The sequence below is a fragment of the Novosphingobium sp. BL-A-41-Hi4B-X5A genome (assembly GCF_055521705.1).
In genome coordinates, this window is the sequence record NZ_CM145500.1 from 1,805,750 (window position 1) to 1,852,500 (window position 46,751).

49 protein-coding genes, 1 tRNA gene and 2 rRNA genes (2 of these 52 running past the window's edge) are annotated in these 46,751 nt (G+C 64.7%); 28 read left to right on the forward strand and 24 right to left on the reverse strand.

Annotation, left to right across the window (positions count from 1 at the left end; translation table 11 throughout):
- The 3 genes in view from ACZ1JY_RS08665 to ACZ1JY_RS08675 are tightly spaced (each overlapping or abutting the next) and all read right to left on the reverse strand, a layout consistent with a single transcriptional unit that may run on beyond the window.
- Positions 1-248, reverse strand: the 5' portion of a protein-coding gene (locus ACZ1JY_RS08665) for an HPr kinase/phosphorylase (protein ID WP_465129023.1). 178 nt of this gene lie to the left of the window's left edge; the window shows 248 of its 426 coding nt (coding positions 1-248); the start codon lies at positions 246-248; its stop codon lies off the left edge, out of view.
- Positions 245-1,882, reverse strand: a complete 1,638-nt coding sequence (locus ACZ1JY_RS08670) for a sensor histidine kinase (RefSeq protein WP_465129024.1) — start codon at positions 1,880-1,882, stop codon at positions 245-247. The genes ACZ1JY_RS08665 and ACZ1JY_RS08670 overlap by 4 nt, the downstream gene beginning before the upstream one ends.
- Positions 1,821-2,537, reverse strand: a complete 717-nt coding sequence (locus tag ACZ1JY_RS08675; RefSeq protein WP_118074648.1) for a response regulator transcription factor — start codon at positions 2,535-2,537, stop codon at positions 1,821-1,823. Before ACZ1JY_RS08675 ends, ACZ1JY_RS08670 begins: the two co-directional genes overlap by 62 nt.
- 281 nt (positions 2,538-2,818) lie before the next feature.
- Here ACZ1JY_RS08675 and ACZ1JY_RS08680 point away from each other — a divergent pair, with 281 nt between their 5' ends.
- The gene (locus ACZ1JY_RS08680) at positions 2,819-4,423 is read left to right on the forward strand and encodes a phosphoenolpyruvate carboxykinase (RefSeq protein ID WP_118073062.1); all 1,605 of its coding nucleotides are present in this window, start codon (positions 2,819-2,821) and stop codon (positions 4,421-4,423) included.
- A 63-nt stretch (positions 4,424-4,486) separates the two neighbouring features.
- Here the strand turns inward: ACZ1JY_RS08680 and ACZ1JY_RS08685 are convergent, their stop codons facing one another.
- Complete coding sequence (locus ACZ1JY_RS08685) at positions 4,487-5,329, reverse strand: N-acetylmuramoyl-L-alanine amidase (RefSeq protein ID WP_465129025.1); 843 nt, start codon at positions 5,327-5,329, stop codon at positions 4,487-4,489.
- 110 nt (positions 5,330-5,439) lie between these two features.
- Positions 5,440-6,030, reverse strand: a complete 591-nt coding sequence (locus ACZ1JY_RS08690) for a J domain-containing protein (RefSeq protein WP_118073060.1) — start codon at positions 6,028-6,030, stop codon at positions 5,440-5,442.
- 40 nt (positions 6,031-6,070) lie between these two features.
- Here ACZ1JY_RS08690 and ACZ1JY_RS08695 point away from each other — a divergent pair, with 40 nt between their 5' ends.
- The 3 genes from ACZ1JY_RS08695 to ACZ1JY_RS08705 are packed head-to-tail and all read left to right on the forward strand — an operon-like array spanning position 6,071 to position 7,672.
- Complete coding sequence (locus ACZ1JY_RS08695) at positions 6,071-6,343, forward strand: BolA family protein (protein ID WP_118073059.1); 273 nt, start codon at positions 6,071-6,073, stop codon at positions 6,341-6,343.
- Positions 6,336-6,785, forward strand: a complete 450-nt coding sequence (locus ACZ1JY_RS08700; RefSeq protein WP_465129026.1) for an NUDIX hydrolase — start codon at positions 6,336-6,338, stop codon at positions 6,783-6,785. The genes ACZ1JY_RS08695 and ACZ1JY_RS08700 overlap by 8 nt, the downstream gene beginning before the upstream one ends.
- Positions 6,782-7,672, forward strand: coding sequence for a pirin family protein (locus ACZ1JY_RS08705; protein WP_465129027.1), 891 nt, complete (start codon positions 6,782-6,784; stop codon positions 7,670-7,672). The genes ACZ1JY_RS08700 and ACZ1JY_RS08705 overlap by 4 nt, the downstream gene beginning before the upstream one ends.
- 3 nt (positions 7,673-7,675) lie before the next feature.
- On the opposite strand, the gene ACZ1JY_RS08710 is transcribed toward ACZ1JY_RS08705, so the two are convergent.
- Positions 7,676-8,545 carry a 23S rRNA (adenine(2030)-N(6))-methyltransferase RlmJ gene (locus tag ACZ1JY_RS08710; protein WP_465129028.1) on the reverse strand — a complete coding sequence of 290 codons (870 nt, stop codon included), beginning with the start codon at positions 8,543-8,545 and terminating at the stop codon, positions 7,676-7,678.
- Positions 8,546-8,726: 181 nt separating this feature from the next.
- Between ACZ1JY_RS08710 and ACZ1JY_RS08715 the strand changes: the two genes are divergently transcribed.
- The 4 genes from ACZ1JY_RS08715 (at position 8,727) to ACZ1JY_RS08730 (ending at position 12,392) form a co-directional block, all read left to right on the forward strand.
- Complete coding sequence (locus ACZ1JY_RS08715; protein ID WP_465129029.1) at positions 8,727-9,053, forward strand: hypothetical protein; 327 nt, start codon at positions 8,727-8,729, stop codon at positions 9,051-9,053.
- On the forward strand, positions 9,053-10,591 hold the full coding sequence (locus ACZ1JY_RS08720; RefSeq protein WP_465129030.1) for a methyl-accepting chemotaxis protein: 1,539 nt from the start codon (positions 9,053-9,055) through the stop codon (positions 10,589-10,591). The genes ACZ1JY_RS08715 and ACZ1JY_RS08720 overlap by 1 nt, the downstream gene beginning before the upstream one ends.
- 98 nt (positions 10,592-10,689) lie before the next feature.
- Entirely contained in the window at positions 10,690-11,508 is an 819-nt protein-coding gene (locus ACZ1JY_RS08725) for an SDR family NAD(P)-dependent oxidoreductase (protein WP_465129031.1), read from the forward strand.
- Entirely contained in the window at positions 11,505-12,392 is an 888-nt protein-coding gene (locus tag ACZ1JY_RS08730) for an alpha/beta fold hydrolase (RefSeq protein WP_465129032.1), read from the forward strand. Before ACZ1JY_RS08725 ends, ACZ1JY_RS08730 begins: the two co-directional genes overlap by 4 nt.
- A gap of 3 nt (positions 12,393-12,395) precedes the next feature.
- On the opposite strand, the gene ACZ1JY_RS08735 is transcribed toward ACZ1JY_RS08730, so the two are convergent.
- Together ACZ1JY_RS08735 and ACZ1JY_RS08740 are read right to left on the reverse strand one after the other, a co-directional pair.
- On the reverse strand, positions 12,396-13,115 hold the full coding sequence (locus ACZ1JY_RS08735) for an extensin-like domain-containing protein (RefSeq protein WP_465129033.1): 720 nt from the start codon (positions 13,113-13,115) through the stop codon (positions 12,396-12,398).
- 45 nt (positions 13,116-13,160) lie between these two features.
- Positions 13,161-14,216, reverse strand: coding sequence for a DUF2332 domain-containing protein (locus ACZ1JY_RS08740; protein ID WP_465129034.1), 1,056 nt, complete (start codon positions 14,214-14,216; stop codon positions 13,161-13,163).
- Between the two features lie 42 nt (positions 14,217-14,258).
- On the opposite strand from ACZ1JY_RS08740, the gene hisG reads away from it, so the two are divergent.
- The 3 genes from hisG to nusB are packed head-to-tail and all read left to right on the forward strand — an operon-like array spanning position 14,259 to position 16,662.
- A complete protein-coding gene (gene hisG / locus ACZ1JY_RS08745; RefSeq protein WP_465129035.1) occupies positions 14,259-14,930 on the forward strand; it encodes an ATP phosphoribosyltransferase in 672 nt (223 codons plus the stop codon).
- Positions 14,930-16,219, forward strand: a complete 1,290-nt coding sequence (gene hisD / locus ACZ1JY_RS08750) for a histidinol dehydrogenase (protein WP_465129036.1) — start codon at positions 14,930-14,932, stop codon at positions 16,217-16,219. Before hisG ends, hisD begins: the two co-directional genes overlap by 1 nt.
- Positions 16,216-16,662 carry a transcription antitermination factor NusB gene (nusB, locus tag ACZ1JY_RS08755; RefSeq protein ID WP_118073047.1) on the forward strand — a complete coding sequence of 149 codons (447 nt, stop codon included), beginning with the start codon at positions 16,216-16,218 and terminating at the stop codon, positions 16,660-16,662. The genes hisD and nusB overlap by 4 nt, the downstream gene beginning before the upstream one ends.
- A gap of 140 nt (positions 16,663-16,802) precedes the next feature.
- Here the strand turns inward: nusB and fghA are convergent, their stop codons facing one another.
- From fghA to copC, 4 genes are all read right to left on the reverse strand, one after another.
- The gene (gene fghA / locus ACZ1JY_RS08760; protein ID WP_118073046.1) at positions 16,803-17,648 is read right to left on the reverse strand and encodes an S-formylglutathione hydrolase; all 846 of its coding nucleotides are present in this window, start codon (positions 17,646-17,648) and stop codon (positions 16,803-16,805) included.
- On the reverse strand, positions 17,648-18,019 hold the full coding sequence (locus tag ACZ1JY_RS08765; RefSeq protein WP_118073045.1) for a VOC family protein: 372 nt from the start codon (positions 18,017-18,019) through the stop codon (positions 17,648-17,650). Before ACZ1JY_RS08765 ends, fghA begins: the two co-directional genes overlap by 1 nt.
- A 97-nt stretch (positions 18,020-18,116) precedes the next feature.
- Positions 18,117-18,962 (reverse strand): copper homeostasis membrane protein CopD, encoded by an 846-nt coding sequence (gene copD, locus ACZ1JY_RS08770; RefSeq protein ID WP_465129037.1) that lies wholly within the window; start codon positions 18,960-18,962, stop codon positions 18,117-18,119.
- Positions 18,963-18,977: 15 nt separating this feature from the next.
- On the reverse strand, positions 18,978-19,355 hold the full coding sequence (gene copC / locus ACZ1JY_RS08775) for a copper homeostasis periplasmic binding protein CopC (RefSeq protein WP_465129038.1): 378 nt from the start codon (positions 19,353-19,355) through the stop codon (positions 18,978-18,980).
- Between the two features lie 143 nt (positions 19,356-19,498).
- On the opposite strand from copC, the gene ACZ1JY_RS08780 reads away from it, so the two are divergent.
- The 6 genes from ACZ1JY_RS08780 to ACZ1JY_RS08805 all read left to right on the forward strand — a co-directional run bounded on the left by ACZ1JY_RS08780 (position 19,499) and on the right by ACZ1JY_RS08805 (position 24,161).
- Entirely contained in the window at positions 19,499-19,756 is a 258-nt protein-coding gene (locus ACZ1JY_RS08780; RefSeq protein ID WP_465129039.1) for a hypothetical protein, read from the forward strand.
- A complete protein-coding gene (locus ACZ1JY_RS08785) occupies positions 19,756-20,208 on the forward strand; it encodes a Spy/CpxP family protein refolding chaperone (RefSeq protein ID WP_465129040.1) in 453 nt (150 codons plus the stop codon). The genes ACZ1JY_RS08780 and ACZ1JY_RS08785 overlap by 1 nt, the downstream gene beginning before the upstream one ends.
- Before the next feature lie 4 nt (positions 20,209-20,212).
- Positions 20,213-20,779 (forward strand): RNA polymerase sigma factor, encoded by a 567-nt coding sequence (locus ACZ1JY_RS08790; protein WP_465129041.1) that lies wholly within the window; start codon positions 20,213-20,215, stop codon positions 20,777-20,779.
- 26 nt (positions 20,780-20,805) lie between these two features.
- On the forward strand, positions 20,806-22,575 hold the full coding sequence (locus ACZ1JY_RS08795; RefSeq protein ID WP_465129042.1) for a copper resistance system multicopper oxidase: 1,770 nt from the start codon (positions 20,806-20,808) through the stop codon (positions 22,573-22,575).
- Positions 22,572-23,621: a copper resistance protein B gene (locus ACZ1JY_RS08800; protein WP_465129043.1), complete on the forward strand. Its 1,050-nt coding sequence runs from the start codon at positions 22,572-22,574 to the stop codon at positions 23,619-23,621. Before ACZ1JY_RS08795 ends, ACZ1JY_RS08800 begins: the two co-directional genes overlap by 4 nt.
- 66 nt (positions 23,622-23,687) lie before the next feature.
- Positions 23,688-24,161: a DUF2721 domain-containing protein gene (locus tag ACZ1JY_RS08805; RefSeq protein WP_205525272.1), complete on the forward strand. Its 474-nt coding sequence runs from the start codon at positions 23,688-23,690 to the stop codon at positions 24,159-24,161.
- Positions 24,162-24,425: 264 nt separating this feature from the next.
- Here the strand turns inward: ACZ1JY_RS08805 and ACZ1JY_RS08810 are convergent, their stop codons facing one another.
- The 4 genes from ACZ1JY_RS08810 to secB form a co-directional block, all read right to left on the reverse strand.
- On the reverse strand, positions 24,426-25,166 hold the full coding sequence (locus tag ACZ1JY_RS08810) for a DUF4136 domain-containing protein (protein ID WP_168905108.1): 741 nt from the start codon (positions 25,164-25,166) through the stop codon (positions 24,426-24,428).
- A 155-nt stretch (positions 25,167-25,321) separates the two neighbouring features.
- Positions 25,322-26,341 carry a tryptophan--tRNA ligase gene (gene trpS / locus ACZ1JY_RS08815; protein WP_118073041.1) on the reverse strand — a complete coding sequence of 340 codons (1,020 nt, stop codon included), beginning with the start codon at positions 26,339-26,341 and terminating at the stop codon, positions 25,322-25,324.
- Positions 26,342-26,351: 10 nt separating this feature from the next.
- Positions 26,352-27,923, reverse strand: a complete 1,572-nt coding sequence (gene murJ, locus ACZ1JY_RS08820) for a murein biosynthesis integral membrane protein MurJ (RefSeq protein WP_465129044.1) — start codon at positions 27,921-27,923, stop codon at positions 26,352-26,354.
- A 38-nt stretch (positions 27,924-27,961) separates the two neighbouring features.
- Positions 27,962-28,480, reverse strand: coding sequence for a protein-export chaperone SecB (gene secB, locus ACZ1JY_RS08825; protein ID WP_168905105.1), 519 nt, complete (start codon positions 28,478-28,480; stop codon positions 27,962-27,964).
- A gap of 269 nt (positions 28,481-28,749) precedes the next feature.
- Here secB and ACZ1JY_RS08830 point away from each other — a divergent pair, with 269 nt between their 5' ends.
- From ACZ1JY_RS08830 to ACZ1JY_RS08845, 4 genes are all read left to right on the forward strand, one after another.
- The gene (locus tag ACZ1JY_RS08830; RefSeq protein WP_162895945.1) at positions 28,750-29,424 is read left to right on the forward strand and encodes a Tim44/TimA family putative adaptor protein; all 675 of its coding nucleotides are present in this window, start codon (positions 28,750-28,752) and stop codon (positions 29,422-29,424) included.
- Between the two features lie 17 nt (positions 29,425-29,441).
- Positions 29,442-30,650, forward strand: a complete 1,209-nt coding sequence (mltA, locus tag ACZ1JY_RS08835) for a murein transglycosylase A (protein WP_465130890.1) — start codon at positions 29,442-29,444, stop codon at positions 30,648-30,650.
- Positions 30,647-31,219: a Smr/MutS family protein gene (locus tag ACZ1JY_RS08840; protein ID WP_465129045.1), complete on the forward strand. Its 573-nt coding sequence runs from the start codon at positions 30,647-30,649 to the stop codon at positions 31,217-31,219. Before mltA ends, ACZ1JY_RS08840 begins: the two co-directional genes overlap by 4 nt.
- A gap of 186 nt (positions 31,220-31,405) precedes the next feature.
- The gene (locus ACZ1JY_RS08845) at positions 31,406-32,311 is read left to right on the forward strand and encodes a PDDEXK family nuclease (RefSeq protein ID WP_168905103.1); all 906 of its coding nucleotides are present in this window, start codon (positions 31,406-31,408) and stop codon (positions 32,309-32,311) included.
- A gap of 727 nt (positions 32,312-33,038) precedes the next feature.
- Here ACZ1JY_RS08845 and mutM read toward each other — a convergent pair.
- Positions 33,039-33,851, reverse strand: coding sequence for a bifunctional DNA-formamidopyrimidine glycosylase/DNA-(apurinic or apyrimidinic site) lyase (mutM, locus tag ACZ1JY_RS08850; protein ID WP_465129046.1), 813 nt, complete (start codon positions 33,849-33,851; stop codon positions 33,039-33,041).
- 60 nt (positions 33,852-33,911) lie between these two features.
- On the opposite strand from mutM, the gene ACZ1JY_RS08855 reads away from it, so the two are divergent.
- Genes ACZ1JY_RS08855 through ACZ1JY_RS08865 form a run of 3 tightly spaced genes read left to right on the forward strand, consistent with a single transcriptional unit; the run spans position 33,912 to position 37,354 of the window.
- Positions 33,912-34,661, forward strand: a complete 750-nt coding sequence (locus ACZ1JY_RS08855) for a class I SAM-dependent methyltransferase (RefSeq protein ID WP_465129047.1) — start codon at positions 33,912-33,914, stop codon at positions 34,659-34,661.
- A gap of 4 nt (positions 34,662-34,665) precedes the next feature.
- Positions 34,666-36,231, forward strand: a complete 1,566-nt coding sequence (gene ubiB, locus ACZ1JY_RS08860) for a 2-polyprenylphenol 6-hydroxylase (RefSeq protein WP_465129048.1) — start codon at positions 34,666-34,668, stop codon at positions 36,229-36,231.
- A 13-nt stretch (positions 36,232-36,244) separates the two neighbouring features.
- Positions 36,245-37,354: an acyltransferase family protein gene (locus tag ACZ1JY_RS08865; protein ID WP_465129049.1), complete on the forward strand. Its 1,110-nt coding sequence runs from the start codon at positions 36,245-36,247 to the stop codon at positions 37,352-37,354.
- Between the two features lie 2 nt (positions 37,355-37,356).
- Here ACZ1JY_RS08865 and ACZ1JY_RS08870 read toward each other — a convergent pair whose 3' ends face one another.
- Both ACZ1JY_RS08870 and ACZ1JY_RS08875 read right to left on the reverse strand, forming a co-directional pair.
- The gene (locus ACZ1JY_RS08870) at positions 37,357-37,839 is read right to left on the reverse strand and encodes a hypothetical protein (protein WP_465129050.1); all 483 of its coding nucleotides are present in this window, start codon (positions 37,837-37,839) and stop codon (positions 37,357-37,359) included.
- Between the two features lie 83 nt (positions 37,840-37,922).
- On the reverse strand, positions 37,923-38,321 hold the full coding sequence (locus ACZ1JY_RS08875; RefSeq protein WP_465129051.1) for a hypothetical protein: 399 nt from the start codon (positions 38,319-38,321) through the stop codon (positions 37,923-37,925).
- Positions 38,322-38,422: 101 nt separating this feature from the next.
- On the opposite strand from ACZ1JY_RS08875, the gene coaBC reads away from it, so the two are divergent.
- Together coaBC and dut are read left to right on the forward strand one after the other, a co-directional pair.
- Positions 38,423-39,613 (forward strand): bifunctional phosphopantothenoylcysteine decarboxylase/phosphopantothenate--cysteine ligase CoaBC, encoded by a 1,191-nt coding sequence (gene coaBC / locus ACZ1JY_RS08880; protein ID WP_465129052.1) that lies wholly within the window; start codon positions 38,423-38,425, stop codon positions 39,611-39,613.
- The gene (gene dut / locus ACZ1JY_RS08885; protein WP_465129053.1) at positions 39,600-40,067 is read left to right on the forward strand and encodes a dUTP diphosphatase; all 468 of its coding nucleotides are present in this window, start codon (positions 39,600-39,602) and stop codon (positions 40,065-40,067) included. Before coaBC ends, dut begins: the two co-directional genes overlap by 14 nt.
- A gap of 13 nt (positions 40,068-40,080) precedes the next feature.
- Here dut and ACZ1JY_RS08890 read toward each other — a convergent pair whose 3' ends face one another.
- Together ACZ1JY_RS08890 and ACZ1JY_RS08895 are read right to left on the reverse strand one after the other, a co-directional pair.
- Positions 40,081-40,647 (reverse strand): group I truncated hemoglobin, encoded by a 567-nt coding sequence (locus ACZ1JY_RS08890; protein ID WP_465129054.1) that lies wholly within the window; start codon positions 40,645-40,647, stop codon positions 40,081-40,083.
- Between the two features lie 11 nt (positions 40,648-40,658).
- Entirely contained in the window at positions 40,659-41,531 is an 873-nt protein-coding gene (locus ACZ1JY_RS08895) for a DUF3034 family protein (RefSeq protein ID WP_465129055.1), read from the reverse strand.
- 184 nt (positions 41,532-41,715) lie between these two features.
- Between ACZ1JY_RS08895 and ACZ1JY_RS08900 the strand changes: the two genes are divergently transcribed.
- The gene (locus ACZ1JY_RS08900; RefSeq protein ID WP_240946842.1) at positions 41,716-42,309 is read left to right on the forward strand and encodes a cupredoxin domain-containing protein; all 594 of its coding nucleotides are present in this window, start codon (positions 41,716-41,718) and stop codon (positions 42,307-42,309) included.
- A complete protein-coding gene (locus ACZ1JY_RS08905; protein WP_465129056.1) occupies positions 42,306-44,645 on the forward strand; it encodes a bifunctional diguanylate cyclase/phosphodiesterase in 2,340 nt (779 codons plus the stop codon). Before ACZ1JY_RS08900 ends, ACZ1JY_RS08905 begins: the two co-directional genes overlap by 4 nt.
- A gap of 517 nt (positions 44,646-45,162) precedes the next feature.
- Here ACZ1JY_RS08905 and ACZ1JY_RS08910 read toward each other — a convergent pair.
- From ACZ1JY_RS08910 to ACZ1JY_RS08920, 3 genes are all read right to left on the reverse strand, one after another.
- Positions 45,163-45,239, reverse strand: a tRNA-Met gene (locus ACZ1JY_RS08910).
- Positions 45,240-45,374: 135 nt separating this feature from the next.
- A 5S ribosomal RNA gene (gene rrf / locus ACZ1JY_RS08915) occupies positions 45,375-45,489 on the reverse strand.
- A 159-nt stretch (positions 45,490-45,648) separates the two neighbouring features.
- Positions 45,649-46,751 (reverse strand): 23S ribosomal RNA (locus tag ACZ1JY_RS08920) (it continues 1,702 nt past the right edge of the window).

The window sequence follows — 46,751 nt, forward strand, 5'->3', positions numbered from 1 at the left end:
GGGGCCGAGACCGGGAAATCGAGAATGCCAAGGTTGCGCACTTCCAGTTTTCCGGCCGTATTGGGATGCGCGGCAACGATCAGGCGGCCTGCCTTCGCCTCCAACATCACCCCGTCGTCGCCGACCAGCACCGCCCCGCGATCGATCAGTGCCAGGGCGAGACTGGACTTGCCGCTCCCCGGCGCCCCCGCGATCAGCAGGCCCCTTCCACCAATCGCCACGCAAGTCAGTTGCACCGCCCGGCTCACTCCGCCTCCTCCTCCACCGCGAGGGGAATGCTCAGCAGAAAGTAGGCGCCGGCCTTGCCATCGGGCCGGTCATGGATCGTCAGCGTGCCGTCATGCGCTTCGGCAATCGTCCGGGCGATGGCCAGGCCAAGGCCGCTGTGCGCGCCGAACGCTTCCTCCGCAGGCCGCACCGAATGGAACCGCTCGAACACCTTGTCCCGCTCTGCCACAGGCACGCCCGGGCCGTGATCGCTCACCGCGATATGCGCCCAATCCCCATCACCCCAGACCTTGACGTCAACGCTGCCGCCCGGCGGCGAGAATGACACCGCGTTGTCGAGCAGGTTCTCCAGCACGCGCTCCAGCCGCGCGGCATCGCCCGGCACGGTCGTCTCGCCCTCCAGTCGCGCCATCCGGATCGGCACGGTAGCGCTGGCCCGCACATCGCGTGCGCCGACCACCTGCGAGGCCAGCAAGGCGAGGTCCACCTCGACAAAGGTCGCGCGGCTCAGTTCCGCATCGATCCGGCTCGCGTCGGCGATCTCGGTGATCAGGCGGTCGATGCGCTGCACATCATGCGCGGCAATGTCGGAAAGCTGGCGGCGCAGTGCCGGCTCTTCGACCCGCTCCATCGTTTCCAGCGCACTCGACAGCGAAGCCAGCGGGTTCTTGAGCTCGTGCGCCACGTCGGCGGCAAAGCTTTCCACCGCGTCGATCCGCTGGCGCAAAGCCGTCGTCATGTCCGAAACCGCCCGCGCCAGCAGGCCGATCTCGTCGCCACGATCGGGCAGGCGCGGCACCACCACCTCGCGCTCGCGCCCCAGCCGCACACGCACCGCCGCCCGCACCAGCGCCCGCAATGGTTGCACGATCGTCCGCGCCAGAAACAGCGAGAGCTGCACCGACAGCAGCAGCGCAATGCCGATGATGATCACCAGCGTCTGGCGGGCATCGCGCACCGATTGCGTCACGTCGAGCGCGTTGCGCAAGGTCAGCAGCACTTCGCCCTTGTCGCCCACCGGGGTCGCCGCCGTGATCACCGGAGTGCGGTCGGGCGCATAGCGCAGGTACACTTCCGTCCGCCCCGATTGACGCGCCGCCTTGATCTCCGGCCAGCTACCGGCCGGCCGCTCGGAGGTATCGCTGTAGCGCTCCACCGTCGGCGCGTTGACGATGAAGTCAACGCCCCGGTCCAGCAATCGCGCCGCCTTCTGATACCACGGCTCGGTCTCGGGATTGATCAGCGCGAACGACGGGGGGGCGAGGCCGAAGCTGTCGGCCAGCAACTGGCTTTCAGGATCGTAGAGCCGCAGGCGCAGCACCTGATCGGTGCCGATCCGCGCCAGCAGTTCCTTGCGTTGCGCCATCTTCGCCCCATCCAAGGCATCGGCAGCAATCTCCGCCTCGGCCCGCGCCAGCTTGAACCGCTCCTCGATCAGCTGGGTGCGATAGCTGTCGAGATAGAAGAACCCGCCCGCCAGCAGCGCCAGGGCAATGACGTTGACGAACAGGATGCGCGTGGTCAGCGAGACGCCGCGGATACGCCACAGCGCCCGCAGGCGCCGCCGACGCAAACCCGGCTGAACACGGCCGTCAGTCTTCGGCAAAACTGTACCCGGCGCCGTAGAGGGTCTCGATCGCTCCGAACTCGCCATCCACTGCGCGGAACTTGCGCCTCAGGCGCTTGATGTGGCTGTCGATCGTGCGGTCATCGACGAACACGTCGTCGTGGTAGGCCGCATCCATCAACTGGTTGCGCGTCTTCACCACGCCCGGCCTTATCGCCAGCGCCTCAAGAATGAGGAATTCCGTAACCGTCAGCGAAACCGGCTCGCTGCCCCATGTCACCGCATGGCGCGCCGGATCCATAACCAGCCGCCCGCGACGGATCGGCTCGGGCAAAGGTTCGCTGTCCGCTTCCAGTTCGGCAGCCTCGCGCCGCACGATTTCGCTGCGCCGCAAAATGGCCTTTATCCGCGCCACGAGCAGTCGCTGGCTGAACGGTTTGGCGATGTAGTCGTCAGCCCCCATCGACAGACCGAGCGCCTCGTCGGCCTCGTCGTCCTTGCTGGTCAGGAAGATGACCGGCAGATCGCTCTTCTCGCGCAGGCGGCGCAGCAATTCCAGCCCGTCCATGCGCGGCATCTTGATGTCGCACACCGCCAGATCCGGCGGATTGTCGAGCAGCGCCTTCAGGGCGGCATCGCCATCATTGTAAAGCCGCGTGGCAAAGCCCTCGGTCTGCAGCGCGATCGAAACCGTTGTCAGGATGTTGCGGTCATCATCCACAAGCGCGATCGTGCGCGGCATGTCTGCGCTTTCGGCGCGAGGCGGTTGCGGCGTGGCCATGGTTTCGAGCGATACCGGGCCGAAGCAAAGCTTGCAACTTCAAGCGCAAATGCCGCTGCACTGCAACATTTACAGTTGCATGGAACGCAACCCGATGCGCAAAAAAACTTCGTTGCCGCGTGTCATTTGACGCAGCAAACGCAGGTGACTATGCGCAGGTCGAGAATCAGCGCATTCGTATTCGCAATCCGTGCGCAAGCGGGCAAAACCCTGTCCGAAGCGCCACCAACGGGAGGCCCCAAGTGTCCGATACCAGCCTGAACGTGTCCCTCGCCAGCCAGGGCTTCCCCGAACCGGCAGTGCTGTTCGCCAATCTCGGTACTGCGCCGCTTGTCGAACATGCGGTGCGCAAGGGCGAAGGACGGCTGACAAAGGACGGGGCACTGCTTGTCGACACCGGCAAGTTCACTGGCCGCAGCGTCAAGGACAAGTTCATTGTCCGCGACGCTACCACCGAGAATTCGATCAACTGGGGCAAGATCAACCAGCCTATGTCGGTTGATCACTGGGCCAACCTGAAGGCGGATTTCCTCGCTGCCATGGAGGGTCAGCAAGAACTTTATGTCGCCGACCTGTTCGGCGGCAGCCAGCCCGAATATCGCGTCAATGTGCGCGTGGTCACGCAGATGGCCTGGCACAGCCTGTTCGTCCGCACCCTGCTGGTGCGCCCCAAGGCTGAAGAGCTTGCCTCGTTCGTGCCGGAATACACCATCCTCAACCTGCCCAGCTTCAAGGCTGATCCGGAACGCCATGGTTGCCGCAGCGACACCGTGATCGCGGTCAACTTCACCGAGAAGCTGATCCTCATCGGCAACACCGAATATTCGGGCGAGATGAAGAAGGGCGTGTTCGGCCTGCTCAACTTCCTGCTCCCCGCCCAGGGCGTCATGCCGATGCACTGCTCGGCCAACATCGGCGCCGATGGCACCAGCGCGATCTTCTTCGGCCTTTCGGGCACCGGCAAGACCACGCTTTCGGCGGATGCGTCGCGCACCCTGATCGGTGACGATGAGCATGGCTGGTCGGACACCGCCGTGTTCAACTTCGAAGGCGGTTGCTACGCCAAGATGATCAACCTCTCCGAAGAGGGCGAGCCGGAGATCTATGCCACAACGAAGATGTTCGGCACGATCCTCGAGAACGTGACGATGGACGAGGCCACGCGCGAACTGGACTTCACCGATTCCAGCAAGACCGAGAACACCCGCGGCGCCTACCCGATCGAGTTCATTCCGAACACCAGCGCCGAGAACCTCGGGCCGCCGCCGTCGAACATCATCTTCCTCACGGCTGACGCTTTCGGCGTTCTGCCTCCGATCGCACGGCTCACGCCGGAGCAGGCGATGTACCACTTCCTCTCGGGCTACACCGCCAAGGTCGCCGGCACTGAAATCGGCGTGACCGAACCGGAAGCCACTTTCAGCACCTGCTTCGGCGCGGCGTTCATGCCACGCCACCCGTCGGTTTATGGCAATCTGCTCAAGGAGCGCATCGCCAAGGGCGGCGCGCAGTGCTGGCTGGTCAACACCGGCTGGTCGGGCGGCAAGGCCACGCAGGAGGGCATCAAGCGCATGCCGATCAAGGCAACCCGCGCCCTGCTCAACGCCGCGCTCGACGGCAGCCTCAACAACGCCACCTTCAAGAAGGACCCGAACTTCGGCTTCGAAGTTCCGGTCGAAGTTCCCGGCGTCGAAACCCGCCTGCTCGATCCGCGCTCTGCCTGGGCGGACGCCGAGGAATACGACAAGACCGCGCAGGAACTGGTCCACAAGTTCGTGGACAACTTCCAGCAGTTTGCCGACTACGTCGATCAGTCGGTCCGCGATGCGGCGCCTGCCGCCGCCTGATCTCAGGCTGCACTGCTGAAAACGCTGCGGGGCTCCTTCGGGAGCCCCGTTTCGTTTCAGACCTCAGTCGAGGTCGACATAGTGGCTGTGCACCCAGCCGGTCTTGTTCGGCCTGCCCGCCGCATCAAGCGTGGTAACCTCGATCCACGACCCGTTCACGCCCATCGGCGTGACCTTGCTGCCGTCGGCCAGCAACTGGACCACGGCAAAGTTCGTCCCCGGGCCGCTGCGCAGGTTGAGCCCGCCCGGAGAGCGGACCACCCCGACATTCGCACCATCCTGATCGCGCCCGCCCAGCGCACGCTGGCGGAAGCGGACCATGTCCCATGCCGGCCCCGGATCGGACTTGCGCACCGGGGCGATGTCGTCATGCCCGACGATCTCGGCAATCGGATAGACTTCGCGCAGCGCCCGCACCAAGGCGACCACGGCCTCGAACTGCGCTGCCGGATAGGCTTCCCAGCCGATCGGCGTGCGTGATCCATCGGGATTGCCATTGCGGTGAGCCGCCATCACGACATTGTCGACCTTCTGCCCGGCTGCGTTGTACCAGCCGTTAGCGCCGCCGCGCAGCGCGCCCCAGTTGGCAATCTCGATGCCGATGGAATGCCTGTTCAGCCCGACGAGATCGCGCCAGTTCGACCTGCCCGCATGCCATGCCACCTCGTTGAAATTGACGCACTGGATGATCGAGCCATCCCGGTCGACAACCACGTGTGCCGATGAATTGGTGTTGTCGCGCGAGGCGAACCAGTTGGCCGAAGAGGCGGCAGATCCGCCTGCGGTAAAGTGGATGACCACGATCTTCGGCGGGGCCGGAAAGGCGCCCCCGGTGTTGCGCGATTTGATCTGTCTTACGGGATTGGAGTTGTCGTTGAGGATTCCGTTCTTGATGACGTAAGCCATGTCCGTGCCTCCATGTGCTGTTGGCACGGAGGACATAGGAAATTTCCTATGAAAAGTCTGTGCGAGACGTCACCAGACTGGCGCGACAAATGTCATGCAACGCCGGAAAATCAGGCGAACAGCGCACTGCCCTTGAGCAGGTTGTACGCTTCGACCACTTCCTGCAGCCGCCCTTCGAACGTACGGTCGCCGCCGTTGCGATCTGGGTGGTACTTGCGCACCAGTTCGGAATAGCTCTGCCGCAACTGCCGACGATCGGCATCATAGGCCAGGTGCAGCGCATCATAGGCCTTGCGCTCGTCCGGACTGATCCCGCGCCGCGCCGCATCGGCCGCCCTTTGGTGATCGGCCCGTCGCGCCTTGGCACGCTGGGCAATCGCCTCCAGAGGATCGGCAAAGTCTGCCCAGCGCGGCGCCTGATCGATCCCGGCATCGGGCCGGAACGCCCGCGTCTCGCGCTCCCAGCCGGCCAGTGGCGATTGCGCCTTGAGAATCTCCTCCGGCGTCATCCCGGCAAAGAAATCGTATCCCGAATTGAACTGCCGCACGTGTTCAAGGCAGAACCAGCGATAATCGCCCGGCCCGTCGAAGCCCGAAGAGCGCACGCCCGGCGCGCGGAATTCGCCCGGCTCGTCACAACCGGGAGCATTGCACACACGCCCTGTGCCCTGGACGCGGCCGTGGAACTTGTCATTACGCATTTGCGCCCCACATGGCGACGGGAAGTCAGGAAGGGAAGACATGACGGGACCAGTTGCACAGGAAATCGAACGACTCCTGACCGAAGCCCTGGCGCCTGTGCGCCTTGCCGTGATCAACGACAGCGCCTCGCACTCGGGCCACATGGGTGATGATGGCACCGGCGAATCCCACTTCACCGTAGAGATCGAAAGCGCGGCCTTCGCCGGCCAGTCGCGCCTTGCCCGCCAGCGCATGGTCAACAAGGCCCTGGGCGACCTCCCCGGCCAGCGCGTCCACGCGCTTGCCATCAAGGCAAAAGCCCCCGGTGAATAAGCCAAGGCGCATAAGGCGCGCCGCCCGCATCCTCCTGCTCGACGAGCACGACCGCCTGCTCCTCATCCGTTTCGCGCCGAAGGACCGCCGCCCATTCTGGTGCGGCGTCGGCGGCGAATGCGATCCCGGCGAGGACTTCGCCTTGGCCGCCGTGCGCGAACTCTTCGAGGAAACCGGCCTCGCCGTGGACAGTTGCGGACCCGAAGTCGCGCGCCGCGCCGACGATTACCTCACCCTCGAAGGCGAACCGATCACCTCTGACGAACGCTTCTTCCGCGTCCGCACGCAAAGCTTCACGCCCGACACCTCCGGTCACACCGCGATCGAGCGCGAACTTATCAAGGAATTTCGCTGGTTTACCCGCGAAGAACTGGCACAGTGGCACGAGCCGGTGTTTCCGGTGAACCTGCTCGAACTGCTCGATCTGGAGGCGCAAGCGTGACCGATCCCATCATTCAGACGATCACCCCCGTCGCCCATGATCTCGGCGCGTTCGAGGTCCGCCGTGCCATCCCCTCGCGCCAGCGCACAATGGTCGGCCCGTTCATCTTCGTCGACCAGTTCGGCCCCGCCCACCTGCCCGCCGGCACCGCGATGGACGTGCGTCCCCACCCGCACATCAACCTCGCCACCGTAACCTGGCTCTTCGAAGGCGCGATCGACCACCGCGACAGCCTCGGCTCCTTTGCCACGATCCGCCCGGGGCAGGTCAACCTGATGACCGCCGGCACCGGCATCGTCCATTCCGAACGCTCGCCCGAAACCGAACGCCCCGGCGGCCCCCACCTCTACGGCATGCAGACCTGGCTCGCCCTGCCCGATGGCAAGGAGGAAATCGCTCCCGCCTTCGAACAGGTCACCGCCCTGCCACTGGTCGAGGACGTTTGCGCCAGCGCTCGCGTCATCATGGGCACGCTCTGGGGCCAGACCGCGCCGACCACCCAGCACGCCGCCACGATCTACGCCGAAATCCTGCTCGCACCCGGCGGCACCCTGCCGATCGATGCCGAGGCGGACGAACGCGCCGTCATGCTCGTCGGCGGCGAAGCGCAGGTCGACGGCCACCCCCTTGCCCTCTACGACCTCGTCGTCCTCGCCCCCGGCGCAGTCGTCAAACTGCAATCCGAAACCGGCGGCCGCGTCATGCTGATGGGAGGCGAGGCTTTCTCGACCAAGCGCCACGTCTGGTGGAACTTCGTCAGCTCCAGCCGCGACCGCATCAACCAGGCCAAAGCCGACTGGCAGGAAGGCCGCTTCCCGAAAGTGCCGGGCGACGAGGAAGAATTCATCCCACTGCCGAAGGTGGCGACCACCGTCAGCTATCCCTAGTCGTCAGCTCAACCACTCAGCCTTGAGCGTGCCGCGATGCCCCTCAGGCGCCAGCGCCTCGCGCAACGCATCGAGCATCGGCGGCAGCGCCTGGGTAAACGCATAAGGCGGGTTCACGATGAACAGCCCGGCGCCGTTGTAGATGCCGGGCTGGTCGGCGTCATAAAGCCAATGCTCCACGTTCAGCAGCTTCGCGATGCCCAGCCTGCGCAGCTTTTCCTTCCAGTGCACATGCGCCGAGCGGTCCTTCAGCGGGTACCAGATCACCGTCACGCCATGCGCCCATTTGCGCTGCGCGGCAGCGAGAGTCTTGGTGATCCGCGCGCGTTCGTCAGTCTGTTCATAAGGCGGATCGACCACCACCAGCCCTCGCGGCGTGCGCGTCGGCAGCATCGCCAGCCAGAACTCGTAGGCGTCGCGCTCATGCACGGCAGCAGGCGTGCCGCGCATTGCCCCGCGCAGGGCATAGGCGTCCTCGGGATGCTTTTCGTTGATGATCAGGGCATCCTGCGGGCGCAGCAGCTGCGCCAGAATGCGCGGCGAACCGGGGTAGAGCAGCGGCCCGGCCCCTTCATTCCCGGCCCCTTCATTCCCGGCCCCGTCATTTCCCGCCCCGTTCACTGCCCGCACTGCAGCGCGATAGTCATCGAGCAGCGGGTCCGCATCGGCAAATGCCCGCATCACGCCTTGGGCGGCCTCGCCGGTACGCTGCGCCTGATCGCCATGAAGGTCGTAAAGCCCGCAACCGGCATGGGTGTCGATCAGCGTCAATGCGCCGTCCTTGAGCTGCAATGCCCGCACCAGCGCGATCAGCAAGCTGTGCTTGACGACATCTGCACTGTTGCCTGCATGAAAGGAATGACGATAGTTCACTGTGCTTGGATATCCCGACGCATTGTTCCGAACCTGCTGACAGGCGCGCCCGCTCATAGGCCGGCAGCCGCCGTCCACCAAGGTCCGACCTGCCCGGAACTGCACGGGCGGCTCCCGTTGCACGTATAAATCCGGATCAGCCAATATCTTACCGGCAAGACTCGTTTGCTATCCTTGTCCCATGCGGGTCGCAGGAAACGAGAACAGGAAACGCCAGCGTGGCAGCCTCAGCCTGATGCTGCTTGCCTGCGCGCTTGTTCCGGCAACGGCACTTGCCCCCAAGCAGGGCGCGGCGCTGGCCGTGCTTTCCCTTTCGCCAACAGGCTCTGCCTCTTACGCAGGCTGGGCAACCGGTCGCGGAGCCCGGATCATCGGGACGACGCCGCTTGGCGGAATAGTCCTCGACCATGCGCCCGATGGCGCCTTGTATTCTGCCCTAAGCCACGGCGCGATCGCGATTGCGGTCCCGCTTGGGCTGTGCACCAGCTCTCCAGGGATTGAAAAGTAATGGATCAGTTGCAGGCCCTTCGCGCCAACGGCCTTCGTGCCCTGGCGTTCGCATCGATCATAGGCGCCCTGATCGTCTGGCTCGGCGCAATCTGGGCAGGATCGGGATTCATGCCGCCGATCGCAGCGACGATTGCGGCCGCCCTCACTGCCTATGTCGCCCTCAACGGCCAGGGTGACACTACACAGCGCTGCGCCGTTGCGGCTGGCATCATGACCTTCCCGATGATCCTGCTCTATCAGTGGGCCGGATCGAGCTGGATGATAGACCTGCACATGGTCTTCTTCGCCTGCCTGGCGATTATCGTCGTGCTGGCAGACTGGCGCGCGATCATCACCGCAGCCGCCTTGACCGCCCTCCATCACCTGCTCGGCAACTTCGTCGCGCCCGAGCTTGTCTACAACAATGGCGCCGATTTTCTCCGCGTGGTCCTGCACGCGGTGGTCGTGATTGCAGAAACGGCAGCTCTGGTTTTCCTCAGCGTCCAGTTGCAGCGCCTGATCATCGCCCAGGCTGAGGCAGAAGCGAACAAGCGCGCCATGGAAGAGGCGACGGCTGCAGAACGGCAACGCGTTGCCGACGAGCAGAGACTGGTGATCTCGGCCGTGGAACAGCGGCTGGAGGAACTGGCCGCTGGCGATCTTCGCACCAAGATCGACGTCGACTTTCCCCCGGCCTATGCAAAACTCAAGGACAGTTTCAACGCCGCGACGACCGATCTCGACCGGCTTGTCGGTGCGGTCTCGACCACCACCCATCACATCACGCGCGGTTCTTCTGAAATCCGCAGCGCATCGGACGATCTGGCACGCCGCACCGAACAGCAGGCCAGCGCTCTCGAACAGAACACCTCGGTCACGCAGGACATCTGCGCGGAAATCAACCAGACCGCGCGAAATGCCGGCCAGACCCGCGAAGCCATCGGGGAAGCGCAGCAGTTTGCGCAAGCAGGCGGCACGGTCGTCTCCAGCGCAGTCGCTGCCATGAACGAGATCGAGCGCTCGTCGAACGAAATCGGCCAGATCATCTCCCTGATCGACGGCATTGCCTTCCAGACCAACCTGCTCGCCCTGAACGCCGGGGTCGAGGCAGCCCGCGCCGGCGATGCGGGCAAGGGCTTTGCCGTTGTCGCCAATGAAGTGCGCGCGCTTGCGCAGAGGTCGGCCGACGCGGCCAGCAGCATCCGCCACCTCATCCAGACGTCGAGCGAACAGGTCGCCCAGGGCGTCAGCCTGGTCGGCAGGACCGGCACGGTGCTCGATGACATCGTGACCAGAGTTTCGCAGGTCAGCGGCTCGGTATCGGAAATCGCGGACTCGGCGGTACGGCAATCGGCAGAACTCGCTCGCGTAAGCGGCTCCTTCGCCAACCTCGACACGCTCACCCAGCAGAACGCGGCGATGGTCGAGGAAAGCAACGCCGCCGCCCACGAACTGGCCCGCGCGGCCGAGGAGTTGCGCCGCCTCGTCAGCAGGTTCCGCACGTCGGACCACGATGAGCGCGCGGAGCGTTCGCCCCCGGTGCTGAGAGTCGCCTGATCGCTCCTGTAATTCCCGCTCTTCCCTCTCCGGCAAATCCCTGACACCATGCCCTTAATGGATCGATTAAGAGTCGGTCCAAACAGGAGAACGTGCGGATGGCATTTGCTGGACAAGTCGTTTGGATTACCGGGGCGTCCTCCGGCATCGGCGCCGCGCTGGCGCGAACCTTGGCCGCCCAGGGCGCGCAACTGATCCTGTCGGGACGAAACGAAGCCGCGCTTGCCCGGATCGCCAGCCAATGCGGCAACGCCCTCGTCCTGCCCTTCGAGGCGACAGACTACGCCGCCGCCGCTCAGGCGGCCGATCGGGCATGGGGCTGGCAAGGCCACGTCGACATGCTGGTCAACAACGCCGGCATCTCGCAGCGCTCGCTTGCGCTGGACACCGCCTTCCCCGTCTATGAACGCATCGTCGCGGTCGATCTGCTCGCGCCCATAGCCCTCACACAGGCGCTGCTGCCGCGCATGGCACAGCGAAAGTCAGGGCGTATCGTCATGGTCTCCAGCATCGCCGGCAAGGTCGGCTCGCCGATGCGCACCGGCTACAGCGCGGCCAAGTTCGGGCTGTTCGGATATTCCGATGCCTTGCGCGCCGAAGTTGCCGGGCTTGGCATCAAGGTCCACGTGATCGCGCCCGGTTCGATCCGCACCGACGTTTCGCGCAACGCGATTACGGCCGATGGGTCACGGCGTGGGGTCAGCGATGCGGTCATCGAAAACGGGCTCGACCCGGACATTGCCGCAGGAATGATGCTTGATGCCATAGCGGCAGGCGAGCGCGAGATCATCATGGGCGAGGGCATGGAAAAGGAAATCGGCGAATTGCGCCGCACGCCCGATGCCCTGCACGACCGCATGGCCGCAGTCGTCGCAGCAGGCTATGCGCAAAAGATGTACGAGGGAGCTCCGGAATGACTGCACTTGCGCGCGTGAAACTTGCCAGCGGAATCGAACTCGATGTGCTGGACGTCGGCCCCCGCGATGCGCCGGCCCTGATCTTCCTCCACGGCTTTCCCGAAAGCCACCGCACCTGGCGCCACCAGATCGCGCACCTCTCCTCCCGCTTCCGCTGCATCGCGCCCGATCAGCGCGGCTATCGCGGCTCGTCCAAGCCGGAGGGCGTGGAGAACTACACGCCCGACAAACTGATCGGCGATATCTTCCAGCTTGCCGATGCATTGGGCGTGCAGCAGTTCACGATCCTCGGCCATGATTGGGGCGGTGCGATTGCATGGGGCGTGGCCTTGCTAGGACAAGGGACGCGCGTTACCCGTGCCGTCATCGCCAATGCCCCGCACCCGGTGATCTTCCCGCGCCTGCTCTGGACCGACCGGCAGCAGCGCGAGGCGAGCCAGTACATGCGCGCCTTCCGCGATACCGCAAACGACGCCATGGTGCGCGAACACGGCCTCGGGGCGCTGCTGATGAAAGCCCTCAACTGGAACCGCTCGCCGGTCATGGAAGAGGAAGAGCGCGCCGCCCTGTTCAAGGACTGGTCGAACTCCGACGCCGCCATCGCCATGCTCAACTGGTATCGCGCCAGCCCGATGGCTGTCCCGCCGATGGACGCGCCGTTCGAACTGCCTGCGGGCTATCAGGACGCCGCCGTCCCGCCGCTCAAGATCCCCACGCTGGTGATCTGGGCAATGGACGACATGGCTCTGCCCCCATGCAACCTCGATGGCATGGACAAGCTTGTCACCAATCTCACCATCGAACCGGTGCACGATTGCGGGCACTTCGTGCCGTGGGAGGCACCGGACACGGTGAATGCCGCGCTCGACCGGTTCCTTGGCTGAGATTTATCGGCAAGCCGCCCAGCCGCCGGTGCGCTGCGCCTGATCGAGGTGCAGGTGATCGGCATGGGCGGCGTTGTAGTCTGGTGACAGCACGGTCGAGAAGCTCTGGCATGCAGCGTCGCGTACTGCTCGCAGGAACGCCGCTTTCTCGTCGCCCGCTCCCCAGTCCTTGAGCACCGAGACGCGGCGTCCGTCCTTCAGCACAAACGCACTCACATCGATGGCGTTGCCCGTCGCGTGCTCGCTCCACGCCCCTTCCGACCCGCCGCCGATCCGGCGGCAGTTGCTCGTGCCGAAATGCTCGACCGAGGCAACAGGACTGCCCAGCAGCCGCTGCGCCGCAGGCTGGATGCCATGCTGCAGCCACAGGGCCAGCCCCGCATCGATCGCGCAGGTGGCCTGCGCTCCGCCCGGCGCCAGCTTCACTTTCGCCTGCGCCAGCCCTTGCAGAACCTGCCGGTCATCCCGCAGGCATTGCCCTTCGCCGGCAGGCGGCAGGGCCTCGGCCATGATTCCGCTGCTTTCCAGAAACCTGCCGCACACCGCACGGTCACCCCGCAACGTCTGCAGCTTCATTGCCGTCGCCCAGCCCGGCGGATCGGCCAAGGCCAGGGGCGCCCATGGGTTATGCTCGGGATGCCGCTGCAGCCATTCACGCCCCGCCAGACCCGCCGAGGCGATCACCAGCAGGACGACGACAGTGCGGAGAAAAGAGCGGCGCATCCTCGCTCAACCATTGCGCAAAGCGTTCGTTTCGTGAGGCAGACCTTAGGGCAGCCACTCCACCCAGGCGCCGTGGGCATGGGCAGTACCGAGCAGCACGGGCTGCTCTCCGCCGGGCCAATGTCGCACGGTCAATTCATGCCGGAAGGTCTGGCGATTGGTCTCGAGCATGACCCACGCCAGTCGCCGAGATTCATTGGCTTTCGCGCCCGCCTGCGCCATCAGCGCCTCGATCCGCGCGCGGGTCTCGCCCGGCAGGTACTGCCAGACGATGGAATGGAACATCACGCGCGTCGTATCGGCGTCCTGCGGTGCCGCCAGCCGTTCGGCCACGAAGTCGCCCGCGTCCATCTGCACCACGTCCGGGGCCTTCTCCCCGGCCAGGGCAATCGCCGCATCGATCCGTCCGATGCGCTCCGTCACCTCGGCCCAGACGTAGGACTTCAGCCGCAACGCCTGTTCCGGATCGGCAAGGTTCATCGGCGCGCGGTCGCAACCCTTGATGCCCACGATCTTGACCTCGGCCTGCGGCGGCGGGGCCCCGCGCCACTCTGGCACGATCCGCATCGGCGAATCCGCTGGGCCAGCCGTCGTCCCGCCGAGATCGAAGAAGAACCGCTCCATCATCGTGTTGACGCCGGCACTGGCCCCCAGCTCGTTCAGCTCGAAGCGCGGGCCTACGCGGGCCGAAAGCCACAGCAGCGCCGCCATGATCGAGGCCGACCGCCCCGCCTCGTTGGTCTGCGGCGGCCCGTCGAGCCACGGCAGCAACTCGCCGTCATGCTCGCGCGTTGCCGCAACCACCAGCGCATCGACCTCGGCCTGATCGGTCACCTCGCCGCGATAGACCGGGGCGAGGCGCGTGTCCTTGCCTGTCAGCACAAGGTTGTGATGCCCGCCCGCCAGCCGCAGCGGCAAGGCGTCCTCCAGCGGCTTTCCCGGCCACGCCGCGATTCGCTTGCCGACCTCGGTGTCGCCATCCAGCAGCCGCAATTGCGCCCGCACCACCCGCCCCGTGCAGGGTGCACCATTGTTCGTGGCGTGGTCTGCCTGCCATTCTATGGCTTTTGCGGCCTCTTCGATCTCCATGATCGGGTTCATTCGGTTGCCCTTTGCGCCGTGCTGCCATAAGGGCGGCGGGTTATGTCCACCGCCGCACCGCTCGTTTTCGCCCTGCCCAAGGGCCGCATCCTCGACGAGGCCCTGCCTCTGCTCGAGAAGGCCGGGATCGTGCCCGAGGCCGATTTTTTTAACAAGGCCTCGCGCGCACTGTCCTTCGCCACCAACCGCGACGACGTGAAGATCATTCGCGTCCGCGCTTTCGACGTGGCGACCTTCGTGGCGCATGGCGCGGCCCATGCGGGCGTTGTGGGATCGGACGTGATCGACGAGTTCGACTATGCCGATCTCTATGCCCCGGTCGATCTCGACATCGGCCACTGCCGCCTTTCGGTGGCAGAGCCGGTGAGCATGGTCGAAAGCGGCGCGAACGCGCGCGAAAGCCACGCCCGCGTGGCCACCAAGTACCCCAACCTGACGCGCCGCCACTTCGAAAGGCTCGGCGTTCAGGCCGAAGTCGTGAAGCTCAACGGCGCGATGGAACTGGCCCCTTCGCTGGGCCTTGCCAGCCGCATTGTCGATCTGGTTTCCACGGGCCGCACGCTCAAGGAGAACGGCCTTGTCGAAACCAGCCAGATCCTCCCCGTTTCGGCCCGCCTGATCGTCAACCGCGCCGCCTTGAAGACTGACAGCGCCCGCATGGGCGGCCTGGTCGATGCCTTCCGCGAGATGGTCGCCGCAAGGAAGGCCGCCTGATGCTGCGCCTGAAATCCAGCGATCCCGGCTTTGCCAAGGCCTTCGCCCGCCTCGTCAAGGACCGCCGCGAGAGCGACGAGAACGTCGCGCGCGACGTGCAGACGATCATCGAGGACGTGCGCCTGCGCGGCGATGAGGCCCTCGCCGAATATACCGCGAAGTTCGATGGCCACACCCCCGGCGAGGATGACTGGCGCATTTCGCCCGAAGCCTGCCGCGAAGCCTTCGACGCGCTGAAGCCCGATCTGCGCGCCGCGCTCGAACTCGCCGCCCAGCGTATCCGCGATTATCACCGCGCCCAGTTGCCGGAAAACCGCGACTACACCGACGCCAGCGGCATGCGCCTCGGCGCGCGGTGGAGCGCGGTCGATGGCGCCGGACTCTACGTCCCCGGCGGCCGCGCGGCCTATCCCTCATCACTGCTGATGAACGCGATTCCCGCCAAGGTTGCCGGCGTCGAGCGCCTCGTCGTCGTCACCCCGACGCCCAAGGGTGAGGCCAATCCGCTGGTCCTCGCCGCCGCTCACCTTGCCGGGGCCGACGAAGTCTGGCGCGTCGGTGGGGCGCAGGCGGTGGCCGCGCTGGCCTATGGCACCGCCCGGATCAAGCCGGTCGATGTCATCACCGGACCCGGCAATGCCTGGGTGGCGGAAGCCAAGCGCCAGCTGTTCGGCGTGGTCGGCATCGACATGGTCGCGGGGCCTTCCGAAATCCTCGTGATTGCGGACTCGAAGAATGACCCGCAGTGGATCGCCGCCGACCTGCTCAGCCAGGCCGAACACGATCCGGTCGCCCAGTCGATCCTGATCACCGACGATGCCGCCTTTGCCGATCAGGTGGCGGACATGGTCGGCGTCGAGATTGCCATGCTGCCGACCGCCAGGGTCGCCAAGGCCAGCTGGGACGATTACGGCGTGATCATCGTCGTGGACTCGCTCGATGAAGCGCCCGCGCTGGCCAATGCCCTTGCCGCCGAACACGTCGAGATCGCCACCGACGATCCGCAGGTCCTGTTCGACCAGATCCGCCATGCCGGCTCGGTCTTCCTTGGCCGCATGACCCCCGAAGCCGTCGGCGATTACGTCGCCGGGCCGAACCACGTCCTGCCCACCGGGCGCCGCGCGCGCTTTTCCTCGGGCCTTTCCGTTCTGGATTTCATGAAACGCACCAGCTTTATCGAGGCGACTGACGCCGCGCTTGCCGCCGTCGGCCCCGCCGCCATCGCCCTTGCCGAGGCCGAGGGCCTTGCCGCCCACGCCCGCTCCATCGAAGTAAGGCTCGGCCTGTGAACGCGATCTCGGGCAAGGCCCGCGCCGCCTCGCGCCTCGCCGCCGTGCAGGCGCTCTATCAGGCCGACATGGAGCAGACCGCGCTCCACCTGCTGCTGGACGAGTTCCACCAGCACCGCCTCGGCGCGGAAATCGAGGACGTCGAATACCTCAAGGCCGATGTCGCCTTCTTTGACGACGTCGTGAAGGGCGTCGACGCCCGCCGCAACGAGATCGACCTGTTGCTTTCGGCCAAGCTCGCCAAGGGCTGGTCGCTCGCCCGCCTCGACAAGACCATGTTGCAGATCCTGCGCGCCGGCTCCTACGAACTGATGGCGCGCAAGGACGTGCCGGTGGCGACGGTGATCACTGAATACGTCGACGTCGCCCACGCCTTCTTCGAAGAGCGCGAGGCGAAGTTCGTCAACGGCGTGCTGGACGCCGTGGCTAAGGACGTGCGTTAACTGATCGAAGCTCTCACCCCTTCAGGGGAGAGATACGAAGGCTTGTCAGCTTGCTGGCTAGCCGAAGTTGAGAGGGGCAAGGCGCAGCGCAATGCCCCTCTCCCAACCCTCTCCCCTGAAGGGGAGAGGGCCAAGTAGCCTTACAGCCGCTCGGCGTGCCAGCGGATGTGGTCTTCCATGAACGTCGAGATGAAGTTGTAGCTGTGGTCGTAACCCGGCTGTAGCCGCAGGGTCAGGTCCACGCCCGCCGCCTTGCACGCCGCCTCCAGCAGTTCAGGACGCAGCTGTTCGGCAAGGAAGCCATCGGCATCGCCCTGATCGACCAGCACCGCACCCGCCGGACGCTTGCCATCCTCGATCAGCGCCACGGCATCATGCTTGCGCCACGCCGCCCGGTCATCGCCGAGATAGCCGCCCAAAGCCTTGTGCCCCCATGGCACCTGCCCCGGCGCCACGATCGGCGCGAAGGCCGAAAGCGACTTGAACTTCTCCGGGTACGTCAGCCCCAGCGTCAGTGCGCCATGGCCGCCCATCGAATGGCCGGTGATCCCCATGCGATCCAGATCGACCGGGAAATTCGCGCCCAGCAGCGCGGGCAGTTCCTCGGCAATGTAATCCCACATGCGATAGTGCTGCGCGAAGGGCTCCTGCGTGGCGTTCACGTAGAACCCTGCGCCAAGGCCGAAATCATAGGCGCCTTCCGCATCGTCGGCCACGCCCTCGCCCCGCGGCGACGTATCGGGCGCGACGAAGACGATACCGAGTTCCGCGCAGGCCTTGCGGTACTCGCCCTTGTCGGTGACGTTGGCGTGGGTGCAGGTCAGCCCGGAAAGGTAGACCAGCACCGGCAACTTAGCGCCGTCCACCGCCTGCGGGGGCAGGAAGACCGAAAAGGTCATCCCCGTCCCCGTCGCGGCGGACTCATGCTTGTAGACGCCCAGCGTTCCGCCATGCGCCTTCGAAGTCGAGACCGTTTCAAGTGTCATCAGGCGATAATGTCCAGCGCGCAGAGCTTGTTGCCGGCAGGATCGCGCAGATAGGCAAGGTAGTAGGGCGAGCCTTCACGCGGTCCCGGTGGATCTTCGCAAGCCGTACCACCAGCCGCGACGCCGGCGGCGTGCCAGGCGTTGGCCTGTTCCGGGTTCATGCGGAATCCGATCGTGCCACCGTTGGCGCCGCAGGCAGGCTCGCCGTTGATCGGCTTGGTCACGATGAACAGCCCGCCGTTGTGCTGATAGATCAGGCGTCCCTTGGGATCGGTGATCGCTTCCGGCCCGCCGAACGCAGCGAAGGTGGCATCGTAGAACTTCTTGGCAGCGTCGATATCGTCGGCGCCAACCATCACATGGCTGAACATAGCTCTCTCCCGTTGACAGGTTGCAGCGGCAAGAGAGCTAAGCCACTGGCTTGCGCGGTCAAGCGCCCGGATGGGAATTCTTTGTTGCCATTTGGCCTCAGACCAAGGGATCGAGCACGCCAAGCAGTGCTACCGCGCCGACAACACCGATGCCTGCAGCGAATTCCAGCACAAGCGATCGGCGCAGACGTGCCGTGGCGCCCTTATCGCCCCGCTCCAGCGCCGGGACGATACGCCAGCGGTTCCCGGCGGCCAGCGCCAGCATGGCCGCGAACAGCACCAGCTTCACCGCAAGTATGCTGAACCAGCGCGCCTCGAACGCCATCGGCCAGCCGGCAATCACCAGCGTGTTGAGCAGGCCAGTCAGGATGAGGACCGCCACCACCGCGCTGCCGGTGCGGGCAAAGCGCGCAAGTGCGGCAATGTCAGCCCCCTCGCGGGAGAAAGCCGAAGTGACAAATACGGCCAAAGCGCCCATCCACGTCGCTGCGGCAAGGACATGCGCCACGTCCGATACACGGTGAAGCGCCATTTCGCTGGCCCCGGCATGCCCCGTCCAGGCCACCGAGCCGAGCGCAATGCCCCCGGCCAGCGCCAGGATCGGCAGGCGCAACACGCGAAGCGGCAAGAAGCAGGCGAGGAACACTGCGGCCAGCGCCGTCAGCCGCCATTCCATGACCTTGCCGAGCGGCGTCTGCGCCAGCACGACCTCCGCCGTCGCCTGATCCAGTTCGGCAAGGCTGATGCCGGCCATGGCGGCAACGCTTTCCAGCGCCCACCATGCAGAGGCAAAAGCGGCGACGATGGCCAGCAGCGCCAGCACAAGTCGGGCGCGGAACGCCAGCACCCGCCCCGCCGCCAGCGCATGCAGCGGCATGCCCGCCACGAGCAGCAGCGCAAGATACGCCGCCGCCCGCGCAGTCAGCAGGCCCGTCGTTTCCACGCCCCCTTGGCCGGATCAGCGAACGGTGAAGGCGTACTGGCCCTCGATGCGGTGCTGGTCGGCAGCAACCGCATGCCACTTGAGGTTATAGCTGCCCGCCGGAAGAGCGCGCGGCAGGGTGATGGTCAGGACCTTGCCGGCAGCGGCGGTCTTGAAGCCCTTGATCGGCATCGGCGCATGGTTGGCCATGCCCGGCATGCCGGTCATCACCAGTTCGATGCCCGAGAGCGGACCGACGAGATTTTCCGAGAAGGTCAGCGTCAACGTGGTCGGCTTGGCCACCGCGGTGTTCGGAGCCGGATTCGACGAAAGGAGCTTGGGATGGGCGAGCGCCGCACCAGGCATGGCCAGCAGGGCAAGGGCGGGAGCGGCAAGGAGCGCAAGACGGCGCATGGGAAGTCCTTTCGGGTTGGGATCTGCAGTGTGATACGCAAGGCGCAGGCCCATCCCTCAAGCCATAGCGCAAATTTTGTCTTGAGGGATTTTGCCCGAGCGCGCGTAATGGGAATTGCGTGGAAAAAGGAACCCAGCCAGCAATGGCCGATATCGACGAACTCTTGGGCGCTCTTGCCGCCAAAGCACCACCGCCTGCACTCTCTGTCATCGATGAAGAGGTGATGCGCGGCATTGCCAGCAGGCGCGAGAGTGCCACGGCACGGCGCGGCATGGTGATGGCCGTGGCGATTGCCGCCGTCGTCGGAATCGTCGGCTCGGTCGCCCCTGCAGCTCCTGCACAGGCGGAACCCCTGTTCGGCGTGCCTTCGGGCGCGCCCTCGCACCTTCTGGCAGACTGATGGGCGCGGCCTTGCGCTATGTCGTGGTGGCAGTGGTCTCTGCCGCCGTCGCCCTTGCCGCCAGCCACTTTGCCCGCGGCTTCATGCCGATGCACCACGGCAGCGAACTCCACCAGCTGATGCACGAGCAGCTCGATCTCTCGGCGCAGCAGAACCTGGAGATCGACCGGCTCGAGACGGAATTCGCAAACAAGCGCCGCACGCTGGACGAGCGCCTGCGCGCTTCGAACGCAGATCTCGCCCGCGCGATCGAGAGCGAACACCAGATCGGCCCCAAGGTGACCGGCGCGGTCGATGCCTCGCACATGGCGATGGGCGAGCTGCAGAAGGCGACGCTGGCCCATGTCTTCGCGATGCGCGCAGTGCTCAACCCCAGCCAGCAGGCGATTTTCGACCGCGAGATCGCCCGCGCCCTCACCGCGCCCGCCCCCCCTTCGCCCGACCGCCGCTGATCCGGTGGCGGGGGGCGACGCTCCAGACGAAAGCGACCCACAGCTGGTCGCCAGCGCGCTTGCCGGCAGGCAAAGCGCCTACGCAACGCTGATGGCCCGCCATCGCGAGGCCGTGTTCCGGCTCGCCCGTCACCACACCGGCGACGAGGGCGAAGCGCTCGACGTCACGCAGGAAGCGTTCATCGCCGCCTTCGCCGCGCTGGCGAAGTTCGATGCCGCCCGCCCGTTTCGCGCCTGGCTGATGCGCATCGCCGTCAACAAGTGCCGTGATTGGGCGCGGCGCCGTGCGGTGCGGCGGCTGTTCCGCATGGCGCGGCCCCTCGAAGATGCCTTCGACGTTGCCGACCACGGCCTCGATCCCGAAGCTGAAGCCATATCGCGGCGCGAGCTCGCCCGCGTCTCGGCCGCCATCGCCGCGCTTCCGGCCAATCTCAAGGACCCGCTGATCCTGTGCCGCCTCGAAGGAATGAGCATGGCCGAAGCCGCCGACGTGCTCGGCCTTACCGAGAAGGCCGTCGAAACGCGGATCTACCGGGCACGGCAGAAATTGTCGGAAATGCTTGAGGGATAAGCCGTCGTCCTGCGTAATCGCAGGTAATGACCGACACGCTCCATCTCAATCGCCGCAACCTGCTTCTCGGAGCAGGTAGCCTCGCCGCAATGCCGCTTGTCCCTGCCTGGGCGCAATCGGGCCACGGCGGCCATTCGCGTAAAGGCGGCGCCATGGCCGGGCGCAACACCGGCGGCGTGCTTTCGGGCGAGAGCATTGCCCTGTCCATCGGCGCGGCCAGGTTCGCGGTGGGGGATCGTTCTGCCCCCGCCATCGCGGTCAACGGTTCGATCCCCGCCCCGCTCATCCGCCTGCGCGAAGGGCAGAAGGTGCGCATCGCCGTTACCAACACGCTGGGTGAACAAAGCTCGATCCACTGGCATGGGCTGCTGGTGCCGTTCCAGATGGACGGCGTGCCCGGCCTGTCGTTCCCCGGCATCGATCCGGGCGAGACCTTCACCTACGAGTTCCCGATCGTGCATTCGGGCACCTTCTGGTATCATTCGCACTCGGGAATGCAGGAGGCCGAAGGGCTTTACGGCCCGATCCTGATCGACCCCGCCGAGCCCGACACCGCCGCCCCGTTTGACCGCGAATACGTGCTGATGCTGGCGGACTGGAGCCCGATGAACCCGCACGAGCAGCTGCGCAAGTTGAAGGCCATGGGTGGCTATTTCAACTGGCAGCGGCAGACGGTCGGCGGCCTGCTGAAAGGCAAGGACCAGAGCCTGAAGGAGCGGCTTGAATGGGCCAAGATGCGCATGGACGCGACCGACATCTCGGACGTGACCGGCGCAACCTATTCCTTCGTCATCAACGGGCACGACACCGCCGCCAACTGGACCGCCCTGTTCCGTCCCGGCGAGCGGGTGAAGCTGCGCATCATTAACGCCTCGTCGATGACCAACTTCAACTTCCGCATCCCCGGCCTGCCGATGACCGTCGTCGCCGCCGACGGCTGCAACGTCCAGCCGGTCGAAACGGATGAGTTCCAGATCGCGATTGCCGAAACCTACGACGTGATCGTCCAGCCGACCGAGGCCGCCCCCTTCGGCATCATCGCCGAGGCGATCGACCGCTCCGGGCTGGTCCGCGCCACGCTCGCCCCGCAGATCGGCATGGCCGGGGCCATCCCCGCCCGCCGCGCCCGCCCGGTCCTGACCATGCGCGACATGGGCATGGACATGAGCGGGATGGACATGGGGACGGGCGGCGAGATCGACCTGTCCCAGCCCGCCAACGAAAGCATGGCCGGCCATTCCATGAAGATGCGCGACCTCTCCCTTGCGCCCGGCGTGAAGCCGGGGCCGGGCGTCGCCACGATCTCGCCCATGCCCGCCGACCGTCTGGCCGACAAGCCGACTGGCCTCGAGGATGTCGACCACCGCGTGCTGACTTATGCCGACTTGCGCTCGCGCGATGCCAACCCCGATCGCCGCACGCCGTCGCGCCAGATCGACGTGAACCTCACCGCCAACATGGAGCGCTACATGTGGTCCATCGATGGCGAAACCATCTCCGACGGCGCCAAGCCGATCCCCTTCCGCAAGGGAGAGCGGGTGCGGGTGAACCTGATCAATCACACGATGATGCCGCACCCGATCCACCTGCACGGCCACTTCTTCGAACTGGTCACGGGAGAGCCGGGCAACCGGCCGCGCAAGCACACCGTCAACGTCCTGCCCGGCGGCAAGGCCAGCTTCGATCTCACCGCCGACGCCGAGGGCGACTGGGCGTTCCACTGCCACATGCTGCTGCACATGCATGCCGGGATGATGCGCGTCGTGACTGTGCGCAGCTCGGGAGATGCGGCATGAAGCGCCTGCTGCTCACCGGCGCGGCCCTGATCGCGACGCCCGCCCTCGCCCAGGAAGCGCAGGACCCGCACGCCGGCCACGATATGAGCCAGATGCAGGGCCAGATGGATCATTCCGGACACGACATGGGCGCCATGGACGGCCAGGCGGCCAAGGAACCGGCAATGCAGGGCATGGACCACTCCATGCACCAGCAGCCAGCGCCAGACACGCCCGCCGCCGCCCCCGCCGACGCCCCCGCCGACACTGCGCCGATGGATCACTCGGCCCACATGGGCCATGCCATGCCCACTGTAACCGACAGCGAAGTCGGCAATGCACCGCCGCCGCCCGTCCCGACCGACCATCCCGCCGATGGCTTCTGGGACAAGCAGCGCATGGCGCAGGCCCGCGCCGATTTGTCAAAGGAAGGGCGCTTCTTCGGCAACGCACTGATCCTCGATCGCCTCGAATATCGCCCACGCAATGGCAAGGACGGCTATGCGTGGCAGGCCATGGGCTGGATCGGCGGCGATATTGACCGCCTCGCCGTCGAAACCGAAGGCGAAGGTGCCTTCGGCGAACCGCTTGAAACCGGCGAAGCTCGCGCCGCCTGGCGCCACGCGCTCGATCCGTGGTGGAACTTCGAACTCGGCGCGCGGCAGGACTTCGGCGCTGGCCCCGATCGCACCTACGGCGTGATCGGTTTTGAAGGCCTTGCCCCCTACTGGTTCGAAGTCGGCGCCCACGCTTTCGTCTCGAACAAGGGCGACGTGCACTTCCGGCTCGAGGCAGAGCACGACATGCGCCTGACCCAGCGCCTGATCCTGCAACCCTCGATAGAGATCGACGCCGCTGCCCAGGACGTGCCGGAACTCGGCATCGGCGCGGGCCTTGAAAAGGTCGAACTGGGCGCCCGCGTCCGCTACGAATTCGCGCGCGAATTCGCGCCCTATGTCGGTGTGCACTGGGAGCGCAAGCTTGGCGAAACGGCCCGGCTGGCGCGCCTCGAAGGCGAAAGCCCCTCGCAGGTCAGCGCCGTGGTCGGCTTAAGGATGTGGTTCTGAATTCGTATCCGGCTTGCCCGCTTGCGCGGCAACGTGCGACAAAGGCCGGATGCAGCGAGTGTTTTCATGAATCCGGGCCATGCAGGCGTGATCGCCCAGACCATCCAGCTGGCCCTTGCCCCCGTGTTCGTCCTCGTGGCGATCGGCAATATCATGAACATCCTCACGACGCGGCTTGGCCGTATCGTCGACCGGTCCCGCGCCCTGCAAAGCCAGCACGCGCAGACCTCGGGCCGGGAGCATGATCTTGTCGTGATCGAGATTCGCTATGTCGATCGCCGCATCCATCTGATCGGCCGGGCGCTGCTGCTGCTGGTCGTGTCCGGCCTCGCGATCGGCGTCACCGTGGGATCGCTGTTCATCGGTGAAATGGCCGGGCTCGAACTGCGCAACCTTACCGGCATCACCTTCTTCGGCGCCATCGCGCTGCTGATGATTGCCCTGGTCTATCTCCTGCTGGAAACGCGCATAGCCGCCAGCTCCTTGCGCCTGCCGCAGGAATTGCTCGAGCTCGAACGCGATATCCCGCACCGGCAGTGACCCGCACGGTGTTCAGGCGCTTCGATAATGTGGGAACGTAGAAAGCCCGACGCGGCGCGAACGTTGTCGCATCCTCTCCCAAGGCCGCGTCGGGCAACGTTTACGCGGGCTGAATAGCGCATCCCCCAAGGGCTGTCACAAACAATCCGCTTTCGCGCGCAGCATGGCGCAAACCTGATGCAAACGCACAACACCACGCCTGCCGCACAAGCAGAAAGGCCCCGCATCGCTGCGAGGCCTTCCCGAATTTCAGCGCATTAAAGGTCAGTTGACCTTCTTCACCGTCTTCTTTTCCGGCGCGATCGAGATCCTCACCGTTTCCCCGTTGTTGCCGGGGAAGTCGGTGAACATCGCCTCGACGAGGTTCGGCACGACATAGGACAGGCGATTCGACGACGAGGCTGCTTCGGCCTTGCCTTCGAACAGGCGCTGGCCATCGGCACGGCGGTCAATCTTCAGGTCCATGCCCGAGGTGTAGACGGTCACGACGTCAACGCCGCCACCCCAGCCACCGCCGCCAAAGAAGAACGGGTCGTTCCATCCCCAGCCCCAGCCGCCGCCGACTATGCCACGACGGCCCCAGCGACCATATCCTGGGCCCCAACCCGGGCCCCAGCCGCCCCAGCCACCCCAACCGCCCCAGAACGGGTCGGCAAAGCCGGTGGAACGGACGCGGTCACGCCCGCCATCGATACCGTAGTCGAACTTGACCAGCAGGTCCGCGGTTTCAGCGGAAGCGGGCTGATAACCCAGCTTTTCCATCTGCCGACCAACCAGCGAGGCGTACTGCGCGAACTCGAGCCCGCCTGCATCCCGGGGATCGTCGGCCACGACCGCGAAGGTCTGGCCAGCCGGTGCCGGCAACTGCGCCTGGAAACGCTTGACGTCAGCCTTGAACGGCGTGGCACACCCGGCGAGCGAGACGAGCATCAGCGATACAGCCGAAAGCCCCAGAAGACGGCGCTTGCCGGAAGACGAGGGCTTCACTTTGGAAACGGAATTCATCCTTGCGACTCCTGTTATGCGTCCGCCGCCCCTTGCCAGACACACGCACTGCATAGCATGCCGCCTTTTTGGACGGGAAGTGCTGAATGCACGTTGAATGGTGCCTGCAACATATGTTGCAGGCACGTAATGTTTCGCAACGAACTGACGGAAAATCAGCCCCTTACAAGGCCCAATGCCTGATAGGTCTGCCTGAGCGTCGGCGCTGCCAGATCCCGCGCCTTCAACGCGCCCTTGGCCAGAATCGCGTCCAGCGCCTCGCCGTCCTGGCGCAACTGGCGATAGCGCGCCGCCATCGGCGACAGCGTCTCGACCAGCAGTTCGCCCAGCGCCGGCTTGAACTGGCCGAAGCCCTTGCCCTCGAATTGCGCCAGCACTGCGGCCGGGGTGGTCCCGGCCATCGCCGCATAGATGCCGACGAGGTTGTTCGCCTCGGGCCGCCCGGCGAGGCCCTCCACCGTGCCCGGCAGCGGCTCGGGATCGGTCTTGGCCTTCTTCACCTTCTGCATGATCGCATCGGCATCGTCGGTCAGGTTGATGCGGCTCATGTCCGAAGGATCGGACTTGCTCATCTTGGCGCTGCCATCGCGCAGGCTCATGATGCGCGCCGCCTCGGGCGGAATGATCGGATCAGGCAGCGTGAACAGCGGTGCGTCCTCGGCACAGAAGTCGTTGTTGAACTTCTGCGCGATGTCGCGCGCCAGTTCCAGATGCTGCTTCTGGTCCTCGCCCACCGGCACGTGAGTCGCCTGGTAGAGCAGCACGTCAGCCGCCTGCAGCACCGGATAGGTGAACAGCGCCACGCTCGCGCCCTCGCGGTTCTTGCCCGCCTTGTCCTTCCACTGCGTCATGCGGTTGAGCCAGCCCATCCGCGCCGTGCCATTGAGCAGCCATTGCAGTTCGGCATGGGCCGGAACCTGCGCCTGGTTGAACAGGATCGACTTGTCGGGATCGATCCCGCACGAAACCAGCGCCGCCACCATCTCGCGCGTGTTGGCGGCCAGTTCTGCAGGGCTATGCGGCATCGAAATGGCGTGGAGATCGGCCAGGAAATAAAGGCACTGCCCGCCCTTGGCCGACCACTCGTCCTGCATGCGCACCCAGTTCCGGATCGCACCCAGGTAGTTGCCGAGGTGGAGATTGCCGGTTGGCTGGATGCCGGAAACGATACGCATTTGAGTGCCTTCAGTTGGAGCGGCGACGCCGCAGGAGAAGCTTGAGGTCGTCCACCCGGAAAGCCCCGGTCAGGACGGCGGCAAGGCCATAGACGACGATGCCGCAGGAAACCAGCGCGCCCATCGCCGCGATCCGCAGCGTCCAGGTCCCATGGACATAGGGCATCACCAGCCCCTGCCCCGCCCAAAGCACCGCGCCCATCGCCAGCGCCGCCAGCGCCAACCGCACCGTCCGCCGCTTCAATCGCGCATCCGCTGCAAAGTGCCCGCGCTTGACCAGCGTATGATAGAGCAGCCAGACGTTGACGGTCGAGGCTATCGCCGTCGCCAGCGGCGGCCCCATGTGCCTGAGCGGCACGATCAGCGCGAGGTTGCCAGCAAGGTTCACCACCATCGAGATCGTGGCATAGCGCACCGGCGTCTTCGTATCCTGCCGCGCGTAGTATCCGGGCGTCAGCACCTTGACGAGAATATAGCTCGGCAGCCCGATCGAGAACGCCGCCAGCGCCTGCGCGGTGAAGTGCGTGTCCTGCGCGTCAAACTTGCCATAGCCGAACAGCGCCGCCGCAATCGGCTCGCCGCACAGCACCAGCGCGACCGTGGCGGGCAAGGTCAGCAGCAGCGCCAGTTCCATGCCCCGGTTCTGCGTTTCCATCGCCGCAGCTTCCTCGCCCCCGCCCAGCTGGCGCGAAATCGTCGGCAGCAGCACCGTGCCAAGCCCGATGCCGATCAGCCCCAGCGGCAACTGGTTCAGCCGGTCAGCCATGTAGATATAGGTGACCGAGCCGTGATCGAGCAGCGATGCGGCAAGGGCCGTCGAGATCACCAGATTGATCTGCACTGCACCCGCGCCTGCCGCCGCCGGCAGGATCAGCTTGAGCAACTGCTTCACTTCGGGCGAAAGCCGTGGACGCCGCAGCCGCAGCCGCACCCCGTTCTTCCGGCAAGCCCATGCCAGCCACGCCAGCTGCAACGCGCCCGATACCGACACCGCAATCGCCTGATTGCGCGCCGTCACCAGCGGATCGTCGGAATGGAAGCCCAGCAGCGCCACGATCAGCGTCAGGTTCAGCAGGATCGGCGCCGCCGCGTTGACCCAGAACTTGCCGAGCGAATTGAGGATGCCGCCGAACAGCGAGACGATGCTGATGAGCATCAGGTACGGGATCGTCCAGCGCGAAAGTTCCACCGCATAGGCGAACTGGTCCGCGCTCACCCCGTTGAACTTGCCCGAAAGCAGCAGCGTCACCGGCCAGGCGAAAACTTCCAGCACCACCGTCATGAACAGCAGCACCGGCAGCAGCACGGCGAGCGCCGCCTCGGCAAAGTCCAGCCCGTCGCGCAGGCCCTTGCCCTCGGGATCGGCCACCTTCTTGTTGAACATCGGGATGAAGGCGCTGGCAAACGCCCCTTCCGCGAACAAGGCGCGGAACATGTTGGGCAGCCGGAACGCGACAAGGAACGCGTCCGAGGCAAACGCCGCGCCGACGAACCGCGCGAACAGGCTGTCGCGCACCAGCCCGAGAATCCGGCTGAGCAGCGTCAGCCCGCCAATCGATCCGGTAGCCTTGAGGAGGTTCATAGCCGCACCCTTCGGGCCACCGGATTCAGTCTGTCAGATCAGGCCTGACCGGCCGGGGTCGCTTCCGCGGTCGCCTGGGCCTGCGCCAGCTGCTGCATGTACAGGCCGTTGAAATCGATCGGCTCGAGCATCAGCGGCGGATAGCCTGCATCGCGCACGGCATCGGCGACGATGCGGCGGGCGAACGGGAACAGGATGCGCGGACCTTCGGCGAACAGGAACGGATGGGCCTGGTCGTCGGGCACGTTGCGCATGCCGATGAGGCCGCAATAGGCCAGCTCGACGATGAACGCGGTGCCCTGGCTGCCCTTCGAGGTCACGTTGATCTTCAGCTCGATCTCGTGGATCTCCGGCTGGATCACGCGGGCCGAGATGTTGAAGTCCACCGCGATGTCGGGCGCTTCGCTCCACTGGTAGGATTCGGGCGCATTGGGGTTCTCGACCGAAAGGTCCTTCACATACTGCGAGATCAGGCCGATCGCGGGCGAAGTGTCTTCCCCGTTGGGAACGGGACCATCGACGTTGAGATTCGAAATGATGTTGCCTTCGTCGGCCATGTAGACGTGCTTTCTGTGTGGGTTTCCCTTGGCCGCGCGACTAGCACCATGGCCAAAGACCCGCAATCCGCCTTGTCTTGGTCAAGCTCTGCGCAAGCGTCTGGCGCATCAGCGCCACAACTGGCCAAGATTCTTTGCCAAGGGATGAGCCCAAAGGGTCATGCACGCGTTGTTCATTTGTAATCCGTACCTATTTGAGGCACGTTGGAATGACGCCGTGAGCTCAGGTCTTCCGATCCGGGGCCATGGACAGTTCGGGAATCTTGCGCGTGATTGTTCAAATTGTGATCCTGGCGATGATTGCGGCCTTCCTTGGCCTGCGCCTCTACTCCGTCCTCGGCCGCCGGCCCGAGCATGACGAGGAGCCGATGCGCCGCCGGATCGAACAGCCCGATCCTTCCGCCAAAGCGCAGCAGCCTGTGCAGCAGCAAGGCGGTTCCGCCGCGCCGCGCCCGCGCGAACTCGCAGCGCCTGCGCCCAGCACGTTTGACAACAGTGCCGAAGCCGGCGTCCGCGCCATCATTTCGGCCGATCGCCGTTTCGATGTCGCGCAGTTCCTTGCCGGCTCCAAGGGCGCCTACACCATGATCCTCGAAGCCTTCTGGCGCGGGGACAAGGACGATCTGCGCCAGCTCTGCGATGCTGACGTCTTCGAAGGCTTCAGCTCGGCCATCGATGCCCGCGCCGCTGCGGGCGAAGTGATCGACGCCCGCGTGATTCGCATCGAGGAAGCGCGCATCGTCGCCGCCTCGATCGCAGGACAGACCGCGCGCATCACCGTCCGCTTCCTGGCTGACATCGCCTCGGTCACCCGCAACGCGGAAGGGCAGGTCATCGCCGGCTCGCTCGACGATGCGATCGAAGCCCGCGATCTGTGGACCTTCCGCCGCGATCTCACCTCGCGCGATCCCGACTGGCTGCTCGACGAAACCGACGAGGCCTGAGGCTTCTAGTGAGGGGCATTCAACGGTTCTGCAAAACGAAGAGCGCTGCGATCATCGCGGCGCTCTTTCTGCTTGGCGGCTGCGTGCGCCTTGTGCCCGAAGGCAGTGCTCCGCGCCCGGTCACGCCGCCAACCCCGCCTGCGGTAAAGCCCGCCACCGCCGCGCTCACCGGCGTCATGCGCGGCCCCGTCACCGCGGGCCTCGGCTTCAAGCCCGATAACACCGCCGCCGCCCTGCAGGCCTTCGCCACGTCCTGCCCCCGGCTGACCCGCCGCACCGACAATTCCGGCCTCACCCGGCCCGAAGACTGGGCGCCCGCCTGCACCGCCGCCGCCACCTGGCCCGCTGGCGAAGCCGCGCGTTTCTTCACCACCTATTTCGAAACCGCCGAAGTCGGCGATGGCGCGGCCTTCGTCACCGGCTATTTCGAGCCCGAGATCGCAGGGTCCCGCACCCGCCAGCCGGGTTACGACGTGCCGGTCTATGCCCTGCCGAAGGACCTCGTACGCGCCAAACCGGGCGACGCGCAGCCCCTGCCCGATGGCAAGATGCCGCTCGGCCGCTATGACGATGCCGGCGTGTTCACTGCCTACCACGATCGCGGCCAGATCGAGGATGGCGCCCTGCAGGGCAAGGGCCTCGAAATCGCCTGGGCCGCCGATCCGGTCGAGTTCTTCTTCCTGCAGATCCAGGGCTCGGGCCGCCTGCGCGCCCCCGATGGCAGCGTGATCCGCTTAGGGTTCGCCGGACAGAACGGCCACGCCTACACCGGCATCGGCTCCTTGATGCGTGAGCGTGGGCTGATCGGCGCCTCGCCCGGGCAGTATTCCGGCTCGATGCAGGGCATTCAGCAATACCTGCGCGACTTCCCCGATGCCGGCAAAGCGCTGATGCGCCAGAACCGCAGCTACGTCTTCTTCCGCGAACTGACCGGCCCCGGCCCGGTCGGCGCGCTGAACGTGCCCATCGCAGGCCGCAGCACCGTCGCCGCCGATCCCGCCTTCGTGCCGCTGGGCGCACCGGTCTGGCTGCAGGTCGATCGCAAGGAAGCCAGCGGCCTTTGGGTCGCGCAGGACACCGGCGGCGCAATCCAGGGCGCCAACCGCTTTGACAGTTTCTGGGGCGCAGGCCCCGAAGCCCGCCAGATCGCCGGCGGCATGAGCGCCAGAGGCCGCGCCCTTATCCTCCTGCCCAAGGGGACGCTGGCGCGTCTCAGCCAGCAGTGAGCCGCGCTCCGAGAGGCCTCTCTCCGGAAGAGGCCGACCTGTGGAACAAGGTCGCCGCCACGATCACCCCGCTCCACCCGCCGCGCCCCAAGGCGAAAGCGGCAGAGCCAGCGCTGGCCGTAACGCTCCCGCCGCCCCCGCCGCCGAAGCGCGTGAAAGGCCGGGTGCCGTCCCCGCTGCCCACGCCCGCGCCAACCCCAGTCGCCCGCCCGCTGCAAAACCACGGCCTCGATTCCAGCTGGGACCGCAAACTGGCGCGAGGACCGATCACCCCCGACGTAACCATAGACCTCCACGGCCTCACCCTCGACGCCGCCCACACCCGCCTCAACGCCAGCCTGTCGCAAGCCCTCGCCATGGGCGCCCGCGTCATGCTCCTCATCGCCGGCAAACCCCGCCCCCACGACGAACAGGACCACCGCGGCAACCGCCGCGGCGCCATCCGCGCCAAACTCCTCGACTGGCTCGCCCACAGCCCCCACGCCAGCCAGATTGCGGCGGTAAGGCCCGCGCAGCCGAGGCACGGCGGCGCGGGCGCGGTTTACATTGTGCTGCGGAAGGGGCGGTGAACCCCACCAAAATCCTCCCCGTTTTTGCAAAGCACAAACGGGGAGGTGGCATTCGCGCCAGCGAATGACGGAGGGGCCGGTCGCAAAAAAGTTGAGTGATTCAGCGATATAATTAATGATGGCTTTTACAATCAGCCATATAAATATTTTTAGTATTCAGCCGTCAGTGAAATCAAAAGGTGCACAGTGGATCACGGCGCAACATTCGGTACCCTTGTCGATGTTTCAATCCGTGAAGCATGGTCACACGAAGCCCATCGTTTCACGCCGTGGCTCGCATCAAATCTTGATCGTCTATCAGCATTAATTGGCATTCCACTTGAACTGATCGGCACTGAAACCCGTGTCGGCTCCTTTAGTGCTGACATTCTTGCGAAAAATTCGGCGGACGACAGTATCGTTTTAATTGAAAACCAACTTGAAGCTTCGGATCATACCCACCTAGGCCAGATTATGACCTACCTTGCCGGGCTTTCAACTCATACGATGATTTGGGTTGCGCCGAATTTTCGAGACGAACACCTCTCAGCGATCCGTTGGCTAAACGAACATACAATTGACCCGTTTGCGTTTTTCGCGATCAGAGTGCGAGTTCTGCGGATAGATAACTCACCCTTGGCTCCACTTTTCGAGATCATTGAGCGCCCGAATAATTGGGATCGCCAGCTAGCCCAGCAGAAGCGCACTGCAGAAGGCAACTTGAGCGAGTTAGGCCAAAACCGGCGGCAGTTTTGGACGCATTTTTGTGGCAAATATCCATCTTATGGGACACCTGATGCAGCGAGTTCCCGTTGGAGTATACTTCCTGGGACGGACGCAGTTGTAGTTCAATATCTCGCACGTGACAGTGTCGGTGTGTTTGTTAGGCCGCGTCGAGGTGGGGCGATGGAAGACTTGGCGATTGAGCTAGCGCCTTACCTCGCAGCTCTAGCAACCAGCCTCGCCGCGCCCGCCGGTGGTCAGACGAGTTTTCTCTCTCAAAATCTTAAAATCGATACCTCTAACCGGGAAAATTGGGATCAAATGGCAGATTGGCTCGATGAAAGAGTTCGGGCGTATCAAGAAACTTTTGCAAGTGTCTGCACCAGCTAAAACCAAGCGATACACTCAAGAACTGAATTGACAAAACGAACCATATAGGTTATACGCCCCGCCCACAGGTCAGGAGAGGGCACAAGGCCAACCCGCTCCTCTCCTTCGGAAGCTGACGCTGTGTGCCGATGCTTCCGGCGCGATCGGTGCGGCAGGTGCGCGCGGGTTCAACAAGGGGCGTAAAGCCCAAGACCCACCGGGCAAGACCTGCCGTTACCCAAGGACAGACAGGACACCCCAGGGCTGATAGCACGGCGCCGAACCCTGAGCGACGCTGCGGATGCGGAACCCGCCATGATTGTGCGACTTGTCAGCACAAACGACAGGTTCTTTTCACGCAGCCGCTTGCCAGAAGCCAAGGCAGCCCGCGAGCCGCTGCCAAAGCTTCGTCCTCTCACCTATGTCCGACCATCAGGCTGAGCCGATCAGGGGCCCGGAACCGCCCCCGGCCACTCGCACCCGGTCCCGCGCCCCATCCCTTGCGTGCCACAACGGCACCGCACCGGTCGCGCGATCTGTCAGCTTCCCACCGGCGTTACCGTCCGCACTCGCCAGCGGATGCTTTTTTGTATCAAGCGTGGAATGGTTCACGCAGAGACGCAGAGGAAGAAAGGGAGACGCAGAGTCTTTGGGCAGGCGCCTGCGGCGCAGCCGCCTCAAACTCTCCTCTTCTCCGCGTCTCCCCCTGCTTCTCTGCGTCTCTGCGTGAAACAGGAAAGCGCCGAAGCTACTTCTGGCACTTCGCACAGAAGAACGACGATCGCCCGCCCTGGACGATGCGCTCCACGGTGCCGCCGCAGGTGCACGGCTCGCCCTCGCGGCCATAGACGGCAAAGTCCTTGGCGAAATAGCCCAGCTCGCCGTCGGGCCGGGCATAGTCGCGCAAGGTCGATCCGCCGGCCACGATCGATTCCTCCAGCACCGCCTTGATCGCCGGGACGAGCAGCTTCAGTTCGCCCGGCTTGACCTTCCCGCCCTCGCGCGCCGGATGCACTCGCGCGCGATAGAGCGCCTCGCACACATAGATATTGCCCAGCCCCGACACGATGCGCTGGTCGAGCAGCAACAATTTCACCGCCGCAATGCGGTCCTTGAACGCCTTTGCCAGCACCTTCGGCGTCAGATCAGGCCCCAATGGCTCCGGCCCCAGTGCCGCGAATTGCGGCCAGCTCGCCAGCTTGTCGCTGTCGACAAGGTCCACGGAACCGAACCGCCGCGCATCGTTCAGCGACAGGACCCTCCCTTCCCCGGTCTCCAGCACGAGGTGGTCGTGCTTGCCGATGTCTTCCGGATCGATTCGCCAGCGCCCCGACATGCCGAGGTGGAACACCATCGTCCGCTCGCGGTCGGTTTGGATCAGGCCATACTTGGCCCGCCGTGAAAGCCCCGTCACCCGCGCACCGGTCAGCGCCTGCGCCAGATCGACCGGAAACGGCCGCCGCAGATCGGCCCGGTTCACCCGGACGCTCGTGATCACCTGCCCCTCCAGCACGGTTGCAAGGCCGCGAACGGTCGTCTCTACTTCTGGCAATTCCGGCATATCCTCTCCACCCCTATCAGTCTTTGCCGTCCGGGCAATTCCCCACTAAAGGGCCAAGGCATGACCGCATCAGAATCCGCGCACGAAACCGCCTCCTTCGGCTACGAAGACATCCCGGCAGAAGAGAAGGAAGGCCGCGTCGGCGCGATCTTCTCGAACGTCGCGCGCAAGTATGACGTGATGAACGATGCCATGTCGGTCGGCATGCACCGGCTGTGGAAGGACAAGTTCGTGAAGCGCGTGCGCCCCCAGCCGGGCGAGGCGATTCTCGACATGGCCGGCGGCACGGGCGACATCGCCTTCCGCATGGCCAAGCACGGCGCACAGATCACCGTGTCCGACATCAACCAGGACATGCTCGATGTCGGCATCGAACGGGCCGGAAAGCGCGGCATCGAAGGCCTCGAATGGTCGCGCCAGAACGCCGAGGAACTGACTTTCCCCGATCGTGTGTTCGATGCCTACACCATCGCTTTCGGCATCCGCAACGTCACGCACATCGACCGCGCCCTTGCCGAAGCCCATCGCGTATTGAAGTTCGGCGGCCGCTTCTTCTGCCTCGAATTCTCGACGACCGAATGGCCCGGCTTTTCCGAAATCTACGACGCCTATTCGCACAAGCTGGTCCCCAAGCTCGGCCAGATGATCGCGGGCGACGAGGAATCCTACCGCTACCTGATCGAATCGATCCGCCGCTTCCCGCCGATGCCCGAGTTCGAGAAGATGATTCAGGCCGCCGGCTTCAAACGCACCCGGGTCGAGCCGATCCTGGGCGGCCTGGTCGCGATCCATTCGGGGTGGAAGGTCTGATCGCTTGACCCTTCCCGCCACGCATATCCGCCGCCTGCTCGGCTGGGGCATCACGCTTGCCCGCCACGGCGCGCTGGTCGGCATCGAGAACGATCGCAATACCCCCGCCCCGGTCCGGCGGCTGGTGAAGCTGGCGCGCTGGATCGCGCTGACCGGCAAGAGTCGCAAGCCCGATTATGCAGGGGCGTTTCGCGCGATCGGGCCGGCTGCGATCAAGCTGGGCCAGACGCTGGCCACCCGGCCCGACCTTGTCGGCGAGGAAGCGGCGCACAACCTGCTCGCGCTGCAGGACCAGCTGCCCCCGGTCGATTTCGCGCTGATCCGCGCCGAGATCGAGCGCTCGTTCGAAAAGCCGCTCGAAGCGCTGTTCTCCTCGTTCGATCCGGTCCCGGTCGGTGCAGCCTCGGTCGCGCAGGTCCACCGCGCGGTGACGACAGAGGGCCGCAAGGTCGCGGTCAAGATCCTGCGCCCCGGCGTGCGCGAAAAATTCGCGCGAGATATCGACACCTACGAATGGGCCGCCGCCCATCTCGAAGGCCTCGGCGGTGAAGCCAGCCGCCTGCGCCCGCGCATGGTCATCGCCAACTTCAAGCGCTGGACCGTGCGCGAGCTCGACTTGCGCCGCGAAGCCGCCTCGGCCTCGGAACTGGCCGAAACCATGCGCGCCCACGCCGGCTATCGCGTCCCCGCCATCGACTGGGACCGCACCAATGGCCGGGTGATGACGCTCGACTGGATCGATGGCGTCAAGATCAGCGATACCGCCGCGCTCGATGCCGCGGGACATGATCGCAAGGCTCTTGCCCAGCGCCTCGTCCTCGCCTTCCTCACCCAGGCGATCAACGGCGGCTACTTCCACGCCGACATGCATCAGGGCAACCTGTTCGTGGAACCCGATGGCACCATCGTCGCCATCGATTTCGGCATCATGGGCCGGATCGACCGCCGCGCCCGCCAGTGGCTCGCCGAGATTCTCTATGGCCTGACCACCGGCAATTATCGCCGCGTCGCAGAAATCCACTTCGAGGCGCAATACGTGCCAAGCTACCACTCGGTCGACGAATTCGCCACGGCCCTGCGCGCGGTGGGTGAGCCGATGCGCGGCAAGCCGGTGTCCGAACTCTCGGTCGGCCAGATGCTCGACGGCCTCTTCGCCATCACCCGCGATTTCGACATGCAGACCCAGCCGCACCTGCTGCTGCTGCAGAAGACCATGGTCATGGTCGAAGGCATCGCCACCCAACTCGATCCCGAGATCAACATGTGGGAAACCTCGGCGCCCTTCGTGCGCGCCTGGGTGCGCGACGAGCTCGGCCCCGAAGCCGCAATCGCCGATCGCGTGCGTGAAGACGCGCAGACCCTGCTGCGCATCCCCGACCTGATCCGCCGCATTGAGGACCGCTTCCCGCCAAAGGGCGGCGCACCCGAAGCGCCGCCGCTGCCCAAGGTCGAACTGATGTGGCAGCGCAAGCGCCGCAAGCGCGGGAGCGGCATGTTCGGCCAGCTCCTCACCTTCCTCGCGGGCGGCGCCCTCGTCATCGGCACCCACGCCCTTGGCTGGTGGGGCTGAGAAGACCGCTCCCTTGAGCCACGACCTTTCGCACTTGCGCTTGCCGAAGCGCCACTTCCACGCGCTGGACCTGTCGCGCCTGCTGGCGGCGATCATGGTGCTGTTCTGGCATTACCAGCACGTGTTCGTGCCGCCGGTGCCATACCATGTGCACGTCAACCGCGCGATCCAGCCGTGGTACGAGGCGCTCTCGTGGCTCTACAACCACGGCCATACTGCCGTGCAGTATTTCTGGGCGGTATCGGGCTTCGTCTTCGCGCACGTCTATCTCGCCGACGCCAACTACAAGGCGCGCTTCTGGCCAGCCCGCATCGCCCGCCTCTGGCCGCTGCACCTGCTGACGCTGGGCCTGATGGCAATCCTGCAGGGCATCTACGTCGCCCGCACCGGCACCGAGTTCATCTATCACACCAACGATCTCAAGCACTTCCTGCTTTCGATCCCGCTGATGCAGTACTGGGGCTGGCAGGATAACCAGTCGTTCAACGGCCCCTCGTGGTCGCTCTCGACCGAGATCCTCGCCTACCTCGTGTTCTTCCTGAGCATCCCCGCCCTGCGCCGCGCCCCGCTGGCCTTGGCCCTGCCGCTGGGCGCGCTGCTGCTATACGGCATGCTGAAGGGCCTGCCCAACAAGGACGTGCTGTCCTGCATCGGCTACTTCATGCTCGGCTGCGCGGCCTATGGTGCGACGCTGAAGGGCTGGCTGCGCCCGGCCACGCTCCTGCCGCTCGGCATGGCCCTCCTGGCGAGCGCCTTCATGCTCAAGGCCAACTACCGCAGCGGCGATGCGGCGACGATCGCCGGCACTTTCGCGGTCCTGTTCCTGACGCTGGCGCTTGACCTCAATGACGAAAAGGGCCGCCTGCAGTTCGGCCAGAAGCTCGGCGATGCCTCCTACGGCATCTACCTCTGGCACATTCCGATCCAGTTGACGCTCGTCCTGATCCTCGATTCCACGGGCCTTTCGCGCGACATTGCCCGCCAGCCGTGGTTCCTGATCCTCTTCGTCACCCTCGCCATCGCGGCGGGCTTCATCAGCCATGCGAAATTCGAACGTCCCGCCCAACGCGCCGTTTTCGCGCTCTGGGCTAGGTGGAAGGCGCGGGGCTCTGAAGCCAGCTGAAGTCAGGGCCTGTCCGCAACGTATTCGTTGCCGACAAACCCGATCTTGAAATCACCCGATTCTGCCGTTGCGTAAGTCACTGCGGCCATCAAGGCAGCCAAGCGTTCATAGTCTTTCTTGCCCTGCCGCATGTTTTCGGGCCAGAAAGCGACTTCACCGTTTCGCACCCGCAAAACTGCGCCTGCCGCAAAACCGCAGTGCCGTTCCAATGCTTTTGCGAATTCCTCGACAGACGAAAAGTCCGCTCGTTTCGGCAAACCCTCAAGCAGTCCGCGCTTGCGAAGGGTTTCCTTTGTCTCCGCAAGCCAAAGAGCCTTGGCTCGGGCAAATCTCCGCTCGGTGAATGCACTATCCAGCACCTCATCTTCAAAGGCGACGTCCGCGCCACGGGCAGCAGTCTCGATGCACTCCAGATGCTCGGGTTTCGCACCTGCCGCACTTGCAATTGTGATGACGTAGCCCCGCACAAGGTCATCATAGGCCATCGAGATTCCCGCGGCGTTCAGGCCACAGGCAACAAGACCCTCGCGCAAAACCTGCTCTTGGGCTGCAGGAGGCGTGTCACTGATCACCCCGCAATCTCGCCCAGCTTGTGGTGCGGCAGCATGCGCCATGCCGCCAGCATCAGCACCACGTGCGCCGCCTCGACCGCCATCGGCACCGGCCAGCCCGGATAGGCCCCGGTCACCGCCAGATTGATCGCGCGGCCCACAAACGAGGTGCCGAACAGCAGCGCCGGGACCAGCATGAGGTCGGCATTCCGGCGCCACGCACCCCACATCATGCAGAACGCGGCCACGCCGAAGAACGAGGTGAAGTCGGCGCGGATGGTGGATACGCCCCCCACGCCGGTGGCGGCGATGCCGAAGCCGGTGGCCTGCTGGACCGGATCGGTCAGGAAACCGATCGCCAGGAACAGGTCGAACAGCCCGGCCAGGAACACCAGCGCCGTCAGTATCAGTCTCATCTCTCGATCCCCCGTTATGGTTTGGGACAGACTGTGCCCGAACGCGTCCCCTCGCGCAAAAGGATTGCGCGCAGGGCCCGGCCATTGCACAAGCCCCATTCATGCAGGGAAAGCGCATCCTCCTCATCATTGGCGGCGGCATCGCGGCCTACAAGTCGTGCGAACTGGTTCGCCTGCTGCGCAAGCAGGGCGCGGACGTCACCTGCGTGCTGACCGAGGGCGGGTCGCACTTCATCACCGCGATGACGCTGGCGGCACTTTCGGAAAACCCCGTCCACACCACGCTGTGGGACCTCAAGAACGAGGTCGAGATGGGCCACATCCAGCTCTCGCGGGCATCCGATCTCGTCGTCGTCTGCCCGGCCACGGCAGACCTGATGGCGCGCATGGCGGGCGGCATCGCCAACGATCTGGCGACCACGCTACTCCTCGCGACCGACAAGCCGGTGCTCACGGTGCCCGCCATGAACGTGCGCATGTGGCAGCACGCGGCGACGCAGCGCAACGTCGCCACTCTGCGCGCAGACGGCGTGACCGTGATGGAGCCAGATGAAGGCGCGATGGCCTGCGGCGAATTCGGCCCCGGCCGCCTCCCCGAACCGCCTGCGATCTGCGCGGAAATTGCCCGCCATCTTGGCAGTGCAGCCAAGCCGCTCACCGGCCGCCACGTCCTCATCACCGCAGGCCCTACCCACGAACCGATCGACCCGGTGCGTTACATCGCCAACCGCTCTAGCGGGAAGCAGGGCTACGCCATCGCCGCCGCCGCCGCCCGCGCAGGTGCTTCGGTCACGCTCGTCTCCGGCCCGGTGAACCTGCCCACGCCACAGGGCGTAACCCGGATCGATGTGGAAACCGCGCGCCAGATGGCCGCTGCCGTCGATGCGGCACTACCGGCCGACGTCGCGATCATGGTCGCAGCCGTGGCCGACTGGCGCAGCGCCGGAGAAGCCGCGCAGAAGATCAAGAAGGACGGCTCCGGCGCAGTCCCGCCGCTGCAACTGGTCGAAAACCCGGACATCCTTGCCAGCTTAAGCAAGTCCGATCGCCGCCCGCCACTGGTGGTCGGCTTTGCCGCCGAAACCAACGACGTGCTCGATCACGCCAAGGCCAAATTGGCGCGCAAGGGGGCGGACTGGATCGTCGCCAACGATGTCGCCACGCACAAGATGGGTGGCGAGGTCAACCTCCTCCACATCGTCAGCGCGGCGGGCGTCGAGAGCCTGCCCGAACTCCCCAAGGACGCGGCCGCCGCGCTCCTGATCGAAAGAATTGCCGATGCACTCGCCTGAAGTCCCCGTCCTCGTAAAGCGCCTGCCCCACGGGCTGGACCTGCCACTGCCGGCCTATGCCACCGATGGCGCAGCAGGCATGGACGTGGTCGCAGCCGAGGACGTCGATCTTGCCCCCGGCGCGCGCCACGCCGTTGCCACCGGTCTTTCGGTCGCTATCCCGGCGGGCTACGAAATCCAGGTCCGCCCGCGCTCGGGCCTCGCGCTCAAGCATGGCGTCACCGTGCCCAACACGCCCGGCACGATCGACAGCGACTACCGCGGCGAACTGAAAGTGATCCTCATCAACCACGGCAGCGACAGCTTTGCGATCCGCCGTGGCGACCGTGTCGCCCAGCTAGTCGTCGCACCGGTTACGCGCGGAATCTGGGTAGAGGCCGAAACGCTCGACCATACAGCGCGCGGCGAAGGCGGGTTCGGCTCCACCGGCGGGCTGGCCTCGCTGCAAGGCTGAGGCCGCCAGCCCTTCATCGTTCGACGATGTGCCGATCCATCGGCGCCAGCTTTGCCAAAAGGCGGTTCTGCGCAGCGAAGGGCACCTGCCCCTCGCGCATCGCCTGCTGGAGGTTTTCCACCAGAGCGTTGAGATCGGCGCGGGTGATCCCGAGATCCTTGTGGGCAGCCGTCATGTCGCGCCCGGTATAAGCGCAGCCGGCGTTCAACAGGAAACAGAACTGTTCGAACAGGGTGCGTCGCAGGCGAACCATATCCTGGTTCTTGAAAATGGCGGAAATGCGCGGGTCGCTCTCGTTGAGCATGACCAGTCGATCCACGATGCGGCGGATTCCATCCTGACCGCCGAAGGCCCGGGCCATGCTGTCGCCGGTGAAGGGGGCGGCCTCCGCATTGGCAGGGCTTTGCTCATAGGGATCGACCGGCAGTTCGCCGGTGACAGGATCGGCTACCTTCTTCTCGACCCCGAATTCCTTTTCCCAATCGACGCCGGAGAAATTGTCCTGCGCAGCTGGGGGCTCCTGCGCATCGGGGGTGACCGGCTGGGCGGCAAGCAACGCGAGGGCGAGGGCAAATGGCATCAACAGCTTCCTTAGAATGCGATCTGGAGCGAGACGAGCCCGCCGCGCTGGCCATCGAAAGTGGCGACCGAGCCGACATCGGTATAGGCCGCGGTCAACGTGGCGTTGCGGGTGACAGCCCAGGCCACGAACAGGTCGTGGCTATCATCCTCGCGCGCGATGGCAAGATTGCTGGGCCGCGTCCGGTATTCCCCGCCGACGACAAGGCGTGGACTCAGCATCCACGCAAGCGAGCCCTCGAACTGCAGCGTGCGGTCAGTCTGGTTGGGACCGCCGAAACCCAACAGGCCGAACTGGTTGGCATTGGTCAGGCGCGCGGTGGCGTTCACCAACAGGCTTTTCGAAAGGAACAGCTTGGTGGCGCTGGCCGTGAAATCGGTGCCCGACGCCGACGCTGCACCCACCGCCCTGACAATGGCGCCATCAAGGCTCCGCTTGTGTTGCACCCCCAGACTGATCTGCGGCATCAGGGGCGAACCATAGACGACATCACCAATCAGCCGCACCTTCGCGCCGAAGACGTCCTGATTGAAGCGGTAACCCTCGCCCAGGCCAAGGGCAGCGCCAACCTTGCGCGTATCGAAGTTCTGGCGGGCATAGGACAGCTCAAGCCGGTCCTTGATGCCCACGGCAAAACCGTGGCTCTGCCAGCCATAGTCGGCCAGCTCGATACCAGTGACATGGGCGGAGAGCCCAAGCCCGCGGTCGGTTTCCATGCCTGCAATCGTGGCCCAGCTGGCAAGCCCGCCGCCGCTGGCGCCCTCGATCGAGGAAATGCCATTGGTCAGCACCAGCTTTCCGCCGTCCAACAGCGGATCGGCTTGCGCAGGGCAAGCAAGCATCAGGCTGGCCATGGCCATGCCCCACTTCGAATTCTTGAACATGCTTCTGCCACCATTGTCGAACCACGAGGCAAAAGGGTTAATCAAGAGCTGTTGGGAAATCCTAAAGCAACCTCTAGGCAGGATTCTGAATTTCTAAGGCATTCTGTCGTAATCGGGCCTCATGAGAAACCGCCCCCGCTTCAGAGCCTGGTCTTATCAAGCACGCCGGTCCGGCCCGCTGGGCTTGGCGCTGACGCTACCGCTGCTGATCTCGGCCACGCCGGCAAACGTGCTGCCGGTGCAGGTGGTCGATCAGGCGGGCGTTCCATTGCGCGATGCGGTGATCGAGATCCGGCCACCGGCTGGCAACACCCGCCGCCCGGCTTTCGCGTGGCGCAATGCCATGGCGCAGAAGAACCAGGCTTTCGTGCCGGGCACACTGATCGTGCCAGTGGGCGCAGTGGTGGCTTTCCCGAACCTCGATAACCTGCGCCATTCGATCTACAGCTTTTCCAGGCCAGGCCCGTTCAAGATAGATCTCTATGGGCAGGACCAGACGCGGACGCACCAGTTCAAGGTGGCCGGCACGATCGCGCTGGGGTGCAATATCCACGACAAGATGCAGGGCTTTATCCGCGTGACCGACACGCCCTTTGCCGCGCGCAGCGATCTGAACGGACTGGCCGCCATCGAGGGCCTCGGTCGCGGCACGTATGATGTCATCGTCTGGCATCCCCGCATCCGCGGGACAGGTGGCGAGTGGCGCGGCAAGATGGTGCTGGAACCGGGCAACCGCGGCCGGATCATGGTGGCGGTGCGGCCTGGCAACGGCAAATGAAACGGTCGATTGTGCAGGCGCTTGACCAGCCACTCCGCCGCCTGCGCAAAGCGATTGGCGTACGCGTCCGTTCACTCGGCAGCCGGATTGCACTGCTGTACGTCGTGTTGCTGGCAGTGGTCACAACCGCAACGCTGATCGCGGCTGGTTCAGGCGTCAACACGTTCGCCTACGAAACTGCCGAGCGCGAGCTTGCCGCCAATTCCCGCGTGTTCGACCAGATCATTGCCAGCAGGCAAAGGCAGATGGCCGACGCGGGCGAAGTCGTCGCCCACGATTTCGGCTTTCGCGAAGCCCTGGCCACTGGCGATGCGCCAACCCTCGTTTCGGCCCTGCAAAGCCTGCGTGATCGCGCCAAGGTCAGCGAAGTGGCCATCGTCCAGCTCGACGGCAGCGTAATCTCTTCGAACATGGCCACGACGGTCAAGGGCACGGCCATGCTGTCACGGCTGGAAAACGGTGCCGATCGCGGCGTCATCCGGCTCGGCCAGGCGCAAGCGCTGGGCGCTGCCGTGCCGATCGAGATGCCCGATCTTGCCGGATGGCTGGTCCTGCTCAACACGCTTGGCCCGGCCGACATGGCACAGCTTTCAGGCCTGTCGGCCGCACCGATAGAGGCTCGCGTGATCGAGCGGGCGCAACTCGACGGGCACCTCGCTTCGCTCCAGCTTGGCCAGATCGCCGAAATGGAGGGCCGCGACGGCCCGAGACTCGTCCGCGTTTCGGCAATTCCGAGTCTGGAAGACGGCAACGAGCCGCGCCTGGTGATGGCACATTCGCTGAACTCGGTGCTGGCCCGGTATTTCAGCTTGCGCCTGGTGCTGATGCTGATCGGATTGTTTGGCCTGTTGGCCGGTGCGTGGGCCGCAGTCCGCCTCTCCCGCGAAATTGCGCGGCCGCTGCAGCTCCTTGCGGAAGCCGCACGCGCCTACGCCGGCGGTGCAGTCGCCAAGGTCAAGGTAGAAGGGGCAATGGAGGTGCGCTCACTCGCTTCCAGCTTCAATGCGATGGTCGATGCGGTGGAAGAGCGCGAGCAGCAGATCATGCACGCATCGCTCCACGATGCGCTGACCGGCCTGCCAAATCGCCGCTTCTTCATCGAAAAGCTGGATCGCGCGGTAGCCCGGCAAAGCGGAAGCCATCGCACGCTTGTTGCCTTCATCGATCTTGACGATTTCAAGGCGATCAACGACGCGATGGGCCATCCCTTTGGCGACGAGCTGCTGTGGAGCGTGGGACAGACGCTGCAGGAACGCTTTCCCAACGCCATGGTGGCGCGGCTCGGAGGCGATGAGTTCGGTCTTCTGCTCGAGGGGATTGAACCCGCCACCGATTGCACGGCTCTGGCCAGAACCCTCGAAACTTTGCTCAACCGCGAGTTGAGCATCGACGGGCGCGGCATCGCGATTTCGGCCAGCATCGGCATCGCGATTGGCCCACAGGATGCCGACAGCTCCGATTCCCTGCTCAAATGCTCCGATCTTGCGCTTCTTCGTGCCCGGAACGAAGGCAAGGGCGCCTGCCACTTCTTCGAAACCGAGCTGGACGCCGAGGCAAGCCGCCGGCGCCACCTCGAAATCGATCTGCGCCGCGCGATCCGCGACGGTGATTTCGAACTGTACTTCCAGCCCCTGTTTTCCATCTCGGAAAATCGCATCAAAGGCTTCGAGGCGTTGATGCGCTGGCCGCACAAGGAACACGGGATGATCGGACCGGCCACCTTTATCCCGATCGCGGAAGAAACCGGCCTGATCGTGCAACTCGGTGAGTGGGCCCTGCGCGACGCTTGCCGCCAGGCGGCCCAATGGCCGGAAGATATCAGTGTCGCCGTCAATATCTCGCCCCGCCAGTTGATGACCGACGGCCTCGCCCCCTGTATCGCACAGGCATTGGCACAAAGCGGGCTGTCGGCAAGCCGCCTCGAACTCGAAATCACCGAAAGCGTGTTCATCGGCAACGTCGACAAGACGCTGAAGCTCCTCCACTCGCTGCAGGCATTGGGTGTGCGCGTGGCGCTCGACGACTTCGGCACCGGCTACTCCTCGCTCAGCTATCTGCGCTCCTTCCCCTTCAACAAGATCAAGATCGACCAGAGCTTCGTGCGTGCCTTGGAGGAAGGCGGGAGTGCGCACGCGATCGTGCGGACAATCACCACCCTGGCAGATGCACTGGGGATGGAAACTCTCGCGGAAGGCGTGGAAACTCAAGCTTTGATGGACATTCTGCGCCACGAAGGCTGTGACATGATCCAGGGCTATCTCATCGGCCGGCCTGTTCCGGGCGAACAGGTGCAGCGCTTGCTGCCAAGCCAGCAAAAAACAGTTGTCCTAAGTTGAATGCGGATTCCGAGGTCATGACGGCGGCCATTTCGCGTCATTCCCAGCCACCTGCCGGGGAAACTGTGAAGCGTGATCGCTGGTCCATTCTGGCGGCTTGATCTGCGCCGGAGAGATGGATGCCGACGCGGAGGCCGAAGGGGCGCAAAGTTGCGCTGCTGAAGGGTATCACCCGCTCCCCTGTCCGGGTCATGGTGGCGCGCCTTGAGGTCTCTGGCGTCGAGTTGCCGGTTGAGCCTGAGATCAACGTTGAAGACGGCCGTCCGCGACGCCATTCAAGCAACCAGACAAAAAGGCGCTCATCCTCGATACCGTACGGCATCGCTCTACTGAGTCATGGCCGCCATAACGAGCCATAACCCAGAACAATGCCTGGACAGGCGCGTTCCCAAAATGCGGGAGGACCAATCATGGCCGATCTATCCGCGTGGGGAGGTAACCCAGACCGCACCACAGGATGGGTGGCCCACAAACGGAAACACCGCCCCGAGGGGCGGTGCACCGAGTTCTGTACAGATGGTTGCGGGGGCAGGATTTGAACCTGCGACCTTCAGGTTATGAGCCTGACGAGCTACCGGGCTGCTCCACCCCGCGCCGGGGTTGTTTGTGCGAGCGGCCGATTTGCGGCCTTTCGCGATCTCTTGAGCCTGATCCGTGATGCGCATGTGCGCTTGGGATCGGGCTTGTGAGATATGTGAATGGGTTTGTTGAACTTCCGCAAGCTGCAATGCCTGGCGACGACCTACTCTTCCAACGCTTGAGCGTTAGTACCATTGGCGCTGTCCGGTTTCACGGCCGAGTTCGAGATGGGATCGGGTGGGGCACGGACGCTATGGTCACCAGGCAATGGAGCCTGCGGATGTTTTTAATCGATGCGTATCAGCTGGACCCGTTGTTGCAGGGGCCTTGCCGTTCAGATGTCTGGCTGGAGGATCGTCCGTCCAACGACGCTTTGTCTCACGAGTGTTTCCCGTGCGCAGAGCTGTCATTGATGGTGGGACTCTTCAAGCATGAACAGAGTTATTAGGACCGGTTAGCTTCATGCGTTACCGCACTTCCACACCCGGCCTATCAACGTGATGGTCTATCACGACTCGATGATACCTTATCTTGAGGGAGGCTTCCCGCTTAGATGCTTTCAGCGGTTATCCCGTCCATGCATAGCTACCCTGCTGCGCTCCTGGCGGAACGACAGGTACACCAGAGGCATGTTCACCCCGGTCCTCTCGTACTAGGGGCAACTCCTCTCAAGTATCGACGCCCACGGCAGATAGGGACCAAACTGTCTCGCGACGTTCTGAACCCAGCTCACGTACCACTTTAATTGGCGAACAGCCAAACCCTTGGGACCTGCTCCAGCCCCAGGATGTGATGAGCCGACATCGAGGTGCCAAACGATTCCGTCGATATGAGCTCTTGGGAATCATCAGCCTGTTATCCCCGGCGTACCTTTTATCCGTTGAGCGATGGCCCTTCCACGAGGGACCACCGGATCACTATGACCGACTTTCGTCTCTGCTCGACTCGTCAGTCTCGCAGTCAGGCAGGCTTATGCCATTGCACTCTAACAGCCGGTTTCCAACCGGCCTGAGCCTACCATCGCGCGCCTCCGTTACTCTTTAGGAGGCGACCGCCCCAGTCAAACTACCCGCCACAGAGGGTCCCCGAACCGGCTAACGGTCCTGGGTTAGACATCAGAAAACAACAGGGTGGTATTTCACCTATGGCTCCACACCAGCTGGCGCCGGTGCTTCAAAGCCTCCCACCTATGCTACACAATTCTTTCCTAATGCCACTCTGAAGCTGCAGTAAAGGTGCACGGGGTCTTTCCGTCTAACCGCGGGTACTCCGCATCTTCACGGAGAATTCAATTTCGCTGAGCATATCCTGGAGACAGTGGGGAAGTCGTTACGCCATTCGTGCAGGTCGGAACTTACCCGACAAGGAATTTCGCTACCTTAGGACCGTTATAGTTACGGCCGCCGTTTACCGGGGCTTCAATTCGGAGCTTGCACTCCTCCTCTTAACCTTCCGGCACCGGGCAGGCGTCAGACCCTATACGTCGTCTTGAAGCCGACTTAGCAGAGTCCTGTGTTTTTGCTAAAC

What these genes read in the sequence shown, in the direction of transcription:
- ACZ1JY_RS08670 (WP_465129024.1), bottom strand. Translation starts at nt 1,882, where the DNA reads ATGGCGAGTTCGGAGCGATCGAGACCCTCTACGGCGCCGGGTACAGTT.
- hisG (WP_465129035.1), top strand. Translation starts at nt 14,259, where the DNA reads ATGTCCACCGCCGCACCGCTCGTTTTCGCCCTGCCCAAGGGCCGCATC.
- ACZ1JY_RS08725 (WP_465129031.1), top strand. Translation starts at nt 10,690, where the DNA reads ATGGCATTTGCTGGACAAGTCGTTTGGATTACCGGGGCGTCCTCCGGC.
- ACZ1JY_RS08800 (WP_465129043.1), top strand. Translation starts at nt 22,572, where the DNA reads ATGAAGCGCCTGCTGCTCACCGGCGCGGCCCTGATCGCGACGCCCGCC.
- fghA (WP_118073046.1), bottom strand. Translation starts at nt 17,648, where the DNA reads ATGACACTTGAAACGGTCTCGACTTCGAAGGCGCATGGCGGAACGCTG.
- dut (WP_465129053.1), top strand. Translation starts at nt 39,600, where the DNA reads ATGCACTCGCCTGAAGTCCCCGTCCTCGTAAAGCGCCTGCCCCACGGG.
- murJ (WP_465129044.1), bottom strand. Translation starts at nt 27,923, where the DNA reads ATGAACCTCCTCAAGGCTACCGGATCGATTGGCGGGCTGACGCTGCTC.
- ACZ1JY_RS08905 (WP_465129056.1), top strand. Translation starts at nt 42,306, where the DNA reads ATGAAACGGTCGATTGTGCAGGCGCTTGACCAGCCACTCCGCCGCCTG.
- ACZ1JY_RS08780 (WP_465129039.1), top strand. Translation starts at nt 19,499, where the DNA reads ATGGCCGATATCGACGAACTCTTGGGCGCTCTTGCCGCCAAAGCACCA.
- copC (WP_465129038.1), bottom strand. Translation starts at nt 19,355, where the DNA reads ATGCGCCGTCTTGCGCTCCTTGCCGCTCCCGCCCTTGCCCTGCTGGCC.
- hisD (WP_465129036.1), top strand. Translation starts at nt 14,930, where the DNA reads ATGCTGCGCCTGAAATCCAGCGATCCCGGCTTTGCCAAGGCCTTCGCC.
- ACZ1JY_RS08690 (WP_118073060.1), bottom strand. Translation starts at nt 6,030, where the DNA reads ATGCGTAATGACAAGTTCCACGGCCGCGTCCAGGGCACAGGGCGTGTG.
- ACZ1JY_RS08855 (WP_465129047.1), top strand. Translation starts at nt 33,912, where the DNA reads ATGACCGCATCAGAATCCGCGCACGAAACCGCCTCCTTCGGCTACGAA.
- ACZ1JY_RS08795 (WP_465129042.1), top strand. Translation starts at nt 20,806, where the DNA reads ATGACCGACACGCTCCATCTCAATCGCCGCAACCTGCTTCTCGGAGCA.
- ACZ1JY_RS08785 (WP_465129040.1), top strand. Translation starts at nt 19,756, where the DNA reads ATGGGCGCGGCCTTGCGCTATGTCGTGGTGGCAGTGGTCTCTGCCGCC.
- ACZ1JY_RS08685 (WP_465129025.1), bottom strand. Translation starts at nt 5,329, where the DNA reads ATGGCTTACGTCATCAAGAACGGAATCCTCAACGACAACTCCAATCCC.
- ACZ1JY_RS08890 (WP_465129054.1), bottom strand. Translation starts at nt 40,647, where the DNA reads ATGCCATTTGCCCTCGCCCTCGCGTTGCTTGCCGCCCAGCCGGTCACC.
- coaBC (WP_465129052.1), top strand. Translation starts at nt 38,423, where the DNA reads ATGCAGGGAAAGCGCATCCTCCTCATCATTGGCGGCGGCATCGCGGCC.
- ACZ1JY_RS08895 (WP_465129055.1), bottom strand. Translation starts at nt 41,531, where the DNA reads ATGTTCAAGAATTCGAAGTGGGGCATGGCCATGGCCAGCCTGATGCTT.
- ACZ1JY_RS08730 (WP_465129032.1), top strand. Translation starts at nt 11,505, where the DNA reads ATGACTGCACTTGCGCGCGTGAAACTTGCCAGCGGAATCGAACTCGAT.
- ACZ1JY_RS08870 (WP_465129050.1), bottom strand. Translation starts at nt 37,839, where the DNA reads ATGGCCTATGATGACCTTGTGCGGGGCTACGTCATCACAATTGCAAGT.
- ACZ1JY_RS08740 (WP_465129034.1), bottom strand. Translation starts at nt 14,216, where the DNA reads ATGAACCCGATCATGGAGATCGAAGAGGCCGCAAAAGCCATAGAATGG.
- ACZ1JY_RS08875 (WP_465129051.1), bottom strand. Translation starts at nt 38,321, where the DNA reads ATGAGACTGATACTGACGGCGCTGGTGTTCCTGGCCGGGCTGTTCGAC.
- mutM (WP_465129046.1), bottom strand. Translation starts at nt 33,851, where the DNA reads ATGCCGGAATTGCCAGAAGTAGAGACGACCGTTCGCGGCCTTGCAACC.
- ACZ1JY_RS08715 (WP_465129029.1), top strand. Translation starts at nt 8,727, where the DNA reads ATGCGGGTCGCAGGAAACGAGAACAGGAAACGCCAGCGTGGCAGCCTC.
- ACZ1JY_RS08675 (WP_118074648.1), bottom strand. Translation starts at nt 2,537, where the DNA reads ATGCCGCGCACGATCGCGCTTGTGGATGATGACCGCAACATCCTGACA.
- ACZ1JY_RS08720 (WP_465129030.1), top strand. Translation starts at nt 9,053, where the DNA reads ATGGATCAGTTGCAGGCCCTTCGCGCCAACGGCCTTCGTGCCCTGGCG.
- ACZ1JY_RS08810 (WP_168905108.1), bottom strand. Translation starts at nt 25,166, where the DNA reads ATGAATTCCGTTTCCAAAGTGAAGCCCTCGTCTTCCGGCAAGCGCCGT.
- ACZ1JY_RS08695 (WP_118073059.1), top strand. Translation starts at nt 6,071, where the DNA reads ATGACGGGACCAGTTGCACAGGAAATCGAACGACTCCTGACCGAAGCC.
- ACZ1JY_RS08805 (WP_205525272.1), top strand. Translation starts at nt 23,688, where the DNA reads ATGAATCCGGGCCATGCAGGCGTGATCGCCCAGACCATCCAGCTGGCC.
- ACZ1JY_RS08735 (WP_465129033.1), bottom strand. Translation starts at nt 13,115, where the DNA reads ATGCGCCGCTCTTTTCTCCGCACTGTCGTCGTCCTGCTGGTGATCGCC.
- secB (WP_168905105.1), bottom strand. Translation starts at nt 28,480, where the DNA reads ATGGCCGACGAAGGCAACATCATTTCGAATCTCAACGTCGATGGTCCC.
- trpS (WP_118073041.1), bottom strand. Translation starts at nt 26,341, where the DNA reads ATGCGTATCGTTTCCGGCATCCAGCCAACCGGCAATCTCCACCTCGGC.
- ACZ1JY_RS08765 (WP_118073045.1), bottom strand. Translation starts at nt 18,019, where the DNA reads ATGTTCAGCCATGTGATGGTTGGCGCCGACGATATCGACGCTGCCAAG.